Raw genomic sequence first — 57,507 nt, forward strand, 5'->3', positions numbered from 1 at the left:
GCTTGAGCACTTCGTCGGTGGAGTCCCCAAGGGGTTTGCGGTCGTGCTGCTGGTGGCGCAGGGTCAGTGAGCGATCGCCGCGGCGGTCTACGCTCCAGATCTGCACGTTGGGCTCGCGGTTGCCTAGGTTGTACTGGGCTGCCAGGGTTTCTCGGATCAGGCGGTAACCCTGCTCGTCATGGATCGCCGGGACCAGCAGTTCGTCCTTCTGGTCATCGTCGAGGACGCTGAACAGCTTGAGGTCGCGGATCACCTTGGGCGAGAGGAACTGCAGGATGAAGCTTTCGTCCTTGAAGCTGCTCATGGCGAACTTGAGGGTGGATAGCCAGTCGCTGCCGGCGATGTCCGGGAACCAGTGCCTGTCCTCCTCGGTTGGGTCCTCGCAGATGCGGCGAATGTCCCTGTACATGGCGAAGCCCAGGGCATAGGGGTTGATGCCGCTGTAGTAGGGGCTGTCGAAGGGTGGCTGGTAGACGACGCTGGTGTGCGACTGCAGGAACTCCATCATGAAGCCGTCGGTGACCAGGCCCTCGTCGTACAGGTCGTTCATCAGGGTGTAGTGCCAGAAGGTGGCCCAGCCTTCGTTCATCACCTGGGTCTGGCGCTGCGGATAGAAGTACTGGGCGATCTTGCGCACGATGCGCACCACTTCCCGTTGCCAGGGCTCGAGCAGCGGCGCGTGTTTCTCGATGAAGTAGAGGATGTTTTCCTGCGGCTCGGCCGGGAAGCGCTGGTTGTCCTTGTCGCCACCCTTGCCGGCGCCTTTGGGAATGGTGCGCCAGAGGTCGTTGATCTGCTTCTGCAGGTGTTCCTCGCGCTCTTTCTGGCGACGTCGTTCTTCTTCGGCCGAGATGGGGTAGGGGCGCTTGTAGCGGTCGACGCCGTAGTTCATCAGGGCGTGGCAGGAGTCCAGCAGGTCTTCTACCGCGTCGATACCGTGGCGCTCCTCGCACTGCATGATGTACTGCTTGGCAAACACCAGGTAGTCGATGATCGAGCTGGCGTCGGTCCAGGTGCGGAACAGGTAGTTGCCCTTGAAGAAGCTGTTGTGGCCATAGCAGGCGTGCGCGATCACCAGCGCCTGCATGGTGATGGTGTTCTCCTCCATGAGGTAGGCGATGCAAGGGTCGGAGTTGATGACGATCTCGTAGGCCAGCCCCATCTGGCCGCGCGAATAGCCTTTCTCGGTGGCCAGGAAGTGCTTGCCATAGGACCAGTGGTGGTAGCCAATTGGCATGCCGACCGAGGCGTAGGCGTCCATCATCTGCTCGGCGCTGATCACCTCGATCTGGTTCGGGTAGGTGTCCAGCGCATAGCGCTCGGCGATGCGGCTGATCTCGCGGTCGTAGGTGCGGATCAGGTCAAAGGTCCACTCGGACCCCGTGGAAATGGGCTTGCGTTCCTTCTTGCTGGCAGTCATGTCACGCCTCCCTCAGGTCACGAGCCGGCGCTGGAAGAGCTCGCGGAACACCGGGTAGATATCCGCCGTCGAAACGATCTGTTGTTGGGCGAAGGTATCGCCGAACGTCTCGCAGACCTGCTCGTACTCGTACCACAGCGCCTGGTGCTCGCGCGGGGTGATCTCGACGTAGGTGTAGTACTGCACGAACGGCATGATCTGCTTGATCAGGATATCCCGGCAGATGGGTGAATCGTCGTTCCAGTTGTCGCCATCCGAGGCCTGGGCGGCGTAGATGTTCCATTCATTGATCGGGTAGCGCTCGGCCATGATCTCCTGCATGAGCTTTAGCGCGCTGGAGACGATGGTGCCGCCGGTTTCCCGGGAATAGAAGAACTCCTCCTCGTCCACCTCGCGGGCGCTGGTGTGGTGGCGGATGAACACGACCTCGATCTTGTCGTAATTCCGCTTGAGGAAGAGGTACAGGAGGATGAAGAAGCGCTTGGCGATGTCCTTGGTGGCCTGGGTCATGGAGCCGGAGACGTCCATCAGGCAGAACATCACCGCCTTGGACGACGGGTTGGGCTGTTTGACCAGCAGGTTGTATTTGAGGTCGAAGGTGTCGAGATAGGGAACGCGCTCGATCCTGGCGCGAAGCTTCGCGATTTCTGTCTCAAGTTCCTGGATATCACCGAAGTTATCCGGTTCCTCGCGTTTCAGGCGCTCCAGTTCGGCTTTCGCTTCCTTCAGCTTGCCGCGGCTGGTCCCGGACAGGGCGATACGCCGGGCATGGGCCGAGCGCAGGGTGCGGACGATATTGATGCGCGAGGGGTTGCCTTCGTTGCTGATGCCCGCGCGCACCGTCTTGAAGGTGTCGGCGCCGGTAAGGTGGCGTTTGACCAGGTTGGGCAGTTCGAGGTCCTCGAACATGAAGTCGAGGAACTCCTCCTGGGTGATCTGGAAGACGAAGTCGTCCATCCCTTCGCCCTGGTTGCTGGCCTTGCCGCCACCGCCGCGGCCGCCGCCGCCCTGGGGCCGTGGAATGCGGTCACCGGTGGTGAATTCCTTGTTGCCGGGGTGGACGATAGTCTGCCGGCCACCACGGCCGTGGTGCAGGACGGGCTCGTCGATATCGCGGCCGGGAATGCTGATCTGTTCGCCATGCTCCATGTCGGTGATGGAACGGCGGCTGATAGCCTCCTCCACGGCCTTCTTGATGTGCTCGCGGTAGCGGCGCAGGAACCGTTGGCGGTTCACTGTGCTCTTGTTCTTGCCGTTCAAACGCCTGTCGATGACGTAGCTCATAGGCCCCTCCGGGGAGCTTCAGGCTGCAAGGCACGGAGGACGCCGTACGATACGGCGCCTCCGGCTGGCGTGTCCCTGGCTTGCAGCTTGAGACTGTTTTACTGCGACTTGCGTACCCGCAGGTACCATTCGGACAGCAGGCGTACCTGTTTCTCCGTATAGCCGCGCTCGACCATGCGCTTGACGAAGTCGTTGTGCTTCTGTTGCTCCTCCTTGCTGCCTTTGGCGTTGAAGCTGATGACCGGCAGAAGATCCTCGGTGTTGGAGAACATTTTCTTCTCGATGACCACGCGCAGCTTCTCGTAGCTGAGCCAACTGGGGTTCTTGCCGTTGTTGTTGGCCCGGGCGCGCAGCACGAAGTTGACGATCTCGTTGCGGAAATCCTTCGGGTTGCTGATGCCGGCCGGTTTCTCGATCTTCTCCAGTTCCTCGTTCAGGGCCACGCGGTTGAGAATCTCGCCGGTTTCCGGGTCGCGGTATTCCTGGTCCTGGATCCAGAAGTCCGCGTACAGCACGTAGCGGTCGAAGATGTTCTGGCCGTACTCGCTGTAGGACTCGAGGTAGGCGGTCTGGATTTCCTTGCCGATGAACTCGATGTAGCGCGGCGCCAGGTATTCCTTGATGAAGCGCAGGTAGCGCTCACGCATTTCGGCCGGGAACTGTTCCTGCTCGATCTGTTGCTCCAGTACATAAAGCAGATGCACCGGGTTGGCGGCGACTTCGTGCGGGTCGAAGTTGAACACCTTGGAGAGAATCTTGAAGGCGAAGCGGGTCGACAGGCCGTTCATGCCTTCGTCCACGCCCGCTGCATCGCGGTATTCCTGGATCGACTTCGCCTTGGGGTCGGTGTCCTTCAGGTTCTCGCCGTCGTAGACGCGCATCTTCGAATAGATGTTGGAGTTCTCCGGCTCCTTCAAGCGCGACAGTACCGAGAATTGCCCCAGCATGCGCAGGGTGTCGGGTGCGCAGTGGGCGTGGGCCAGGGAGCTGCTAACGAGCAGCTTGTCGTAGATCTTGATCTCGTCGACCACGCGAAGGCAGTAGGGCACCTTGACGATGTAGATACGGTCGATAAAGGCTTCGTTGTTCTTGTTGTTACGGAAGCTGTGCCATTCCGATTCGTTGGAGTGGGCCAGGATGATACCGCTGAAGGGCAGCCCGCCCAGGCCCTCGGTGCTGTTGTAGTTGCCTTCCTGGGTGGCGGTCAGCAACGGGTGCAGCACCTTTATTGGTGCCTTGAACATCTCGACGAATTCCATCAGGCCCTGGTTGGACCGGCACAGCGCGCCCGAATAGCTGTAAGCGTCGGCATCGTTCTGCGGGAATTCTTCCAGCTTGCGGATATCCACCTTGCCCACGAGGGCGGAAATGTCCTGGTTGTTCTCGTCACCGGGTTCAGTCTTGGCGATGGCGACCTGGTTGAGGATCGAGGGGTAGAGTTTGACCACGCGGAACTTGCTGATGTCGCCACCGAACTCGTTGAGGCGTTTGGTGGCCCAGGGTGAGATCACTGTACGCAAATAGCGGCGCGGGATGCCGTATTCCTCTTCGAGGATGGCGCCGTCTTCATCTGCGTTGAATAGCCCCAGCGGTGACTCGAACACTGGCGATCCTTTGATGGCGTAGAACGGGACGCGCTCCATGAGCTGCTTCAGTTTCTCCGCCAGGGAGGATTTGCCACCACCGACCGGACCGAGGAGGTAAAGGATCTGTTTCTTCTCTTCCAGGCCTTGGGCGGCGTGGCGGTAGTAGGAAACGATCTGGTCGATGCACTCTTCCATGCCATGGAAGTCGGCAAAGGCCGGATAGCGGCGGATCACCTTGTTCGAGAAAATCCGCGACAGCCTCGGGTCAAGCGAGGTATCGAGCAGTTCCGGGTCACCGATGGCCATGAGCATACGTTCGGCGGCGGTGGCGTAGGCACTGCGGTCCTGTTTGCACAGGTCCAGGTATTCCTGAAGGGAATATTCCTCCTGGCGAGTCGCTTCGAAGCGCTGTTGGAAGTGGCTGAAAATGCTCATGACGTCACCTCGCTGGAATCAGAAAGCCGGCGCGGGGTCGGTTGTGCGGGTGCGGGCAGTCAGCCGAAGAAGGTCGGCCGATGAAAATCCCCCAAAACACCTAATGGTCGCTGCCGATGGCCCGGAACCGGTGTACCGGCTCTCCCCTTTTTTGGATGGCCTGAGCTAAGAGTAGTTCGTAATCGGCAAGGTCAAGCAGGGCGGAACGATAACAAGGGATTACCGTCCGTCGGGGAGTTGGTGCTAAGCCAGTGGTGACGCGGGGTTGCGCCCCGCGGAAAAATTTTTATTCGACGTTGCCCTGGGCGACATCCTCGGGATAGACGCTGCGCCAGAGCTCGAAACCGCCGTCGAGGCTGTAGACCTCGGAGAAGCCCTGATGCGCGAGATAGGCGGCAGCGCTCTGGCTGGAGTTGCCGTGGTAGCAGGCGACGATCAGCGGCTTGTCGAAGTCGGCCTTGGTGATGAAGTCGGCCAGGGAGTGGTTGTCCAGGTGATGCGAGCCGCTGATATGGCCAAGCGCAAAGCTTTGCGGGTCACGGATGTCGACCACAACGGCGCCCTGTTCGCGCAGGGTCTGGGCCTGTTCGGGGGCGATGCGTTGGAATTCACTCATGGCGGTTCTCCTCGCAGCTGCAACTGATGCGTTCGCCGCTGTCGATGTTCAATAGGGTCATGGAGCCGCCCCAGACACAGCCGGTGTCAAGGGCGTAAAGGCCGGGTTCGTTGCACTTGCCTTCCAGGGCTGCCCAGTGGCCGAAGATGATCTTCTGGCCACGGGTCTTGCGTTCGGGAAAGCTGAACCAGGGTGCATAACCGGGCGGGGCGGTTTCAAGGCCCTCCTTGGACTTGAGGTCCAGGGTGCCGTCGGCGCGGCAGAAGCGCATGCGGGTGAGGTAGTTGGTGATGACCCGGAGCCGGGTTGCGCCGTGCAGGTCCTTGTCCCACTTGGCCGGCTCGTTCCCATACATACCGTCGAGGAAGAGTGGAAGGCGAGCGTCGTCCTGCAGCGCTTCTTCCACTTCGGCCGCGCGCTTGAGGGCCTTGCGCAGCGTCCACTGAGGCGGAATGCCCGCGTGGACCAGGGCGACATCCCGTTGCTCGTCGTAATGCAGCAGCTTCTGCCGGCGCAGCCAGTCGAGCAGCTCCGCGCTATCCGGCGCCTCGATGATTTCGCGCAGGGTGTCGGCCTTGCGCAGGCGTTCGATGTTGTTGGCAGCAGCCAGCAGATGCAGGTCGTGGTTGCCGAGTACGCATACCACCGAATCACGGATGGAATAGAGGAAGCGCAGCGTCTCCAGGGACTTGGGGCCACGGTTGACCAGATCCCCCACCAGCCACAGTTCGTCGTTCGCTGGATCGAAGTGGACCTGCTCCAGGAGGCACTTCAGCTGATCGAGGCAGCCCTGGAGGTCGCCGACCGCATAAGCCGTCATTCCGGTGCCCTCAATGCAGCGAGCCGGGAACGGCAAGACGGAAGGGCGCGATGATGGCGTCGAAGCGCTTGCCGTCATCGGCGACCATCTGGTAGCTGCCTTGCATGCTACCCACTTGCGTGGCCATGACGGTGCCGCTGGTGTACGTGTGACTGGCGCCTGGCGCGATCAGGGGCTGCTGACCGACGACGCCGGCACCGCGGACTTCCTGAACATGGCCATCGCCATCGGTGATCACCCAGTGGCGAGTGAGCAGTTTGGCAGGCAACTCGCCATTGTTCTGGATGGTCACGGTATAGGCGAAGGCAAAGCGGTTCTCGTCCGGCTGGGATTGTTCCGGGAGGAAGCGGGTGGCGACGCTGACGTCGACCTGATAGCGAGAATCGGTCACGCGATGGCTCTCGAATAGCTGGGAATGAGTCTAGGGCTTGGGGGCGAAGGCGGCCAGTTGATCGGCCAGGCGGACGAAGGCGGCAAGGTCGAGCTGTTCCGGGCGAAGGCCGCCGTCGACGCCTGCGGCCTCGATGGACGCGGCGTCCAGCAGGCCCTTGAGCGTGTTGCGCAAGGTCTTGCGTCGCTGGTTGAAGGCTTCGCGCACTACCCGCTCCAGCAGCGCAGCGTCCTTGGCCGGGTGCGGCAATACCTCGTGAGGCACCAGCCGGACGATGGCCGAATCCACCTTGGGCGGTGGATTGAAGGCGCCCGGGCCGACGTTGAACAGGTGCTCCACGCGGCAGTGGTACTGGACCATGATCGACAGCCTTCCCCAGTCACCACCGCCAGGCTCGGCGGCCAGGCGCTCCACCACTTCCTTCTGGAGCATGAAGTGCATGTCGCGGATCAGGTCGGCGTGATCCAGCAGGTGGAAGATCAGTGGGGTCGAAATGTTGTACGGCAGATTGCCCACCACCCTCAGGCTTCGCGGTTCGGCGCCTAGCTGGCGGAAGTCGAACTTGAGCGCGTCACCCTGGTTGATGCGGAAGTTCGGCAACTGGCCGAACTTGTGCTGCAGGATGGGGATCAGGTCCAGGTCCAGTTCGACCACATCGAGCTGGGCACCGCTGCTCAGCAGGCCTTCGGTCAGGGCGCCCTGGCCCGGGCCGATCTCCAGCAGGCGCTCGCCGGGGCGGGCGTGAATGCTGCGCAGGATGCGGTGGATAACGCCCGCATCGTGCAGGAAGTTCTGGCCGAAGCGCTTGCGCGCGCGGTGTTGATAATGTTCGGACATCGAAGGCTCCAGGCCTTGTGGCCAGGCACGGGGCCTGGCGTGGAAACTGAGCCGCGTAGTCTATCAGGCGCCAGAGCGCGCCGCCTGTGGCGTTGCCGCGAAAGCGCCGCTGTTCGCTCGTTTACGTGTTGCGCTGCTGGGCAGTGGCCATCTGGTAAGCGGTTTCCAGGGCGACTTCCAGGCTGCCGCAGTCGATACGGCCCGTGCCGGCCAGGTCCAGGGCGGTGCCATGGTCAACCGAAGTGCGGATGATCGGCAGGCCCAGGGTCACGTTCACTGCTGCGCCGAATCCCTTGTACTTGAGCACAGGCAGGCCCTGGTCGTGGTACATGGCGAGTACCGCGTCGCAATGCTCCAGATGCTTGGGGGTGAACAGGGTGTCGGCCGGCAGCGGGCCGACCAGGTCCAGGCCCTCTTTGCGCAGACCTTCCAGGGTGGGCTCGATGATTTCCAGTTCTTCCCGGCCCAGGTGGCCGCCTTCCCCCGCATGAGGGTTGAGGCCGCAGACGAGGATGCGCGGACGAGCGATGCCGAACTTGTTCACCAGGTCGGCATGCAGGATGCGGCTGACCCGTTGCAGGCGATCGGGCGTGATCGCGGCGGCGACGTCCTTCAGCGGCAGGTGGGTGGTCACCAGCGCCACACGCAGGCCGCGGGTTGCCAGCATCATCACCACTTGGCGAGTGGTGGTCAGATCGGCAAGGAACTCGGTGTGGCCGGAGAAGGCGATGCCTGCATCATTGATGACGCCCTTGTGTACCGGGGCTGTGATCATCCCGGCGAAGAGCCCGTCGAGGCAGCCCTGGCCGGCGCGGGTCAGGGTTTCCAGCACGTAGTCGGCGTTGTCCGGGGCCAGTTGGCCGGGCTTGGCAGGCGCCCGCAATGGCGTATCCCAGACGAACAGGCTACCGGCGGGCGCCGGACCCTCCGGAAGGGCGGATGGGTCGACTTCGATCAGTTGGATGGACAGGCCCAGTTCAGTGGCGCGCTCTTTGAGCAGGCTGCGGCTGGCGATGGCGATCAGGGCGTGGGGCTGTGCGGAACGGGAGAGCAGCAGGCAAAGGTCGGGGCCGATGCCGGCGGGTTCACCAGGGGTGAGGGCGAAGCGGAGAGGATTCATTCCGGGTCCTTGCGTGGTGTCCAGCGCGTTGGCGGTGATTGTACCGCCAGCGCGCTGGGCCGGACCCAGTTACTTACAGCTTGGTTTCGACGTAGGCCTCGTCGCGGATCTGGCGCAACCAGGCCTGCAACTCTTCGTCGTACTTGCGATTGCGCAGGATGTTCACCGCCTGCTGCTCGCGGAACTTCTCGCTGCTGTCGGTAGCGCGGCGACCGAGCACTTCCAGCACATGCCACCCGTACGGGCTCTTGAAGGGCTGGGACAGCTTGCCGGACGGAGTCTGGGCCATGACTTCGCGGAACTCCGGTACCAGCGCGTTTGGGTCGATCCAGTTCAGGTCGCCACCGTTGAGCGCCGAGCCCGGGTCTTCGGAGAAGCTCTTCGCCAGTTCGCCGAAATCTTCACCCGACTGGATGCGCTCGTAGAGGCGCTCTGCCAGGCGCTTGGTGTCGGCCTCGCTGCGGATTTCGCTGGGCTTGAGCAGGATGTGACGGACGTGCACTTCGTCTCGCACCAGGGTGTCGCCGCCGCGCTTGTCCAGCAGCTTCAGGATGATGAAGCCGCCCGGAGTGCGAACCGGCTCGGTCACTTGACCAGGCTGCAGTGCGCCGATCATGCCGTCGAAGGGCGGGGGTAGCTGGGCGGCCTTGCGCCAGCCAATCTCGCCGCCTTCCAGGGCGGTCTCGCCGGCCGAGCGGGAGATGGCCAGTTGGGCGAAGTCGGCGCCTTGCTGAAGCTGCTGGTACAGCTCCTGGGCTTGGCGTTCGGCTGCCTGGATGGTGCTGGGCGAGGAGCCTTCCGGTACCGGGATCAGGATGTTGGCCAGGCGGAACTCCTCGGACAGCTGGATCTTGCCCATGTCGGAGGCGAGGAAGTTCTGCACTTCCTGATCGGTAACCTGGATGCGCTCGGCCACGCGGCGCTGACGCACACGGCTGATGACCATCTCGCGACGTACCTGGTCGCGGGCGTCGTCGTAAGACAGGCCGTCCCGGGAAAGGGCGCCGCGGAACTGGTCGACGGTCATGCCGTTGCGCTGGGCAATGGCTTCGATGGCCTGGTTCAGCTCTTCGTCGGCGATGCGGATGCCGGAGCGATCGCCGATCTGCAGCTGGATGTTCTCGATGATCAGGCGTTCCAGCACTTGCTGGCTGAGTACGTGCTCGGGCGGCAGCGAGGCGCCACGCTTTGCGATGGTCTGCTGCACTTCATGCAGGCGCTGGTCCAGCTGGCTCTGCATGATCACATCGTTATCGACAATGGCGACCACGCGGTCGATGGAGCGAACCTCGGCGTGCGCGAGGCCGCCGAGGAACAGGGCGCCCAACAGCAGCGGGCGCAGGCGATCAGAGAGCTTGGTCTTCACGTTCACGGTAACCTTGAATGCCTTTTTCCAGGAAGCCTTCGGCCTTGTTGCCCACGATGCCGCCGAGACCCTTGAGGACGATTTGCAGGAAGATCCCGCGGTCGCCGCTTTCGTTGGTCGCGTCCGGCGTCTGGTCGAACTCGTCGTAGTCAACCCAGTAGCGGTTGATCAGGCGCAGCTTCCAGCAGCAGTTGTCGTATTCGAAGCCACCGAAGGCTTCCAGGGTGCGGTCGCGGTTGTAGTCGTACTGCCAGCGAGCAATGGCGCTCCACTGCGGGACCACAGGCCAGATGACGGAGAAGTCGTGCTGGCTGATCTTGTAGTAGTCCTTGATGAAGCCCGGAGTACCCGGGGTGCCGAAGTCACCGCCGCCCACGTTCCAGGTGCCGGTGGACTGGTCGAAGCGGATGGTGTCGTTGCGGTAGCGATAGCCGGCATTGACCACCTTGTTCGGGTTGTCTTCGGGCTGGTAGTGGAACATCGCGCTGCCGGAGCGGGTGCGATGGGAATCCGGGTCCCAGTTGAAGTCGGAGGTGATACGCCAATCGCGGTTGAAACGGTACAGGTACTCCAGCGCGTAGGGCGAAACAGAAGCCTGGGCATCGGCGCGGGTGCGGTAGTCGATGCCCGGCAGCTGCACTTTGCGGTCCTGGAAGTAGAAAGCCTGGCCGATGCTGAAGCGCTGGCGCTCGAAGCCGTTGGACTCGATCCAGCGATTGGTCGCGCCCAGCGAAATCTGGTTGGCGTCGCCAATGCGGTCGCGGCCGGCGAAGCGGTTGTCACGCCACAGCGACGAGTAATTGAACGTGGACTCGCCCGTGTCGAACAGCGGGATGTCGGTCTGGTCTTCTTCCGGTACGTAGAGGTAGTACAGGCGCGGTTCCAGGGTCTGGGTGTAATTCTTGCCGAAGAACTGCGTGTTGCGGTCGAAGTACAGGCCGCTGTCCACGCTGTAGATCGGCACCTGGCGATCCTGGCTGCCGTGGAAGGTCTGTTCCGCCAGCAGGGTGTTCTTGCCTTGCTGGTCCAGATCCAGGTCGTACTGGGTGTAGGCGTATTTGACTTGAGGTTTGACGAAGCCCCAGGTCCAGTTCATCGGCAGGCTGACGCTCGGCTCCAGGTGAGTACGGTCGCCATTGGCGCGGGCCAGACCCTGGAGGTTGTTGTCGTTCCAGGGCGAGGTCACGCCATCGATATCGGAGAACACGCCTTCACGCAGATTACGGTCGAAACGTACGAACTCGGTGCTGTAGGCGAAGTTCAGGCCGCCGGGCTGGAAGGGCAGGGCACCATCGAAGGTGATCTGCGGCAAGCGATCATAGGGGGTGATGTCGGAGATGGTCGCCAGCTCATAGGCATGGGCGTTCAACCTCGCAACGTAGCCCTCGCCGCGGTAGGTCAGAGTACCTCGCTGGTTGACGTAAGTGGGGGTGTCCACACTCAGGTCGGTGTCCAGGTCGTCGAAGTAGTACGGGTCGCTGATGTCGGTGTAGTCGACTTCGGCCAGCAGACGGGAATCCAGGCCGCCGGTGTGTTTCCAGTTGTACAGCCAGCGCTTCTGCTCGTACTCGGACATGAGCTTGCGCTCGTCTTCCTGGTCGTCGAGGTAGGCGGCGCCCAGTTGACCTTCGCTGCTGCGTGTCAGGTAGCGGAACTCGCCTTCCACCATCATGCCGCGCTTGGACATGTAGCGTGGATACAGTGTGGCGTCGTAGTTCGGTGCCAGGTTGAAGTAGTAAGGCGTGACCAGCAGGAAACCGGTGTCGCTGCTGCTGCCGATGGTCGGTGGCAGGAAGCCGGATTGGCGACGGTCGTCGATCGGGAAATAGATGTACGGGGTATAGAACACCGGAATGTCCTTGACCCGCAGGGTGACGTTGGTCGCAGTGCCGAAGCCAGTGGCCGGGTTCAGCTTGATGTTGTTGCCCTTCAGGTGCCAGGCGTTGTCGCCCGGCTCGCAACGGGTATAGGTCCCGTCCTTGAGACGGATGACCGCGTCTTCCTGGCGCTTGGCGTACAGCGCGCTACCACGGGTGTGGGACTGGTGCAGGACATACTCGGCGTTGTCGACTTTGGCTTCGCCGTTGTCCAGTTGCAGCTCGGCGCGATCGCCGACCACCAGGGCGCCCTTGTCGCGCAACTTGACGTTGCCGAGCAGCTCGCCGCGGTTCTCCGCCTGGTGCAGGTTGGCCTCGTCGGCTTCCACCTGCATGCTGCCCTGGCGCAGGACCACATCACCGGCGAGGGTGGCGATCTGCTTCTCCTGCTCGTAGCGCGAGGCCTTGGCGGAAATATAGGTGGGCGCATCTTCCAGCGGTGTGCTGTCATCCATGCCGGGGCGCGGGGGTTCGACATAGGCACCGGCACAATAGGGACCGGCTTCCGCCAGCTGAGATGGCGTGAGCTTGTCGCGCGGTACCCAGTCGAGGTGGCTGTAGTCGGCACTGCGGGAGGTCAGGCCCTTGCCTTCGGCTTCGGTCACCAGAGTGGCCTTGCCGCCTTCGGCGGTTTGGGGCGCAGCTCCGATGGTCGAGCTCACGGCGCTGTCGCTGTGTACCGGGCGCGGTGGCAGGTTCTCGGTGCTGGCCTTGGGCGCGCACGCCCAGCCGCCAGTGGCGGAAGCCTGGCAGTCGAACTGCTCTGCGGCGACGACGAATGGAGTGGCTACTGGCTGCAGTGCCAGCAGGCTGCCGGTCACCAGCAGGGGGAACTTTCTACGAAACGCGGGAGATCTTACTGCCATCTTGTTAGTCCGGGCTTCCTGCGCGCCTTCGGCCCGCTGGGGCCGCACGCCTCTCGATGGGCTGAAAAAGATGCTGGATAATAAAGCATGACCCGCACAACGGCTAGCGCCGCCGGAGACCACCCGATGCACCACGAAGACCTTCGCCTTCAGCAGCTGAGCCAATGGCTGGACCAGCAGTTGCCCACCCTGTTCGCTGCCGAAGGCTGGGGCCCCGTGCCAGCCGCCCAACTGGTTCCGGCCAGCAGCGATGCGAGCTTTCGCCGATATTTTCGTTGGGAGACCGAAGGTCGCACGCTGATCCTGATGGACGCGCCCCCGCCCCGCGAGGATTGCCGCCCCTTTGTCAAAGTGGCCGGAATGCTGGCTGAAGCGGGTGTCCATGTTCCGCGTATTCTCGCCGCCGACGTGGAGCAGGGCTTCCTGATCCTCGATGACCTGGGCCGCCAGACCTACCTGGAGGTCATCAATCCCGATAACGCCGACGCGCTGTTCGACGATGCCTTGCGTGCGCTGCTGGCTTTCCAGAAACGCAGCCTCGACGTACCCATGCCCAGCTACGACGACGCCCTGCTGCGCCGTGAGCTGCAACTGTTCCCCGAGTGGTACCTGCAACGCCATCTCGGCATCGAACTGGACGGCGAGCGCCTCGCGGCCTGGCAACGGATCTCCGATCTGCTGATCGGCAGCGCACTGGCCCAGCCGCAAGTGCTGGTACACCGCGACTACATGCCGCGCAACCTGATGCTCAGCACCCCCAACCCCGGCGTGCTGGATTTCCAGGACGCGGTCTACGGCCCGGTAACTTATGACGTTACCTGTCTGTTCAAGGACGCCTTCCTCAGTTGGCCGGAGGGGCGGGTTGCCGGCTGGCTGCAGCGCTACTGGAGCCTGGCACTGGAAGCCGGCATCCCGGTTCAGCCGGCGTTCGCCGAGTTCCATCGGGCAAGCGACCTGATGGGGGTTCAGCGCCATCTCAAGGTGATCGGCATCTTCGCGCGGATCTGCCATCGCGATGGCAAACCCAAGTACCTGGGCGATGTGCCGCGTTTCTTTGCCTATATAAAGGCAGTGATCGAACGTCGTCCCGAACTGGCTGAGCTGGGCGAGCTGCTGAGCAGCCTGCCCCAGGACGAGGCCGTCCGCCCATGAAGGCCATGATTCTGGCTGCCGGCAAGGGGGAGCGCATGCGCCCCCTGACCCTGCACACGCCCAAGCCACTGGTTCGCGCTGCCGGCACTCCGCTGATCGAGTTTCACCTCCGGGCCCTGGCGCAAGCGGGCTTTCGTGAACTGGTGATCAACCACGCCTGGCTTGGCCAGCAGATCGAGGATCATCTGGGTGATGGTGCGCGTTTCGGCTTGTCCATTCGCTATTCCGCGGAAGGTGAGCCCCTTGAAACCGGTGGAGGCATCTTCCAGGCCCTGCCCCTGCTGGGGGACGAACCGTTCCTCGTGGTCAACGGTGACGTCTGGACCGACTTCGACTTCACTCGCCTGCGTCGCCCGCTGGATGGCCTGGCGCATCTGGTGCTGGTGGACAATCCCGATCACCACCCGCGCGGTGATTTCCGCCTGGCCGAGGGCCGTGTACGCGACGCAGTGGATGGCGGACCCAGCCTGACCTACAGCGGCATCGCCGTGCTTCACCCGCGTCTGTTCGAGGGGTGCCAGGCGGGTGCCTTCAAGCTGGCGCCGCTGCTGCGCCAGGCCATGGCGGCCGGTGAGGTCAGCGGCGAGCATCACGCTGGACGTTGGGTGGACGTCGGCACTCACGAGCGCCTCGCGGACGTCGAGCGCCTGCTGACGGCGGAGGCTTGAGTTGGTCTGGCCTGCCACGCTGATAGGTGCTGTTGCCGGATTCACCCTGGCGAATATTCCGGGCGCCTTGCTCGGTGGCCTGCTCGGGCAAGTGCTCGACCGGCGCCTGAGGCTGGACTCCTGGAGCGCACTGCGCGCGCGATTGCGGGGTGATCCAGCCATCGACCTGCAGGACCTGCTGTTCATCCTCCTGGGGCGCCTGGCCAAGAGCGACGGGCGAGTGCAGGAGGCGCACATTCAACAGGCACGTGCTGAAATGAAGCGGCAGGGGCTGGATGAGGCCGGCACCCGCCGCGCCATCGGCGCCTTCAACCGCGGCAAGGCCGGTGGGGACGACCTGCATTCCTCCCTGCGAACGCTGAAGCATGAGCGCCCGACCGTGGAGCGCCTGTTGCGCAGTTGCTGGCAGATGGCTGCGGCCGATGGCCGTATCGGGCGGCATGAGCGTGAGCTCATCCTGCAGTGGGGGCATTCGCTGGGCTTTTCCGCTGCCCAGGTAGAGGCCCTCGGCGCCGGCTACGACACGCCACATGGGCTGCCGCCCAAACGAAGCAACAGCTACAAGGAGGCCTTGCTCCTGCTGGGGGTGACTGCCGAATGCGAACCAGCTGTGATCAAGCGCGCCTACCGCCGGCTGCTCAGTCAGAGCCACCCCGACAAGCTCGCCGGTTCAGGCGCCAGCCCCGCCGTGGTCCGCGCTGCCACCGACCGTACCCGCGAGCTACACAGTGCCTATAGCCTGATTCGCGAGCGCCACGGCTTCCGCTGATTCTGACGAGGTTCTGAGGCTCATTCCCCTGCCTGACCTTTGTCGGCGCCGGCTTGCAGATGCAGGCTCAGCCAGCCGCGAATGCGCCGGACCAGCTGTTCCTGCTCGGTGGCCCGGTCTGCCGGCAAGCCTTTCATGGTGATCTGGATGTAGGCCGGATGTTTCTGCCGCTTGCTCGCATGCAGTCGGCGCAAGGCGGCGTCGCGGTCTGCGGGCAGGTCCTTGTAGTAGAAGTCGCCAGTCGCCAGCTTCAGCGCAGGTAGCGAGTCCTCGAGCGCCGGCTCATAGCCGGCGGGCAGTTCCGCCGCAACCAGCAGCAGGTTGCGCACGTCCTGGGGTTCCCGGGTAATGAGGAACTGCGTCGCCCAGTAGGCGCCGGTGCCGTGTCCGAGCAACACAATGGACCTGGGCTTTTGCTGACGGGCGAAAGCCAGCGCCGCCTCGATGCGGGCGAATACCCGGTCTGTCTGGGCCTTCTGGACCGCGTCACGGGACAACGCCGGCGGTGCCGGGTCGGTATTGGGCTCGGCGCTGCCGGCTTGTTCCGTGTTGGCGGGGCCTTCTTCCTGCGCCTTCTCCGGGCTCACCGCGGGTTCCGCCTTGCCGGGCGCTTCGGTCGCGACGGGACGAGGCGGCACGGGGTCGCCACTGGGATCGGGCAGGGTCAGGCTGAGGGTGCTCCAGCCGGCGTTCGGCAGCTGGCGCCGCAACGGGCCGATGACTTCGGGCCAGTCAGCACTTTCGCCCTCGCCCGGCAGGAGGATGAGCACGCCGCTGGGCTCTCCGGCATTTGCGGGTTGCCAAAGGGCCAGGAAGCTCTCGTCGGCGGCTTTCAGTTGTTGCTGCTCGCGTCCTGGCAACTGGCGCTCCAGGCTGATGGCATCGTCCTGGCTGCGCTCTTCCAGGGGCGCGCGCTCCACGGCCGGTGCGGGTTCCTTGGTCGGTTCAGTGCTTTTTTCCTCGGCCTGTAGGGGGAAGGTGGCCGGCAGAAGTGCCAGACAAAGTGCGGCAAGGGGCGGAAAAAAGGCGCGAAGCATCTGAGGGTTCCTGGTCAAGCTGGGAAACTGGAGCCTAATGGCTCGACCGGCGTTTGTCAGGCCGAGCCTTCGCATGGTGGGCCGTGGCTGGAGTAAGGTATGTCGGCTGTTTTACTCGTGGTGGTTGGCCTTCGATGATCCGAGCGCTCCTTTCCCTGCTGTTCGCCTGCACGCTGGCTATGCCTGCATTGGCTGCGTTGCCCCCATTGTCTCTGGATGAGGACCAGCAACGCTGGCTCGAGGCGCATGCCCAGCTTCGAGTTGGCGCGGTGCTGCAAGCGCCTTACGTGCTGCTCGATCGTCGCTTGCAGCAACTCTCGGGCGCCAACGTGGAACTGATGAACTGGCTGGCCAAGGCCATGAGGGTCGAGCTGGTCTGGCGCACCTACGACAGCCAGGGTGAGCTGGAACAGGCTTTGCGCGCGGGGCAGATCGACCTCGCTCCGGGGCTCGCTCAGACCCCGGCCGGCCTGCGTCTGTGGCTGTTCTCCGATCCCTATATGCGGGTTTCGCAGTTGATCGTGGGGGAGCGCGAGGGCAGCGCGGCGGTGGATCTGGAACAACTCGACGCCACCTCGCCAGTCGCGCTCCGCGAGCCGAGCGCGGTGGCCGACTACCTGCGCGCGACCTATACCAACCTCAACTTGAAGCCCATGACCAATGAGCGCCAGGCGCTCCAGGCATTGCTGGCCGAACAGGTGCGCTTCGCCGTGCTGGACGAGGCCCAGCTCAGTCGTCTGTCTCGCGAGCAGGAATTCGCCGGGCTGGCAGTGGTGGGCGACATTGGTTTTCCGCAGTTGCTGCGAGTCGCCTCCCGGCGAGACTGGCCCGAGCTGGCGACGATCGTCGATATCGCCCTGCGCAGCCTGCCCCCCAAGGACCTCGACCAGCTCCACGAACGCTGGCTGCAGGCGAAGTACCCGCGACTGGGCGAGTCGGCCGGTTTCTGGCAGAACCTGAGCCTGCTGCTGGGCGTGCTGTTGCTCAGTGCCGCAGTCATCATCGTCTGGCTGCGCCGCCAGCGCCGAGCGCTGGAGCGGCAATTGCTCGACGCCCGCCACGCCATGCAACTGCGCGAGGCGGCCGAGGAAGCCCTGCGCCTCACCCAGTTCTCCATTGACCACAGCACCCTCGGCATCCTTTGGGTGAACTGGGATAGCCACGTACGCTACGCCAACCGCGCTGCCGAACAGATGCTCGGCTATGCCTCCGGCAGCCTGGCGGACCGGCCGCTGGTGGATTTCCAGCCGGACCTGAACATGGACCGCTGGCTCAATCTGTGGCGCCGTGCACGCAACAGCGACGAGGGGCCGCTGAGCTTCGAGACCCGTTGCCTGCGGCCGGACGGCAGCTGGCTGCCGGCGGATGTGTCGCTGAGTTTCCTGCGCTTTGGCTCCTCGGAGTACCTGGTGGTATTCCTCTCCGACGCGACCGAGCGCCGCCGCGCCCGCGAGGCTCTGGAAGAAAGCGAGGCCCGCCTCAAGGGCATCGCCTCCAACGTGCCCGGCCTGGTATTTCGTCTGGAACGACCGAAAGCCGGCGCGCCGTCTGCCTTCGCCTTCATCGGCGAGGGCAGTGAAGGGTTGGTGGGCTACAGCGCCAGCGAGTTGCTGGACTCCGGCCGCGGTATCCGGGGCCTGGTTCACCCGGACGACCGCGACGGCTACTGGGAAAGCCAGATGCAGGCGCTGGACGCTGATCGGGACTGGCACTGGCAGGGGCGCATCCTCACGCGCGATGGCCAGCAGCGCTGGGCCGACATCAAGGCCAGTGCGCGGGTGTTCGAGGATGGCCGCGCGATCTGGGACGGTGTCGTCTGGGACATTACCGAGAACAAACAGATCGAACTGGAACTGGCCGCGTCCCGCGCCCAACTGCGCGATCTCTCGGCGCACCTGGAAAGCGTGCGCGAGGAAGAGAAGGCGCGCATCGCGCGCGAAGTCCATGACGAACTCGGCCAGGTGCTCACCGTACTCAAGCTGGAAACGTCCATGTGCGAACTGGCATTCGCCGGGCTCGATGCCGGGTTGCGCGAACGGCTCGACAGCATGAAGCGCCTGATCGCGCAGCTCTTCCAGCTGGTGCGCGACGTCGCCACCGCCCTGCGCCCGCCGATCCTCGACGCCGGCATCGCCTCGGCCATTGAGTGGCAGGCACGGCGCTTTGAGGCCCGCACGCAGATTCCCTGCCTGGTGGAGGTGCCCGAGCAACTGCCGCAGCTGTCCGACGCCAAGGCTGTGGGCCTGTTCCGCGTGCTGCAGGAAGCGCTGACCAACGTCATGCGCCATGCCGAGGCGCATACTGTGGCGGTTCGCCTCAGCGAGGAAGACGGCATGCTCTGCCTGCGCATCAGTGATGATGGCCGCGGGTTCGACACCGGCGCCAGGCGCGGGAGCTCATTCGGTCTGGTGGGTATGCGTGAGCGTGTGCTCATGCTGGGTGGTAGCCTGCAGATCGACAGTCAGCCCGGAGAGGGCACCACCCTTTGTGTGCATGTGGCATTGGATAAGGAGAAAGCAGCGTGATCCGAGTACTGGTCGCCGAAGACCACACCATCGTCCGCGAGGGCATCAAGCAGCTCATCGGGTTGGCCAAGGACTTATGTGTGGCGGGCGAGGCCAGCAATGGCGAGCAGCTGCTGGAAACCCTGCGCCAGACGCCCTGTGAAGTGGTGTTGCTGGATATCTCCATGCCTGGCGTCAATGGCCTGGAGGCCATCCCGCGTATCCGCGCCCTGACCAACCCGCCGGCGGTGCTGGTGCTGTCCATGCACGATGAAGCGCAGATGGCGGCGCGGGCGCTGAAGATCGGCGCGGCCGGCTACGCCACCAAGGACAGCGACCCGGCCCTGCTGCTCACCGCCATTCGCAAGGTGGCTGCGGGCGGCCGCTATATCGACCCGGAGCTGGCGGACCGCATGGTCTTCGAGGTCGGCCTGACCGATGCTCGACCGGCTCACACGCTGCTTTCGGAGCGGGAGTTCTCGGTGTTCGAGCGCCTGGTGCGGGGCGAAGGGGTGAACGAAATCGCCCAGCAACTCGCCGTCAGCAGCAAGACGGTGAGTACCCACAAGGCGCGGCTGATGCAAAAGCTCGGGTTGCATTCGGTGGCGGACCTCGTGAAGTACGCCGTGGAACACAAGCTGCTGTGAATGTCTGACAATTGCGATCTGGTTTGTAGGGCGATCCCTACAAAGAATCCTCTCTAAGCCTTATAGCAATCTCTCATACCGCCCGATTTGCGTGGGCTGCCGCCTTCTCTAGGCTTTCACTACGGCAGACACAAAAACAAAGGTGCGGTTATGGCCGAGACACAAGGCAGCGACATCCTGGTCAGCTTTCGCGGCGTGCAGAAAAGCTACGACGGCGAGACCCTGATCGTCAAAGACCTCAACCTGGATATTCGCAAAGGCGAATTCCTCACCCTGCTCGGGCCGTCCGGCTCCGGCAAGACCACCAGCCTGATGATGCTCGCCGGGTTCGAAACCCCCACCAGCGGCGAAATACTCCTGGGCGGTCGCTCCATCAATAACGTGCCCCCGCACAAGCGCGACATCGGCATGGTGTTCCAGAACTATGCGTTGTTCCCGCACATGACGGTGGCCGAGAACCTGGCCTTCCCGCTCTCGGTGCGCGGCATGAGCAAGACCGACGCCAGCGAGCGGGTCAAACGCGCACTGTCCATGGTCCAGCTGGACGCCTTCCGCAATCGCTACCCCGGCCAACTTTCCGGCGGCCAGCAGCAGCGCGTCGCCCTGGCCCGGGCCCTGGTGTTCGAGCCCCAGTTGGTGCTGATGGACGAACCCCTCGGTGCGCTGGACAAGCAGCTGCGCGAGCACATGCAGATGGAGATCAAGCACATCCATCAGCGCCTGGGCGTCACTGTGGTCTACGTGACCCACGACCAGGGCGAGGCACTGACCATGTCCGATCGCGTGGCGGTGTTCCATCAGGGCGAGATCCAGCAGATCGCCCCGCCGCGCGAGCTGTATGAACTGCCGAAGAACACCTTCGTGGCGAACTTCATCGGTGAGAACAATCGCTTGAACGGCCAGCTGGAAAGCCGCGACGGCGAGCGCTGTGTCGTGCGCCTGGGCCGTGGTGAGAAAGTCGAGGCTCTGGCGATCAATGTCGGCCAGCCGGGCGAACCGGTGACCCTGTCGATCCGCCCCGAACGCGTGCGCATCAACGGCCACAGTGAGAGCTGCGTGAACCGCTTCTCCGGGCGCGTCGCCGAGTTCATTTACCTGGGCGACCACGTGCGTATCCGCATGGAGGTCTGCGGCAAGCCCGACTTCTTCGTCAAGCAACCTATTGCTGAGCTCGACCCCGCACTGGCGGTAGGCGATGTGGTGCCGCTCGGCTGGCAAGTGGAGCACGTCCGCGCACTGGACCCGCTACTGGCGGAATGACGCGACGGCGCCAAGGCATTAGCAACCCTGCACTGTGGAGAAAATAACAATGTCGAAATCCCTGAAACTCACCGCCATCGCCCTCGGGTTGGCCTGCGCCGCCCAGGCAATGGCCGCCGACCTGACCGTGGTGTCCTTTGGTGGTGCCAACAAGAATGCGCAGGTCAAGGCGTTCTACGAGCCCTACCAGCAGAGCACCGGCAACAAGATCATCGCCGGCGAGTACAACGGCGAAATGGCCAAGGTGAAGGCCATGGTCGACACCAACAGCGTTTCCTGGAACTTGGTGGAAGTGGAGTCGCCCGAGCTGGCCCGCGGTTGTGACGAAGGCCTGTTCGAGGAGCTCGACGCCGCCCAGTTCGGCAAGTCCGAAGACTACGTACCAGGCGCCATCCAGCCTTGCGGCGTCGGCTTCTTCGTATGGTCCACCGTGCTGGCCTACAACGCTGACAAACTGAAATCCGCCCCCACCAGCTGGGCCGATTTCTGGGACGTGAAGAAATTCCCGGGCAAACGCGGCCTGCGTAAAGGCGCCAAGTACACCCTGGAGTTCGCCCTGATGGCCGATGGCGTTGCTCCGAAGGACGTCTACAGCGTGCTGGCCACCAAGGAAGGCCAGGACCGCGCCTTCAAGAAGCTCGACGAAATCAAGCCGAGCATCCAGTGGTGGGAAGCCGGCGCCCAGCCGCCGCAGTTCCTCGCCTCCGGTGACGTGGTCATGAGCTCCGCCTACAACGGCCGCATCGCTGCCGTGCAGAAGGAAAGCAACCTGAAGGTCGTGTGGAACGGCGGCATCTACGACTTCGACTCCTGGGCCATTCCGAAGGGTGCCAAGGATGCTGACAAGGCCAAGGAATTCATCGCCTTCTCGGTCAAGCCCGAGCAGCAGAAGATCTACTCCGAGAACATCGCCTACGGTCCGGCCAACACCCAGGCGGTGCCGTTGCTGGACAAAGGCCTGCTGAAGGACATGCCGACCACGCCGGAGAACATCAAGGACCAGGTCGCCATGGACGTCACCTTCTGGGCTGACTACGGCGAGCAGCTGGAGCAGCGCTTCAACTCCTGGGCGGCCAAGTAAGGACGCCTGCTATTCCCCTCTCCCTGCGGGAGAGGGGCTGGGGGTGAGGGGGATGCTTCCTCACCCTGGCCTTAGGGCCTGAAAGTCCAACCCTGTTCCAACGGAGTTCGCCATGGCCACTGCAGTGCCCCTGAACGAGGTCGCCGGCCCCAGCCTCAAGCAGCGCCTCGCCCGAGCCGAGCGGATGAACCGCCTGAAATCCCAGGCGCTGATCCTGCCGCTGCTGATTTTTCTTCTGCTGACCTTCCTGGTGCCCATTGGCGCGCTGCTCTACAAGAGCGTGAACAACCCGGAAGTGGTCGGCTCCATGCCGCGCACCGTCGACGCCATATCCAGTTGGGATGGCAAGGCGCTGCCCGGCGAGCCCGTGTATAAGGCGCTGGCCGAAGACCTCGCCGAGGCGCGCAAGAACCAGACCATCGGCGACCTCTCCAAGCGCCTGAACATGGAACTGGCCGGCTACCGCAGCCTGATGGCCAAGACCGCCCGTGCCCTGCCGTTCAAGACCGAGCCCGCTTCCTACAAGGACGCGCTGGAAAGCATGGACGAGCGCTGGGGTGACCCCGCGTACTGGCAGGCGATCCGCCGCAACGCCAGCCATCTGACGCCCTATTACCTGCTCGCGTCGCTCGACCATCGCATCGATGATCTGGGCGAGCTTGCGCCGGCCACGCCGGACCAGGCCATCTACTTGGACATCTTCGCCCGCACCTTCTGGATGGGGGCGGTGATCACGGCAATCTGCCTGCTGCTGGCCTATCCGCTGGCCTACCTGCTGGCCAACCTGCCGACGCGTCAGAGCAACCTGCTGATGATCCTGGTGTTGCTGCCGTTCTGGACCTCGATTCTGGTGCGCGTTGCAGCCTGGATCGTATTGCTGCAGTCCGGAGGCTTGATCAACGGGGCGTTGATCAAACTCGGTCTGATCGACCAGCCGCTGCAACTGGTGTTCAACCGCACCGGTGTGTACATCGCCATGGTGCACATCATGCTGCCGTTCATGATCCTGCCGATCTACAGCGTGATGAAGGGCATCTCGCCCAGCTACATGCGCGCGGCGATCTCCCTCGGCTGCCACCCGTTTTCCAGCTTCTGGAAGGTCTACTTCCCGCAGACCGTGGCCGGTGTCGGTGCCGGGTGCCTGCTGGTGTTCATCCTGTCCATCGGCTACTACATCACCCCGGCCTTGCTGGGCAGCCCGAACGACCAGATGGTCAGCTACTTCGTCGCCTTCTTCACCAACACCACCATCAACTGGGGCATGGCCACGGCGCTGGGCGGCATGCTGCTGTTCGCCACCCTGGTGCTCTACGTGGTTTACACCTGGCTGGTGGGCGCTGGCCGCCTGCGTCTTGGTTGAGGAGAACAAGAAATGCTGAGTCCCTACATGTCTCCGGTCGAGCGCCTGTGGTTCTATACCCTGCGCGGCCTTTGCGGCCTGGTGCTGCTGTTCCTGATCCTGCCGGTGCTGGTGATCATCCCGCTGTCCTTCAACTCCGGCACCTTCCTGGTTTATCCGCTGCAGGGCTTCTCCCTGCGCTGGTACGCCGATTTCTTCCAGTCGGCTGAATGGATGCGCTCGTTGACCAACAGCATGATCGTCGCCCCGGCGGCCACTGTGCTGGCGATGGTCTTCGGCACCCTGGCGTCCATCGGGCTGACTCGCGGCGAGTTCCGTGGCAAGGCCCTGGTGATGAGCCTGCTGATTTCACCGATGGTGGTACCGGTGGTGATCATCGGCGTGGCCAGCTACCTGTTCTTCGCCCCGCTGGGCCTGGGTAACAGCTACCTGTCGCTGATCCTGGTGCATGCGGTGCTGGGCGTGCCCTTCGTGATCATCACGGTGTCGGCCACCCTGCAAGGCTTCAACTACAACCTGGTGCGTGCCGCCGCCAGCCTGGGCGCGCCGCCGCTGACGGCCTTCTTCAAGGTGACCCTGCCGCTGATCGCGCCGGGGGTGATCTCGGGAGCGCTGTTCGCTTTCGCCACCTCCTTCGACGAAGTGGTGGTGACCCTGTTCCTCGCCGGCCCCGAGCAAGCCACCCTGCCGCGCCAGATGTTCAGCGGCATTCGCGAGAACCTCAGCCCCACCATCGCCGCTGCCGCGACCTTGCTGATCGGCTTCTCGGTGGTCCTGCTGCTGGTGCTGGAGTGGCTGCGCGGCCGCAGCGAGCGCATGCGCACCTCGATGCCGGAGTAACCTCTCCAACCTTCACCTGCCCGCGTCCCCGTCGCGGGCAGGTTCTTTTCCGCCTCGCCTCAGTCATCGGTCGAATCCCCGCGCGGCACCCATCCCGGCTACAATTCGCGCCACCGTGATTCTGCCCTGAGGTCAGCCATGCAGCCTTTCGCCATCGCACCGTCGATTCTTTCCGCCGATTTCGCCCGCCTGGGGGAGGAAGTGGAGAACGTTCTCGCCGCCGGCGCCGACATCGTTCACTTCGACGTGATGGACAACCACTACGTGCCCAATCTGACCATCGGCCCGATGGTCTGCTCGGCGCTGCGCAAGTACGGCATTACCGCGCCGATCGACGCGCACCTGATGGTCAAACCGGTGGATCGCATCATCGGCGACTTCATCGAGGCCGGCGCCACCTACGTCACCTTCCACCCGGAAGCCTCCGAGCACATCGACCGCTCCCTGCAGCTGATCCGCGACGGCGGCGCCAAGGCCGGCCTGGTGTTCAACCCGGCCACCCCGCTGGACGTGCTGAAGTATGTAATGGACAAGGTCGACATGATCCTCCTGATGAGCGTCAACCCCGGCTTCGGCGGGCAGAAGTTCATCCCCGGCACCCTCGACAAGCTGCGTGAAGCGCGCGCCCTGATCGATGGCTCCGGCCGCGATATTCGCCTGGAGATCGACGGCGGCGTCAATGTGAAGAACATCCGCGAGATCGCGGCGGCGGGCGCCGACACCTTCGTTGCCGGCTCGGCCATCTTCAACACGCCGGACTACGCTGAAGTCATCGCCGCCATGCGCGCCGAGCTGGCCCAGGTCTGATATGGGCACCTTGCACCGGCTGTTCGACGGGCGCCTGCCACGCCTGGTGATGTTCGACCTGGACGGCACCCTGGTGGATTCGGTGCCGGACCTGGCGGCCGCCGTCGACCAGATGCTGGTCGCCCTGGGCCGCCCGGCCGCGGGTGTGGAACAGGTCCGCGAATGGGTTGGCAACGGTGCCCGGGTGCTGGTGCGCCGCGCCCTGGCTGGCGACCTCGACCATTCAGCTGTCCATGAAAGCGACGCCGAACAAGGCCTGGAGCTGTTCATGCAGGCCTATGCCGAGAGCCATGTGCTGACCACCGTCTATCCGGGCGTGGCGGAAACCCTCAAGTGGCTGAAGAAGAAAGGCGTTGAACTGGCGCTGATCACCAACAAGCCCGAGCGCTTCGTCGCCCCCTTGCTGGACGAGATGAAGCTGGGCCGCTACTTCCCGCTGATCATCGCCGGCGACACCCTGCCACAGCAGAAGCCCGACCCGGCAGCACTGCTCCATGTGATGCACATGACCGGGGTCAGCCGCACCGAGGCACTGTTCGTCGGCGACTCGCGCAATGACGTCCTGGCCGCCAAGGCCGCCGGGGTGAAATGCGTGGCCCTGAGCTACGGTTACAACCACGGTCGGCCCATCGCCGAAGAGCAGCCCGCCCTGGTGGTGGATGACCTGCGTGAGCTGCTCCCGGGCGGTTGCGCCGCCCACGGTGCTGCGCTAATGTCGCCGGACTCCTCCGACAATCCGCCTCAACGAGACAGAAACGTGGTAGTTCCCTGCAAGCATTGGCTCGAACGAGCCGGAATGAAGATCATCAAGGCCGTGGCCCGTTGGCGCTGGCGCGCCTAATTCATTCTGGCCGGAAGAACCGGCGCGCTTGCACACCGTCGTTTTATCTCCAGGAGCCCCCAAGGGGCTCCCCGCCCCATGAGGCAGATCATGACCCGCGAAGAATTCCTGCGTTTGGCCGCCGAAGGCTACAACCGCATTCCGCTTGCGTTCGAAACCCTGGCGGATTTCGATACCCCCCTGTCCCTCTACCTGAAACTCGCTGACACCCCGTACTCCTACCTGCTGGAGTCTGTGCAGGGCGGCGAGAAATGGGGTCGCTACTCCATCATCGGCCTGCAAAGCCGCACGGTGCTGCGCGCCCACGACCTGAAGGTCAGCGTCAGCGTCGATGACGTCGAGGTGGAGTCCCACGACTGCGAAGACCCGTTGGCCTTCGTCGAGGACTTCAAGGAACGCTATCAGGTGGCGCCCATCGCCGGCCTGCCACGTTTCAACGGCGGCCTGGTGGGTTACTTCGGCTACGACTGCGTGCGCTATGTCGAAAAACGCCTGGCCAACTGCCCGAACCCCGATCCGCTCGGTACCCCGGACATCCTGCTGATGGTCTCGGACGCGGTCATCGTGTTCGACAACCTGGCCGGTAAGCTGCACGCCATCGTCCTGGTCGACCCGACACAGCCCGACGCTTACGAAAAGGGTCAGGCACGCCTGGTCGAACTGCGCCAGAAGCTGCGCCAGCCGGTAGTTCCGCGCCTGGGCGTGGACCCGAGCATGCCCGTGGGCGGCGAGCCGGACTTCCGCTCCAGCTTCACCCGCGAGGATTACGAGCAGGCGGTGCGCGAGATCAAGGAATACATCCTGGCAGGCGATTGCATGCAGGTGGTGATTTCCCAGCGCATGTCGATCCCCTTCCAGGCTGCCCCTATCGATCTGTACCGCGCCCTGCGCTGCTTCAACCCCACGCCCTACATGTACTTTTTCAACTTCGGTGACTTCCATGTGGTGGGTAGCTCGCCGGAGGTGCTGGTGCGCGTCGAGGATGGCCTGGTCACCGTGCGCCCCATCGCCGGCACCCGCCCGCGTGGTGCGACCGAGGAAGCCGATCGTGCGCTGGAGGAGGACCTGCTCTCCGACGCCAAAGAGCTGGCCGAGCACCTGATGCTGATCGATCTCGGCCGCAATGACGTCGGCCGCGTTGCCAGTACGGGCAGCGTCAAGGTCACCGAGAAGATGGTGATCGAGCGTTACTCCAACGTGATGCACATCGTTTCCAACGTCACCGGCCAGCTCAAGGAAGGTATTTCCGCGATGGAAGCGTTGCGCGCCATCCTGCCGGCCGGCACCCTCTCCGGCGCACCGAAGATCCGCGCCATGGAGATCATCGACGACCTCGAACCGGTCAAGCGTGGTGTCTACGGCGGCGCCGTGGGCTACCTGGCCTGGAACGGCAACATGGACACTGCCATCGCAATCCGCACGGCGGTCATCAAGGACGGCGAACTGCACGTACAGGCTGGCGCTGGCATCGTCGCCGATTCGGTCCCGGCGCTGGAATGGGAAGAGACGCTGAACAAGCGCCGTGCCATGTTCCGTGCCGTGGCTCTCGCCGAACAGACCGCCAAGACCGACGCCTGAGGATTGCACCATGCTGCTGATGATCGATAAGCAGCATTGGCTTCCTCCGATGTCCGCTAGCGTCTAAGGTCCTTCATGGATCCCAGTATTTTCAAGGGTTATAAGTCCTTTGTCGTCCATGGCGTTCATTGGAATCTACGGATAATGCGGGTATCGTTGCGGGTATCAAAGTACGGATACCCGCAACCATGCCCTTGACCGATGCCAAGATCCGCAACTCCAAGTCTGGCGACAAGTCGCTCAAGCTCACCGACGGTGGCGGGTTGTACCTGGAGGTTCGTCCCACCGGTGCCAAGCTATGGCGGTTGCGTTACCGCATAGATGGTAAGGAGAACGTGTTTGCTATCGGTGGCTATCCGGAGATCGGCCTGGCCGATGCACGGAACGAGCGAGAAAAGGCTAGGTCGCTGATTCGCCAAGGTGTCCATCCTTCGCACAACCGGCAGGCCGAGCGACTAGCTACCAGTGCTGCGAATGCGAACACCTTCGAGGCGGTTGCGCGTGAGTGGATCAAAAAGAAGGCGCCAGGCTGGACGCCTTACTACTTGCGGCAGGTTGAGAGGTTCATGGCGGCAGACGTCTTCCCCTTCGTGGGTAAGCTGCCGATACGCAGCGTATCGGTCGCACACCTGTTGGAGATTCTCAGCCGGATTGAGGCGAGAGGTGCTCCAACGGTGGCTCTGCTCGTAAGGCAGTGGTCGTCGGCAGTCTTTCGCTATGCCGTCGCGACATTGCGTGCTGATGCCGATCCTGCTGCAGCCCTGAAAGGCGCTATCCACCGGCCCAAGGTGCAGCATCACAAGCCGCTCAGTCGTGAGCAGGTAGTCGACTTCTCCAGGGCATTGGAACAATACGGCGGCTACAGGACTACGGTGATCGCGATGCGTCTTATGCTGCACACCTTTGTTCGCACCGTAGAGCTCCGCAAGGCGGAGTGGAGTGAATTCGATCTGGATCGGGCTGAGTGGCGTATTCCTGCAGAGCGCATGAAGATGCGAGAGCCGCACATCGTTCCGCTATCCAGGCAGGCGGTCGATCTGCTGCGTGAACTGCACACCCACACCGGCGGTCGTCGGCTGCTATTTCCCAACTATCGCAGGCCGAACGAGTGCATGACTGCCACGACGCTGAACCGGGCGCTTGAGCGCATGGGATTCAATGGCAAGGACAGCATCGGCTTTTCGGCGCATGGCTTTCGTGCGACAGCCTCGACCATGCTGAACGAAATGGGATATCGCTCAGACGTGATCGAGCGTCAGTTGGCACATGCCGAGAGAAACAAGGTGCGTGCAAGCTACAACCAGGCTGAGTATCTGGAAGAGCGACGCCAGTTGATGCAGGCGTGGGCCGACGATATTGATGTTCAAATTTCAAAGGGGAAGTGCTCCTGAGTTGATACCCAATCGCCTGGTTGTGTTCTTGGGGTTATTGGGATTGCAGAGCTTATATCAGGTCATGCTTGTGTCCTTGGGTGACATGAATGGGACGAGGGTGTGCAGAATTTTGTGTAACCGGGGTTGGGATTACAGCTGCGGCAGCCTGTCTTCGTAGCTGATCGTAAAGCGGGTCAGCGCCGCCTTCCAGTCACGGATCGGCATCGTCCATTTCTTGCTGATGTTACGCAGCGCCAAGTAGAACAGTTTCAGCAGCGCCTCGTCGCTGGGGAACGAGCCGCGGTTCTTGGTGATCTTGCGCAAACTCATGTTCACCGACTCGATGGCATTGGTGGTGTAGATCACCTTGCGAATCTCCGGTGGGAAGTCGAAGAACGGCGTGATCCGTGGCCAGTTGCGCCGCCAGGACTGGCCAATCGGCAGGTAGTCGTCGTCCCACTTGGCCTCGAACTCACCGAGGCGCAGTTCGGCCTCGTCGGCGGTGGCGGACTGGTAGATGCGCTTGAGGTCGGCCGCCACCTCGGCGCGGCGCTTCCACGATACGTAGTTCAGGCTGTGCCGCACCATGTGCACGATGCACAGCTGCACGCTGGTGAGCGGGAACACCGCCTCGATCGCTTCGGGGAAGCCCTTCAGACCATCCACGCAGGCGACGAAGATGTCCTGCACGCCGCGATTGCGCAGCTCGGTCACCACCTGCAACCAGAACTTGGCGCCTTCGTTCTGGGCGATCCACAGACCGAGGATTTCCTTCTCGCCGGCCAGGTTGATCCCGAGCGCCAGGTACACCGCCTTCACCCGCACGGCGCCGTCACGCACCTTGGTGTGGATGCAGTCCAGGTAGACGATGGGATAGAGCGCATCGAGTGGCCGCGACTGCCAGGCCTTCACCTCGTCGGCTACCGCATCGGTCACCGAGGAGATCAGGCTGGGCGAGACCTCGGCCCCATACATCTCCTGCAGGTGCGCCTGAATCTCGCGCACCGTCAGGCCGCGGGCATACAGCGAGAGGATCTTGTCGTCGAAGCCCGTCCAGCGGGTCTGGTGTTTCTCGACGATCTGCGGGTCGAAGGTACCGTGGCGATCACGGGGCACCTCGATGGGCAGCTCGCCGAACTCGCCCTTGAGCTTCTTGCGGCTGAAGCCGTTGCGGGTATTGCCGCTGGCGTTGCTCACCGGCTGATGCTTGTCGTGGCCGAGGTGATGGGTCAGCTCGGCATCCAGCGCCCGCTCGACCAGCTTCTTGGTCAGCTGCTTGAGGATGCCCTCGGCACCGATCAGGTCTTCAGGTTTCTGGTAATGGGCCAGGAGCTGATCCAGCAGCTCGTCGGTGATGGGGTGTTTCGTCTTGCTCATGGTGTCTCCGGTCTGGAGCGACAGTGTCACTCATGAACCGGTTACACAAAAATTCGGACACCCTCAATGGGACTATCAATCAGCGAAAGTTCTAGATATCTATCAGGGGATTTAGTTTTTTTGGAATGTAAGCTCCTTTTTCTTCCTCCATCTGTAACAGTATCTCCAAAACTTGAGTTCGCTTCAGGTCATGCTTCTCGGCTAGCTTGTCAAGGCGTTTGATAGCTTTTTCGGACATGATGAAGTTGTACTGCTTCTTACCAGTCATTTTTGCTCGGTATTTGTTTTGGCTCCATCGTTTCTTGATAGAGTCCATGAGCAGTATCTTTTCTGGTGTGGTGAGAGTTGACGAGTCAAGGGAAATGATTAAGTCATCTTTTTCCTGAGATTGGCTTTGCTGAAAGAAGAGGAGTGGGTATTTGCTTTTGGCTATTTCCCATGCTGTGACCAGTTTTTCCTTCTCGTCGGGGTCGTCGAGCCATTTAAATATATGGTCTGAGCTTGTATGGCTCTCCCATTCCCATTTTGTTTGGTTGACTAGCGCTGATTTTTGAGCTTGGTCTATTGGCCAGATATCAATTATTGCAATGGTTAGGTCTCTACCGGTTAGGTTGGTGGGGCTGGTTATGTAGTTATTTCCATTTTTCTCGGCAAGTTTTCTGATTAGAAAAATATTTTGTCTTTTGTCGTCAGTTATCCACCTCAAACTTTGCTCGGGCAGAAGGAACATGGCGCTTTGTGCTTCGATAAATTCGGCGCGGTGAGCATCCTGATTGATTGCTTCTGCCATTCGATCGCGCATTCCGGGGCTTCTGAACTCACCTAAATTTGTTTGCGGGGACTGGGACTTTATAAAGAACCATAGCCAGGTGCTGAATCGACTATTGGCATTCAAGCCGTTAAGTGTCTTTTGAAGTTTGTCGTTGATTTGAACTGACATGTATGCGGCTCTGGCTGGGGGCGTAGGATGGTTCTTGCTTAATCTCTAGTAGATCCATAGAGCAAAAATAGTATTTTTTTAGCTGTTTTGTAGCGCAATTCTCATGCTTTTCTAGAATGTCAAAGTGGCTCGAATGCCAGTATACACGGGGCTTTTATGAGGTAAAGCAAGGTCAATAGGCATTTGGTTGTCTCCAAGGAGTGTGGCGGGCCCTGTCAGGGGTGTCCCTTGCGAGTGGAGTGGGCTGTGCCCGGTGTTGAACTGAGGTGGTCGGCTGGCAGCAAGGTGCGACTACAAATGAGGAGGCTGAACGTCGAGCGCTCAGTCATTCATTTGCCTGTACAACTCCCCCTCTTGGCGTGGAGTCGCATGAGTGGCCCGTACATCTGTATTTCTGCTGTGAGTGCGGGGCGAGACTGCTATGGGTATTTTGGATTGAAGTTTCTTCCCTGTTTTCTGGAGCGGACGCTGCTCGCTGAATGTAAAGAATTACGCGCAAGCCAGATCTGATGAGTCAAATTAGGAGCTCATCATGAAAGTAATTCGACTGCAGCAGGTAATGGAAATGACTGGCCTTGGACGGTCCACGGTTTACAAATATGTCTCCGAAAACTGGTTCCCGAAGCCGATTCCCTTGGGAGGGCGGAGTGTGGGATGGCTGGAAAGTGAGGTCGATGAATGGATCTTGGATCGAATAGAGGAGCGCGACACGCTAGGGGTTGTTTCGGTGTGATTTTTAGGTTCTCTTTGGCTTTGAGGGATAAGTTGTTACGGCCAGACTGGCTGGCTGTGGCAATTTTTTCCCAGAGCTTATTTTTTATGTCTTTCCAGGTTTTTATGCGTTATTCCTGGGGTGTGTCTGATATTTGCCTTGTTTGGTCTTTCGGTATTGGTAGTATGCTTTATTGTTAATCTACCAAGTGTCGTTAGGCATGGGTGTGCATCGGTGATGAATATCAGGCATTCACAGATGCCTGATTGATGCTCTTGATAGTGATTTGTTAAAAAATACTCAGTGCTAGGAAGATATGAAACTAGCACTGGAGTGTTTAGCAATGCAGCGTCATCCTCAAAATGCAAGTCTGATGGTTCATAATGAAAGTAGCTACTGTGGAATGCCTATTCAGGTAGATAAAGGACCATTTGTTCAGCAGTATCTGGAAAGACTCCGCAGTACTACGGAGCGGGCTGTTGAGCAGTATTCTCGTGTATTCGCTTTCAGGGTTGATCTGCGGTTCCCTACAGGCATTGATCTACCCGAAAGCCATTACACGAATCAGGTAATCGAGCGCTTTGTCGAGTCATTCAAGGCCAAGATACGGCACAACCGTCGTATGGCGCGTATGGAGAACAAGAATGCGCATGACAGTAATGTCCGGTGCGTCTGGGCCAGGGAGGTGGGGCAGCATGGAAGGCCTCACTATCACGTGGCCTTCCTGCTGAACTTCGACGCCTTCAATGCCCTTGGCAAGTTCGAGGCCGGAAGGGACAACATGTTCAACCGTCTTGAGGGGGCATGGGCCAGTGCCTTGGGGCTACCAGTCGAAGCGGTCAGGGGGCTGGTCGAGATACCGACCAATTCAGCCTACTGTCTGCGTCGCAATGACCCGCAGAGCCAGGCTGACTTTTTCTACAGGGCCAGCTACCTCTGCAAGGCAGCCACCAAGGTTTATGGGGATGGCCAGCATAGCTTCGGTGCGAGTCGGCTCTGACAGCCCTTTGCAATGTCTTGCGTGCTGACCCTCCAGCAGAGTAACCGCTCCATAAACCCCGTCTTCCTTTGACGGGGTATCGCGATCAGGATGTGCTAGTCGGCGGGCAGTTCCACGGCAGCAGGGCTTCGTAGTCTTCGACACTGTTGGCCGTTGGCAGGCGCTCCAGGACGTGGCGCAGCCAGGCATAGGGTTCTTGCCCGTTGGCTTTGGCCGTTTCGATCAGGCTGTAGAGCTGCGCGCTGGCCGTGGCGCCCTTGGGCGTGTCGCTGAACAGCCAGTTCTTGCGGCCGATCACGAAAGGACGGATGGCGTTCTCGGCACGGTTGTTGTCGATGGGCAGATGCCCGCCTTCGACATAGCGCACGAGCCGGCTCCAGTTGCTGGCCAGGTAGTTCACCGCCTTGCCCAGGGCATTCTGCGCGGCGACCTGTGGCTGGGTCTTGTCCAGCCAGGCCTTGAGCTGTTCCAGGAGGGGCCGGCTGCGCTGCTGTCGTGCGGCGTGACGTTCCAGGTTGCCGCTGTCCTTGTGATCGCGCTCGATGCCGTACAGCTGGTTGATCAGGTTCAAGGCCATGTCGGCGCGCCCGATCTTGCCCTTGGGCTGCACCTTCTGTGCCTCGATGAATTTGCGTCGAGCGTGAGCCTTATGCGGAGCTCCGGATAAAACCACTCTCTGGATAATGGGCCATGCAGCCGATTTCGGTGATGCCTTGCTCGAAACCGGCCTTGTAGCCAGCGAAGTCGTCGCAGACCAGCTTGCCATTCCACTGGCCAAGAAAATTGCGCGCATGCTCGCCGGCACGGCTGGGGCTGAAGTCGTAGACCACGGCCTTCAGGTCGGCGAAGGGCGTGGTGCTGTAGGCCCAGACGTAAGCCCGATGGGTTTTCTTCTCGCCCGGGGCGAGCATTTGCACCGGGGTTTCGTCAGCGTGGATCACGCGTTGGCCCAGCACGGCTTCGCGCAGCGCATCGACCAGCGGCTGAAGCTGTACGCCGGTTTGCCCGACCCACTGCGCCAGCGTCGAGCGGGCGATAGCGAGACCGGCACGACCAAAAATCTTCTCCTGCCGGTACAGCGGCAAGTGATCAGCGAATTTGGCCACCATCACGTGAGCCAGGAGGCCGGCGGTGGGGATGCCCTTGTCGATCACCTGGGCCGGCACTGGTGCCTGGATCAGTGTTTCGCACTGGCGACAGGCCCATTTCCCACGTACGTGCTGTTCGACGGTGAACACGCCCGGCGTGTAATCCAGCTTTTCGCTGACGTCTTCACCGATGCGTTGCAGCTGGCAGCCGCAGGCGCACTGGGTGGTGTCCGGTTCGTGATGGATCACGGTGCGCGGGAATTGCGCTGGCAGCGGTGTGCGCTTGGGCTGTTGACGTGGTTCGGCTGGGGCAACCGGAGGATTGACGGCTTTCAGCTCGGCCTCGATAGCCATGATGTCGGTGTCGAGCAGGTCTTCCAGCAGGCTGCCCTGGTCAGGGCTCAGTTGCTCGCTGCGCTTGGCGAACTTGTGCCGCTTGAGGATGGCGATTTCGTGGGTGAGGTTCTCGATAACCGTTTGGTCGCGGTGGATCTTCTTACCCATCATGTCGACCTGCGTGAGCAACTGCGCGGCCAGTGCGCGCAGCTGTTCAGGTGTCAGTTGGTCGAGATTGGGCGAGGCAGTCATGCCGCTGATTGTGCCAGAGCAGGCGGTCAGCGGAGATAAACCGATGGGCTAATGGCAGGTGCTACAGCACTGTGATCGCGCCGGCTGCACCGACCCGCTGCCAGGGTAGACCCAGTACCAAAGCCTGAAGTTGCTCGGTGCCGAGTTCGACTTCCGAGCCGTGCCGGATGCCCGGCCAGTGAAACTTGCCCTGGTTCAATCGCCGCGCAGCCAGTCAGATACCCACGCCGTCATGCACCAGGACTTTCATGCGGTTGGCGCGGCGGTTGGCGAAGAGATAGGCGCAGTGCGGCTTCGCCGCACCGAACACCGCGATCACGCGGGCCAACGCGGTTTCAGTGCCAGCACGCATGTCCATCGGCTCGGTAGCGAGCCAGATAGCGTCGATGCGAATCACTGCATGAGCCCGCGTACAAACCGGGCGCAGCCTTCAGGATCAGAGGCTGGCCATTTCACCGTGACCGATTGCTCGCCAAGCGGTAGCTCGATAATCACCGATGCTTCAGCCGGCCGTTTAGGCGTAGCCCTCAATGGAACGAACGCCGGCAACGCCGCCGGTGGCTGATCTCGGTAAAGCGGTAGCCACTTGCGAATGACGTTGGCGTTGATGCCGTGGCTGATGGCAACGCTGGAGACGGTCGCACCGGGTTGCAGGCACTCCTGAACAACCTGGGCCTTGAACGGTTTGGGGTAAGAGCTTCGTTGGCGCATGGAAATCCCGGCGATAAGGGCTATCGCGTCCGCTTAAAAATACGCGGACACCATCGCCCTTAATGCTGGAGTTCGGAAGGTGACTTGGCTGGACGCTTAGTGCGCCAGTTAAAGCTGGCGGAGGATAGTCGATGAAAGTTCGATACTGGTAAGAAATGGCGAATCAACCAGACCCCGAGTCATGCATGTTGCACCGTGAGGTGCAGGGTGAAGCGTTGACAGGGGAAACCGATGGGCCAGCCATTGAGCCGCGTAATCAGGAATCCGGGATGCCGATGCTGTTAAGCGAAGCAGAAGGCAATACGGAGCATGGCGTTATACGCCAGTCATGCTCTGATCCCGCGCGGTCGGAGACCCTGTGCACGTCGGGAAGTCCTTCGCACAGAAACTGGGAGATCTCAGCGGTGCCCGGTGCGCAAGCACCGGGCGGAGCAGGAAAGGCCAAAAGCCGTAACCCTGCTGCCCACGCCGCTGAGAAGTCGGATACGTCCGTAGTACCTGAGAAGCCATCGAACAAAGGGCCTGGCCCTGCGGAGATAGTGGAGGAAAGGGACGTAGCCAAGGGAAACACCGACAGGCCCCCCGCGCCCCGGACACAGAGCCGGATCAGTTGCGCGTCGATGGTACTTGAAGGTGTACGTGAAGCAGCCCGAAGGAACAAGGGCATGCAATTCACGGCATTGCTGCACCACATCACACCGCAGTTATTGGCGCAGAGCTTCTATACCCTGCGCCGCGATGCAGCGGTGGGCGTGGACGGCATGTCGTGGCGAGAGTACGAGGAAGGTCTTCTCCAGCGGCTGAGCACCTTGCACGCAAGGCTCCACAGTGGGGCCTACCGGGCAACGCCGTCACGGCGGGTCTATATCCCCAAAACCGACGGCAGACAGCGTCCGCTGGGTGTTGCCTCTCTGGAGGACAAGATCGTACAGCAGGCAGTCGTTACCGTTCTGAATGCGATCTATGAAGAAGACTTTCTCGGGTTCTCGTATGGGTTTCGACCGGGACGTAGCCAGCACGATGCGCTGGATGCGTTGACGGTTGCGCTCAAGAGCCAGAAGGTGAACTGGATATTGGATGCGGACATCACGTCGTTCTTTGATGAGATCGATCACGAGTGGATGCTGATGTTTCTGGGACACCGGGTTTGCAGACCGGCGCATGCTCGGGCTTATCTGCAAATGGCTCCAAGCGGGCGTGATGGAGAACGGCCGTAGGGTGGCCGCGACGAAGGGTACCCCCCAAGGCGCGGTGATATCGCCGCTTTTGGCGAATATCTATCTTCACTACGTGCTGGATCTGTGGGCAAGGCAGTGGCGCGGATTTCTACATTGCTCACAGTGGCAAGTTCCCGTCCGAAACCCAGGAAAGCCATTACTTCGAGCGTCTGAAGCAGGCTTACCCCATTCATCCGGAGGTGTTTGACCGGCTGTATGACGACTGGTCGAGTCTCGATAACTTCCAGCGCACCCGTGGGGTGCTGAAGATGATGGCCAAGATCATCTACAGCCTGTGGAAAGACGGAAACAACGATCCGTTGATCATGGCCGGCAGCCTGCCGTTTGCAGATACCGACACCCGCAACGAGTTCACCTATTACCTGCCCGCAGGCTGGGATCCGGTCGTGGATCGGGATATCGACGGACCGCGCGCCGAAACCGTCGCCATTGAAAATCACGATGCGCGCCTTGGTGCTGTGCACGCCTGTCGTCGAACTGCACGCACGATTTTCCTCGGTAGTGCACCGACAACTTCCAGCCAGTTGGTTCGCGGTATCGAGATGGAGCGCGTGCTGCTAGGCAGCGCTCAGCCGGAGCAGCAACTGGGCCTGTACGAGGACGCCTTGCGCCGCTTGGGTGACAAGCTGCATTACCTGAATAGTGCCAACAGCCGTTACTGGTTCGACACGCGCCCGAACTTGCGCCGCGAGATGGAGGAGCGCAAGAAGCGCTTCAAAGATCGTGAGGATGTGTTCCCGACCCTGCGTCAGCGCCTCAACAATCTGGGCGGCTGTTTTGGTGGCGTGCACGTTTTTACTGGCAGTGCCGATGTGCCGGATGACTGGACGCTGCGCCTGGTGGTGCTGGCGCCTGATTCGCCTTACAGCAAAACCGGGCCGAATGCGGCGCTGAACAAGGCGTTGGAGATCCTTAAAAGTCGAGGCGAGCAAGCGTGGCATCGGACTATGCAGAGGCGCTCAGAGCCAAGGAGGCAGCCGCCAATGTATCGTCAACGGTGCAACCTGCTGGCGAGCTGATTCATGACATTCCTACCGGAAGCTCCGGCGGTACAGTCGGTGGTGCTGGTGCTGGTGCTGGTGCTGGTGCTGGTGCTGGTGCTGGTGCGGTGGGCGGTTCGTCGGGCTCGGTCGATGTGCCGGTTGCCAAGACGTTGCCGACACAGTTCTATGCCAGCGCCGAGCTAGATCCGGTCAAAGCCAAGATGCAGTTTGCAACGCTGGTCGATGAGGTGATTCAGCAGTTCACGGTCAAGCACGGCGTGAATGTGACCATTTCCATCGATATCCAGGCCAGCAGCGCAGGTGGTTTTGATGACTCGGTGCAGCGTTCGGTGAAGGAGAACTGCAGCGTGCTGAAGGTGAATACCTACGAGTTTGAGTAGAGACCTTGAGGGTGGGCGTCCTTGATGACGCCCGCTGCTACTGCCAGTGACCTGGGATTTCGATGCCGTAGTTCTTGGCGACGGTTTTCAGTGTGGCGAGGATCTCAGTGTGTCGTGCCTGATCGGCTGGCTGCCAGGTCTCACGGCGATCCAGTAGGCCTTTCAGCTCGCCCAGGTTGTACATTCCCAGTCGATGAAAGTTTCCCCAGCTCGGTAAGCCAAACAGGTTGTAGATGACCACGGTGGCGTCGCGTTCGCTGGCAAGACGCTTTTCCCCACTGAGCTTTTCGGCAGCGGCTTCGGCTTCATCTCGGTCGTCCTAGGTGTTGAGTAGTTTCATCAGTGCTTGGTTGAAATCCAATCGGGCGGTGGATTCTGCCTGACTGGCAAAAAAAGAACATCCAAGGATCTGTTCAGGGAGAGCCGCTGGCAAGCGGCTCTCCCTGAACATTGGCCTATCGAATTAGCTCCTTTGTAGCCGACTCAAGATCCAGCATGCCAGCACCAAGGCAATTAGTAGCGGTGGAAAGCGCACCATCAGAATCACCAGCAGCAACATTGCCAGGCAGCCTGCGAGGATGCCGGCAAATACGAACACTGCTGCAAAGGTGCGAAGTAATAGCTTCATGCCAGACTCCTCACAGGTAGCCCAGTTCTGCCAGTGACACGCAGCCTTCATGGCCCACCACGATATGGTCGAGCGTGCGCACACCTACCAGGTTCAGCGCCTCCTGCAGTTTCGTGGTGAGCGTACGATCTGCCTGGCTGGGCTCGGGGTCTCCTGATGGGTGGTTGTGTACCAGGATCATGGCGGCAGCGTTGTATTCCAGGGCGATCTTCACGACTTCCCTGGGGTAAACGCTTGCTCCATCGAGGGTGCCGCGAAACAGCTCCTGAAAGGCAATCACCCGATGCCGGCTGTCGAGCAGAAGCAGGGCGAATACCTCATGCTTATGGTCGGCGAGCAGCGCCTGCAGGTGGCTGAATACTTCCTTCGGTGAGGTCAGTGCTCGCCCCCGGCGCAGACGCAGATTCGCCAACTGCCGGGCCATCAGCAGGATGTCGGTTTCGGTGACCGGTGAATCAACCAGGTAGGTGCCGGTCGATTCACTGGCCTTCAGCTTGTGCAGGCGCATGGTGGGTTCCTTGATGGTGATCAGTCGGTGAGGTATGGCGCTGGGCTTGTGCGTCCAGCTTCTCGGCCAGGCTGGCTTTCGTCGAGCGCTGGGGAGTGTTGGTGGCTGGCGGTGGGGTTTCTGCGGCGGGGTAGAACTCCTCGGCGATGGCGCCAACGTCTTCCTCGCTGTCCTCGAAGGCACCATTGCCGAAGCCACGCTGCGCCGCTTCATCCAGCGCGGCCTGATCGAAGCCTGCTGCTTGCCGCTGCGTATCGAGCTCATTGGCGGCCAGCAGCGCCTCCTTCATGTCCATACCGCCGCGTACCGTCAGGTCGACGTAGAAGATCGGGGTGCCATGGCTCTGCCGGGTGGACTTGCCACGCAGACGCAGTTCCAACGGCAGGCACGCCAGTCGGTTGCCGGAGATGGCCTGGAAGTAATGCAGTCGAGCCGCCAGGGTGCGGATGCTGTTGAAGCCGGTGGTACGGAGCACGAAGCTACCCAGCGGATCGTCATCGCCAATGACCACGTTCAGTCGGCCGTAGGGCTTGCAGGCATTGCCTTTGGCCAACGAGCAGGCGTCCGGCGAAGGGCAGGGCAGTGATTGCATGCCGTCTTGAGTGACGCGCTTGCAGGTCTCACCATTGCCGACGCACAGCGGGCGTCCGGACTGGCGGTCGAACAAGGTGTAGTCGGCGCGGAAATTCAGCTCCGGCTCATTGAACAGCAGACGCACCGGGATGCTGCGCAGCTTGTCGTCCTTGCCCTGACGCAGCTCGTCATTGAGCGGGTGCAACAGCCAGCCGTCCTTGCTTTGTACCTGGGAGGTGATGGTGAATTGGTCATCCTTCTCCGGCAGGCGCTTGCCGTTCTTCTCGATGACCTTACCGATGGAGATGCGCCCGAGAACAGGGGGTGTCAGGACTAAGCCTTTCAGCATGGTGGTTCTCCTGGAAATGAACAAAGGCCAGCCACGCAGAGCGAACTGCGTGGACTGGCCAAGGGGAGGGAAAGGGGGATGAAGATGGAAATCAGCCGACCAAGAAGCGCCGCGCACCGGGTTTCAGCAGTGGGTACTTGGCCTGCAGGTAAGGCTTGTCCTGGAGCAGCTGAGCGACATCGAGGCCGACGCTGTCCTTGGCTTTGCGCCAGCTGACGTAGCCGCTGGAGAACTCCGCCCGACTGGCATCGCCCATGGCCTGCTGCAGCATCTGCTTGAGCTCGGCCTCGCGTTTTTCCTTGTCGGCAATCGACTGGCGCACGGCCTTGAGCTCGATGAAGGCGGCGGCCAGTCCGGCATGGCTGCTGAAGTCGACGACCTGGCCGTTATCTTCCGGGTAGAGGCAGCGCAGGGCCGCTTCGGCGGAAGCGGTGCCATCGGCCGGCGGTGGCGTATCCGTCTCGACGTAGTGCCAGAACTTGCGCTCCAGCTCGATTAGGCGCGCGATCATCTGCTCGTCCCGCTCGATACGGTGGATCTCCAGCGTCTGGCCGCCGAGCAGTACCGCCACATCCGCCGCCCGCTTGCCGGTGACGGCGAGCTGGTGCATCACCTGCAACTGCACATACTCGGGCACGCCTTCCTTCCAGAGGCGTGCTCCATTTATGCCGGCGGTCTTGCATTCGAGGATCTGCACATCGTCGGCACCGATCACCTCGCGGTCGATGTTGGCCAGCATCCAGGGTAGCTGGGGATCGGGATGCTGCAGCACGGCGTTGATGCGGCGCACCTTGTTCTTGGTGCGCTTGCTGTAGTGCCAGGCGACGATGGGCTCCAGGACATTGCCCCAGTACATCGGACTTTCCTCATCGTAGGGATCGGCTTTGGGCATACCGGCATCGCGCCCGGTCTTCTCCAACCACAACTCCAGTTGCGACTTATAGGGATTGAGGCCGACTGCAGCAGCGGCGTCCGAACTGCCGATGCCTTGCTTGCGGATCTGCAGCCAGTCCTCGCGTGGCAGCTCCTTGGTGCTGACCAGGCGAAGGGCAGGGCGGGTTTTGCTGGTGCTGCGATTCAATGAAGTGGCTTTCATGGTATTCACCTGCAGACAGAAAAACGCCCGACCAGCACGAGGCTGACCGGGCGCGAGGGTTGATGTAATTGAGGGTTAAGCGACGAGACGTAGGGCCGCATCCAGGGCGCGTTGCTTGATCTGTGCCCCCTGGCCGAACCAAGCCGAGTCCAGGCGGTACTCGTTGCTGCGGGCGCGGCGCTCGTGATCGACATACTCGGTCACCGCGTTGAGTAGACCCCAGGCGGTGCCATTGGCTGACTCAAGGCTGCTGCCACGACCGCGCCCCTGATACAAGTACTCCACCTTTTGCATGGCGCGAATGTTCGGTACGACCTCGGCTTGCTGACCGCGAGGAGAGTGGTCACCCAATACTGTTGTGATGAAGCTCAAGGCTTCTTTGGTCTTAACCTTGCGCTCGGCCAGGGCGCGCATGCGGTACATGAAATCGTCCCAGCCGGAGACGGCGATACCGAGTTGTTTCTTCACCATCTGGGGATCGAAGCGAGTGTTGTGCGGTACCTTGATGGCGCGGCTGGAGCCGTCCAGGGCGATGGTCAGGGTGTTATTGCAGACCACGCGCACGGTAGTGGGCGTAGCCGTAGTGGCCAGGGTGCCATCGCAGGACGTAGCGAGCAGCAAGTAGCCGTTGACCTGATCGTTACCCTTGAGCGCTGTGCCTTGGCCAGTGCGTGCCAACGCCCAGAACTTGCGTCCGCCCTTGAGCACGCCGGCCGTTTCCAACTCATACCCGGAGATTTCCGTCAGATCTCGGTAGAACTCCAACACCTCGCGCGGCTGCACGGTGTGATAGCGGTTGGAGACGACTGACAGCGGGGCCTTGGTATCGGAGCGGTAGAGCACTTTCTGTTCCGGGAAGGAATGGATAGCGCCCAGGTGGCCGACCGCGTCCGACTTGAAGTGCACCGGGCTTTCCAGAATCTGCCAGTCCATGCCGGCTTCGCGCTGCCAGACCTCGATGGGTTGTTTCTGAGTGAGCTGATTGCCCAGGCCGTGCCAGGGAGCGGCGCCAGCGTAGGCCATGGTTTCGACGAGATGAGCCATGTGAACGATTCCTTTGAGTGCAAGCCGGCATAAAGCGCTGCGCGAGGCGCAGCACCAACCGGACGACTGAAATGAGGAGAGAGTGGCGTCGGATCAGGCCGGCAGGTTGAAGCGATGACCGCAGAGCAGGCAGAGGTTGTGGGCCAGAACGTGGCGATCAAGCGACTCACCCAACTGAGCGCCGAGCGCGCAGCCACCCACGCCGCCAGCCAGGCCGCCGAGGATGGCGCCCGACACGGAACCGAGGGTGATACCGACGGGCCCGGCGAGAGCGCCGAGCGCTGCGCCGACCTGACCACCCGCCAGGGCAGCGCTGACGCCACGCGCAACACCGCCCACGGTGCCGATGGCGGCGCCGACTTTCATGGCGTGATGGAAGGAAGCGACTTTGGGGGAGTGACAGCGAGGGCACTGCAATGACATGGGGTAAACCTCCTTGGTGGTGATGTCATTGCGGTTATGTAGGGCTGAGATTTTTTCGAATCGAATGGTTGTGTCGCGAGCAGCTTATCCAAGGGGACGGGCTGCTGTGGACCAAAAGTTGCCGGTGGGGCCGGCAGATGCCGGCCCAGGCCGTGTAAAAACGCAGCAGGTGATGGATAGCTGGATATTGGATTGTTTTAGCGGCGCCCAGAGGCCCCGTGGGCGCTTGGTGTGTCGATCCGAGTTATTCAACTGATTCGGGCAAGTGTGGCTTCGGCGATACTGTGCGACGAGCTCAGCGGCCAGCCAACGGGGGGGCAGGCCTTCATCGCTGCCATCGGCGCACTATTGCCCAGCAGGTTCCAGGAAATGCTCCAGGCTGGCCATCACCCGCTCGCCCGCCTGTCGACTGCGCACGTAGACGTTCGCATCGTCGGCATAGCGTACGAAGCGATGACCGCGCCGGCTCAGCTCCTGATCGAGCTCGTTCAGCAGGATGTTCGAGAGCAGCGGCGAGAGCGGCCCGCCTTGCGGCGTCCCCTCCCGCCGTGGGCTCACGAGCCCGCCGTCCATGACCCCGGCTTCCAGGTAGCGCCGGATTAGCCGTAGCACACGCGGGTCTTCGACCTGACGTGCCAGCAGCTCCATCAGCAGGTCGTGGTTGACCCGGTCGAAGAACTGCTCCAGGTCCAGCTCCACGCTCCAGCGATAGCCCGCCGCCACATGGGCCCGGGCCATTTCGACAGCCAGGTGCGCGCTGCGTCCCGGACGAAAGCCGTAGCTGAAGTCCGAGAACAGCGGTTCGAACAGCGGCGTCAATTGCTGCAGCAGGGCCTGCTGGATCAAGCGATCCAGCACGCTGGGTATCCCCAGCGTTCTGACACCGCCCTGGGGCTTGGGAATGTTCACCGCACGGACGCCGTGCGGCTGGTACGCCCCCGCCAGCAGCCGCTCCCGCAGGTGCGGCCAATACTGTTTCAGGTAGCACGCCAGGTCGCTCACCGACAAGCCATCGGCCCCCGGTGCGCCCTGGTTGCTCACTACCCGTCGATATGCACGCCGCAGGTTCGCCAGTGACAGCGCCCGCTCCAGCAGCGTGTTCGGCTCCGCTTTCGTCCACGTTACAGACGCCATCGGTGTCTGCGCACTGTCAGCCGTCATGTGCGGATACCGTCCGCCATGCCGGGGAACGGCCTTCCCTGGGGGAAACTTCTGCGGTTCGACATCCCATGAGACTCCAACGCCTACCGGCGGTATAACCTGTTCGGCCCTTGGTGGTGTGGTTAGCACCGCTTACTACGGCCTCGGCTGACTTCTGCACGCCCATCCCGTCGCCTCTCGACGCCCGGTAGCACATCGGCAAGCGCACAGATCTCCCAGGGTAATTCGCGCGACCTTCCTGCTTATGCCTGGCGGATCTTCGTCGTAGCGTGCCGTGCAAGTACCGGGCTTTGACGATTTGGGCCGCCTCACCCCGCTACGCCGCTTCCATCCGCTTCCTGTTCGTCAGGCCAGCAATTTGCTTCCGGCTTCCTTCAGATTCGCAGTCACCCGCGACACCCTTGCCTTCCGCTAGCACTTCCCCTTGCCGGGCGTGCAGAGGACTTTCACCTCCAAGTCGTCCCATTCACCTGGGCGGTGGCATGTTGATCCCCGCCTCGGTGGCCGGCGTGGTGATCCCCAACGCCCACCGAGCTGGCCTGGCGGCAGGGTTGATGGGCTTTGCCCAGATGTTTGGTGCCACCTGCAGTGGCTTGCTGCTCGGCGTACTGCAAGACGGTACCGTCTGGCCCATGATCGGGCTGCAAGGGGCCTTCGCGTTTGCCGCCATCACCAGCTTCAACGTGCTGAGCCGGGCAGGGCGACCGGCGGCTGCCGCAACAGCGGGGTGAGTGTTGGGGGAGCGCACGACACTGCACTTTCGATCAGCGCCTTATGGCAGGAGGCGATGGCGGACATGCACCGGCGGCTGGAGGACTTGCAGCCGGTCAACGAGAGACTGCACCGAGAAAACCACCCGTTGCGCGCGACCTTACAGGCCAATGGCCGGGTGCGGGATTTCGCCCGCCCGGGTGGCCGATCAGCGTGCCATACCGTCCAGGCCACCGGCCTGCATGATCTCGGCGATGATCGGTAGCGGGGTCAGCAGCTGGCGGCGCATCCCTGCGCGCGGATTCTTTCTGAAAGTTCTTCAGTGCGAGCGGGCGTTGCGGACCTCGCGGGCGGTGCAGTTGTACTGCTGGCGGAAGGCACGGGTGAACTGCGCCTGATCGCTGAAGCCCCAGCGGTAGGCGAGTTCACCGATGGAAAGGTGGCAGTGCGGATCACGCAGTTGGCGATGCACGGCTTCCAGGCGTTGCTGGCGCACCCACTCGCCGAGGGTGTAAGGCGTGGCGGCGAAGAGCTTGTGCAGGTAGCGCAGTGACAGGCCGCAGGCGCTGGCGATGGATTGCGGGGAGAGCTCCGGGTCGGCGAGGTTCTGCGCAACGAACTGCTCGACCCGTTGCAGGTGCAGGGCGCTAAGGTTGGAGCTCTCGCTGCTGAGCACGCGTTCGTCCTGTTGCAACACCAGCAGCAAGGTGGACAGGGTCTGTTCCAGCAGCAGGTGGCGGGCGGAGGACGGGCAGTCGTCGAAGTTGGTGGCACACAGCCCCAGTTGATCGACGAAAATCCGCCCCAGGCCACGTTCGGCGCCGAAGCAGAAGCGGGTGTAGCGCTCGGGGCCGCGCAAGTGACCTCGCAGCGCCCGTTCGGGCAGCTTGAGCACCCAGAGATCGTTCTCGGCACCGTAATGGAAGCGGTAGGGCGCGTCCCCGCGTTCGACGATGAAGCCGCCCGGCGCGCAGCTCAGCTGGCGGCCGTCCTGCTCGAAATGCACGTCGGTACAGCGGGGCACGGTGACCAGGTAGAAGGCCTCGTTGTCCTCGCCGACCTGGGCCTTGCTGCGTGAATAACCCAGCATGCTGGAGCGCAGGCGCGAGAGGCTGACGGGGCTGCTTGGGGTATCCCAGACCTGCAGGTGACCGTCGAAGGGCTTGCCTGTGTCGAACTCCAGCGACAGCGGGAAGTAGGTAGCGCTGATGGCCTCGGCCCAGCGCACCTGCCGTTCATGCTGCGACCAGCTGCTGGTCGACGATTCATGGGGCATGGCGTGTCCTCGTGCTTATTGCTCTTGTGAGGACAGCGCGGCAGGTCGAGCCTGCCGCGCTGTGTGTCGGCCAATAATCCGCGTGATTCAGGGCCGCATCAAGCGCAGCGCGTCACCCGGTAGGTGGCGGACGGCTCGAGGGTCGCCTGCCAGCCCGGTGGCACCACAATATTAGTGGTGTCTTCCTCGATCACGCAGGGGCCTTGCACCGCCTGGCCGGGTTGCAGGCGGTTGCCATTGAACACGGCGGTGGACTGCCAGTCGCCATCGGCGCTGAACAGCATGGGGCGCAAGCTGTCCGGAACCGGTGCCGGCGGGTTGGCCGGACCTTGCAGCTCGGGTTGCGGTGGGCGTGGCAGGTGACCGATCACCGAGCACTCCAGGTTCACCAACTCCACCGGGCTGCCCTTTTCGCTGTAGGAATAGAGGGTCTTGTGAAGCGCGTGGAAGTCCTCGCAGAGCGCGGCGAGGCCCGCTTCGTCGAGCTGGTGTGCTTCCAGTTGCACGCTGCATTCGTGGATTTGCCCGAGGTAGCGCATTTCCAGGGTGTAGTGGCAGCTAGTGGTCTCGTCGCCGAAACCGTCGTCACGCAGGTTGACCAGACCCTGCTGGCGCAGGTCGGCCAGGGCGCGATTGAGCCGGCTCAGGTTCACGTGTCCGGCGTCTAGGCGCATGGGCAGGGTAGTCAGCTGGTCGTAGCGCACATCGGAGAGGATCTGGCCGAAGGCGCACAGACCGGAGGCGACCTTGGGGATCAGCACAGTGTGGATGCCGATTTCCTCGGCCAGGCGCACCACGTGCATGCCCGCCGCGCCGCCGGCACCGATCAGGGCGAAGTCGCGCGGGTCGTGGCCGCGTTCGATGGACACGCGGCGGATGCCGTTGACCATGTTCAGGTTGACCAGCGTGGTGATGCCGAAGGCCGCACGCTCGATGCTGATGCCCAGCGGGTCGGCGATCTTCTGCCGGATGGCGTCCAGCGCCGCCTGGCGGTTGAGGCGGATGCTGCCGCCAAGCAGGGCGCCGTCCGGCAGGTAGCCTAGGGCCAGGTTGGCATCGGTCACCGTCGGCTCGGTGCCGCCCTTGCCGTAGCACACCGGGCCCGGCTTGGCGCCAGCGCTGCGTGGGCCGACCTGGAGCATGCCCAACTCGTCGAGGTGGGCGATGGAGCCGCCGCCGGCGCCGAGGGTTTCCACCTGGATCATCGGCACGCCGATACGTTGGCGGAGGAAGTCCACGTCCTTGCTGAAGTTGGTGCGCCCGGCATTGGTCAGGGTGATGTCGAAGGAGGTACCGCCCATGTCGACGGTGATCACATTGTCGATGCCGAAGGGGCGAGCCACCGAAAGGCCCGCCTGGGGCGCCGAGGCCGGGCCGGAGTTGATGGCGTTCACTGCGCGATCGCGCATCACATTGCCCGGCGCCAGGCCGCCATTGGACTGGAAGTAGCGCACCGGCTGCTGGGCGCCAAGTTCCTCGAACAGTGCGTCGATGCGTTCCACGTAGCGGCCCATCACCGGGCTCAGGTAGGCGTTGACCACGGTTGTCGAGGTGCGGGTGTATTCGCGGATCTGCGGGAACACTTCGAAACCGGTGCAGACGAAGGCGCCGGGCAGGGTGGCGCGTACCAGTTCGGCGGCGCGCTTCTCATGGCTCGGGTTGCGCACCGACCAGACGAAGGAGATGGCCACCGCCTCCACGCCCTCGGCGCGGAAGTAGTCGATGGCGTCATGAATGGCGCGTTCATCCAGCGGGCTGTGCTCACGGCCGTCGCTGAGGATACGGCCGGCAATGGGGCGGCGCAGGTGACGCGGTACCAGCATGTGCGCTGGTGGGTAGTTAGCGTCGTAGCGGTGGCCTTCTTCCTTGTGGCCGAGGCGGATTTCCAGGCTGTCCTCGTGGCCTTCGGTGCAGAGCAGGCCGACTTTGACGCCGGTGCGCTCGATCAGTGCGTTGAGGGCTACCGTGGTGCCGTTGATGCACAGGTCGCAGTTGGCAATGATGTCCGCCGGCGTGCGGCCGGTGGCGTCGGCGATCTGCGCGAGGCCGGCGCGGATGGCCAGGGTGCCGTCCTGCGGAGTGGAGGGCGCCTTGAACAGCTGCACGGAGCCGTCGCGGTTGGCCAGGATGAAGTCGGTGAAGGTGCCGCCGGCGTCGATGCCCAGGCGAAATTGGTTGCGCATGTCGAATCTCCGATCAGTACTGGGCGCGGGCAGCGCGGGTGGCGGTTTCGTCGAGGTGGCCTTTGGCGTCGAGGATCACGCCATATTCCAGGGCTGCGCCCTTGGGCGAGACCAGGCCGTTGCGCACGTCTTCCAGCACGGCGGCCACGGGGCGACGCAGCGGGTCGCCATAGCCGCCACCACCCGGGTTGATGTTGATGATCCGCTCGCCCGGATGGACGGTGAGCATGGGGTTCTGGATGTAGTGGGTTTCCTCGCCGTTGACCTGGCGGTGGATCAGCCGGCCGAGCTTTGGCTCGATCAACACGTTGCGCGCCCCAGCCGCGCCGGCTGTTGGCAGCTGCCGGCCTTCACCGAAGCCGACCATGGTCATGTCGTGGGCCAGGGGCTCGATCTCCAGGCGTGTGCCGGAGCCGCCGCGGAATTCGCCGGCGCCGCCGCTATCGGTCATCAGGCTGTAGCGGTGGATGACCACCGGGTACGCATGTTCGAGCAACTCTATGTCGCCGCTCATCAGTGCACCGAAGCAGCACAGCGGACCGCGGGAATGCCAGCCATCCATCACCTTGTTGGCGCCAGCGCCGGAAATGATCGAGGCCAGGACCATGGTCACGTACTCGCTGTTCTCGTTGCGCGGGTCGCGGCCGGCGATGTTGATGCCGCTGGTGTGACCCCAGGAGGCGGTGACGCGCTGCGGCGAGGCCTGCTCCAGGGCCAGGCGCACGGCGTCGGCCAGGGTTTCCATCGGTGTGGTGGTGCAGTTGACGTGGGGCGCCGGCTCCTGGGCGTTGCACAGGGTGCCGCGCGGGCCGACGTCGACACTGACGCAGCGGTACAACCCTTCGTTATAGGGCGGGGCGACCTGGGCGAACATCATCAGCCCGAGGTAGACGCCGGATACCGAGTTGCCCTCGTAGGAGTTGATGAAATAGGGCACCTGCGGCGGGCTTTCGATGCGCACGTGGGCCTGGTCGCCGCGGATTTCCACATGGGCGGTGATGGCCAGTTCACCCAGGCCGTGGCCAGAGTCTTCAAGCACGGCGGTGCCGCTGTAGTGGCCATCCGGGACGTCGCGCAGCAGGGCGCGCATGTGGCGGTCGGCCATGTTCTTCAGCTCGGCGATGCAGGCGCGAACCTGCTCGACGCCGTACTTGTCGAGCAGCTCCAGCAGGTGCCTTTCGCCGACGCTGCAGGCGCCGAACTGGGCGTTGAGGTCGCCCTCCTGGTAGGGGCGGGCGCGCATGTTGGTGAGCATCAGGTTGATCACGTCTTCACGGCGCTTGCCATTGGCCCACAGCTTGACCGGCGGGATGCGCAGGCCTTCGGCGTAGATTTCCTTGGCGTCCGGGTTGTAGCCGGCCGGTACGGGGCCGCCGATGTCGGTGAGGTGGCCCTTGCACACGGTCCAGAACACCAGCTCGCCCTTGTAGAACACCGGTTTGTACATGCAGCAGTCGAGGATGTGGCTGCCTTTGTAGGCGGGGTCGTTGTGGTAGATCACGTCGCCTTCGGCAATGTCGTCGCCGAAAAACTCGGCCACGCACTTCATAGCGGGAATCAGCGAGCCCAGGTGGATCGGGATGTCCTGGCCTTGCAGGATCATCTCCGGGAGATGGTCGAACAGGGAGTTGGAGTAATCGTGGGCAAGGTTGAAGACACTGGAACGGCCAGTCTTCTCCAGGGTCAGGGTCATTTCGCGCTGCGCTGTTTCCAGCGCGCCTCGCACGACCGCCAAGGTGATCGGATCTACTGTTTTCATGGGGCACCAACGCTTGTTTTTATGTTTCGGGTGAGGGCCGTCTGCGCGCGGCCCATGGGGTATACGCTACGGCTGGGGCGGGGTGGCTGGCTTGTCGCTGGGTGTACCCCTTGTTGCGTTTTGGCGCACTCGGGGAGGGGAATTACCGGGGCGCATTCCACGTAGGAGCAAGCTTGCTCGCGAAGGGGGCCTGCGCCTTCGCCAGCAAGCGGGCTCAGGTCGGGCGGCTAGAAGTAGTACCCGATGTTGCTGTAGAGCTGGTTTTCCCAGCGCTCGCTGCCGCCGGCGCCGAGGCTCTGGGTGTAGCTGCTGCCACCGATATATGGGTCGTTCTTGCCGTGCAGCCACTCCAGGGCGATCCACAGCGGGCCGAGGCTGAAGGAGCTGCCGGCGATGAAGCGCTGGGAGTCCTGGAAGGCGCTTTCATCCTTGTCGAACAGGCTGTAGTTGGCGTAGAGCTTGATGCCCGACAGCCAGCCGTATTGCCCGGCGATGTCGTAGCTGAGGTCGGCGAGGTACAGGTTGCCCTTGGCGGCGACGTTGAAGGTGCCGTCGAAGCTGCCGAAGCTCACCAGACGATCGTCGCCGGGGTTCTTCGGCGTCATCTGCTGCCTTGCCGCCTGGGCTTGAATGCCCCAGGGGCCGTGATTGCCGGAGAAATGCAGGGCGGCGGCATAGCGATGGCCGTCTCGGTCGGTGTCCTGGTTCTCCAGCGTCGAGGCGAGGCCCGAGAGGCCGACTTCCGATTTCCAGCCGCCGGCCTCGAACTGCCGCGCCAGGCGCCCGACGAGGATGTCCTTCTCGTGGTTGTCACTGCCGTCCACCACGTAATCATCTGCCGTTGCCACGCCGGTGCCGTAGGTTCGCCCGCCACGGCTGGTGCCCTTGCCCTGTTCGGCGGGGATCGGGTAATAGGCCGCCTGCAGGTCCCAGTCGCCGCTTTGCTGCAAGTAGTTGAAGCCGATGTCCTGGGTGTCTTCCAGGCCGATCACGTTGCCCAGGCTTTCGAAGAAGGTGCTGCCGAAGTAGGGCAGCAGGCCGAACGGAATGGGCGTCTGGCCCACCTGCAGTTGCTGCTCAGGGGAGAACTTGTAGCCAACCCAGGCGTACTCGGCGAAGGCGATGTCGCCTACTTTGTCGGTGTAGTCAAACGGGTAGGCATCGCCATAGAAACGGTACTTGGCGGCGGCGATCCAGGTGTCGGAGTGGTAGTCCGCAGTAAGAAAGAAGGTATCGAAGCTGAACTTGGAAAGGTCCCGGTCCGGGTCATAGTCCAGGCGCCCGCGGATGGCGCCGCCGAGGTCGAGGTTATCGGTGATTTCCACGGCGTAGACCGGCTGCGCGAGGCCGACGGCGAGCAGGGTTGCCAGAATCGAGTTAAGCCGAGTGTGTTGCAGGTTCATTGACCGCTCCGGTGTTCTTGTTGTGGATGGCGGAGAAAGGGGCCGCCCGGAGACGGCCGGGGGGGATCAGCCGAGATCGCCCTGGGGCTGGGCACGGCGGAACAGGACGGGCACTGCGAGGTAGCCGAGGAAGGCCACCAGGAAGGCCGCCGGGGCTGAGCTGGTGGCCAGGTCGGCATCGCCACTGGTGTGCAGGGCGATACCGACCGACGCCGAGACGAGCCAGGCGAACAGGCCGCGGGCGCGGAAGGCTGGCAGGCCGTCGAGGCGGTACTGCGCGGTGCGCGAGAAGAGGATGTGCGCCAGGGTGATGGCCACCCAGCCGACGATGAAGATGCTCTGGTAGGCCAGCGCCTGGAGGATGTAGCTGAACACGTCCAGCAGCATCAGCAGGTAGACCACCGCCCCCGTCAGCAGCGCCCACGCAACATAAGGCACGTGCGCCAGGCCCAGGTGGGCGAAGAAGGCTTGCATGTTGGTGGCGGCGAGGAAAAAGTTGCCAGTGTTGATGCGCGTCTGGCTGATCCAGACGAACAGCAGGCCGGCCAAGCCCATCAGCTTGATGATTGCCAGCACCACCGACACTTCGCTCAAGCCACCGTCAGTGGGGATGGTGGCAGCAAGGAAGATGCCCACCAGACCGTTGAGCAGGAAGGCGACGGCATAGAAAGGCATGCCGAAGTTGAAATGGGCGTGGTAGCGGCTGTCTTCCTGGCGCCCGAAGCGGGCGTAGTCCCAAGTGTACATCATCAGCACCCACACACCCATGAAGTAGGTGAAGCAGTTCCACCAGCCGTGCTCGACCGGCCCGCCTTCCGGCGCCATGGCCAGCCAGGCGGGCGAGTAGCCGTACTCGGCGATGGCCATCGCCACCGCTGCCACCAGGCCGATCAGGTAGAAGGGCAGCAGTACGCCGTTGAGCTTGTCGAGCCAGCGCATGGCGTTGCCGAAGATCAGTAACACGCTGTAGCAGACCACCAGCAGGAAGGCGCCATGCAAGCCAATAGCAGGGAGGTAGTGCTGCAGGGCCACTGCCATCACAGAGCCTTCGAAGACGCTGTAATAGATCGCCGTGGCGCTGAAAATCAGCGTGGCCAGCGCAGCGCCAGTCTTGCCGAACAGCACTTGGGAGAACTGCGCCACCGACAGCCCGGTGGCGATGGCGTGGCGGGTGATGACCGCATTGATCACGCCGTAGCTGACCACCGACAGCACCAGGCCGATGATGGCATTGACCGTACCGTAGCCCATGGCCAGGGCGGCGGCGACCACCAGGTAGAACATCGCACTGCAGATGCCCCACCAGGCCATTGTCAATGAGCCACGGCTGAGCCGCTGCGAGTCCGGCACTGCGCCTTGGGATTGTTCAGGGGATGAATCGTTGTTCGAGAGTGCACCAGCCATGACCGTACCTTTCTTGTTGTTGGAGTGAGAGGCTCCAAGACAGTAAGAAAAACGGGCCGGTGTGGATTTGCGTTTGGCGCATGAGTTTTTGCGCTTGGGTGTACAGGGCAGGCCGTCGGCCTACAGCGTGAATGAATTCAGTCCGACAAAGAGGGTATGGCGTTGTATCGGCTTTTCTGTGGGGGCGAATTCATTTGAACTTGGGAAACCACGTCCTTAAGGCGTGGTCTTGAGTCATCGGCTCTGCCTGTGACGATTGAAATGTGCCGACTAGCAGGATGAAGTCGGGATTTTCTGTAGGAGCGAGGCGTGGCGGTTGTCTTGTAGGAGCCAGCTTGCTGGCGAAAGCGGTGCCACATTCGCGAGCAAGAACTCGGCGTCCCCCTTGCTCCAACAAGTCCAGCGGTGAGCCAGGCGCAGATGCCATGCTCCCCCCCCTTCTCGGGGGCAAAAAGCAGGTCCACGTTCTACGAACGTGGATGTTTACTCGCAAAGGGCCGCGTAGCGGCCCCAAAACACGCCAATCAACGCGCCGTATTACCCAACCCACCCGCCCGCATGATCTCGGCAATGATTGGCACCGGGGTCATCAGGTGGGTGCGCATCATCTCGCTGGCGCGCGCGGCGTCGCGGGCGAGGATGGCTTCCACCAGCGCGGCGTGTTCCTGGCGCTTGCGCTCCAGGGCTTCTTCGGAGAACACCGTCTGGGTCAGCCAGAGGTGGCGGTAGCGTTCGGCCTGGTCGAACAGGTAACTGCGGGCCTGCAACAGGTGCTTGGAGTTGCAGCCCGATGCGATGGCGGTGTGGAACGCCTTGTGGCGCTGGTCCCAGACATCCAGGCGCTGCTCGCGGGTTTTCACTTCCATCACCTTGGCCAGGGTATGGGACTGGGCCAGGATCGACGCTTCCCAGGCGTCGTCGCCGCGCTCGATGGCCAGGCCGACGATCATTGCTTCCAGGTTCGCGCGGGCGTCGTAGATGTCCTTCATCTCTTCCACGGACATGGGTGCCACGCGGTAGCCCTTCTGGCTGATGGCGACCACCAGCTTCTCCGCCACCAATTGCGACAGGGCTTCACGCAGCGGGCCCACGCCCAGGTCGTAGCGTTCCTTCAGGGTGCTCATCAGCAGCTTTTCACCGGGCTTGAACACGCCACGGATGATGTCCTGCTTGAGCCACTCATACCCGCTGAAAGCCGAGTTCTGACGAGGGGCGAGTGCTTCCAAGGTGCTGTTCCTCACAACGTTTTGCGGATCATACCGAAACGTCTTTTCACCGAGAAACAATGGACAAACGTGCGTTTTATTTTCGTTTTTTAAAAATGTAGACATTTTTAGTTTGTGGCGATATTTTCCACTCGCCCACCTGATCCGGGCGCTGCCTACCACTTCTTTGCCAGGAAACCGCCATGAACGCCTTTACGAAGATCGAGGACCTTGTGATGCCGATGCCGCTGGAGACCCGGGGGTTCACCGTCACACCCTCCCAGCAGTCGCCGCGCCTGCTCCAGCTGACCTTCGCCCGCGAAACGGTGGAGGCCTTCGTCAAGGCGGTGGGTGAGTGGCCGGTCCAGGCCCTGGAGTACAAATCCTTCCTGCGCTTCCGCTTCGGCCAGATACTCGACGACCTGTGCGAAGGCACCCTGCGCCCGGTGCTGCTGAACACCATCCTGAGCCGCGCCTCCGGCGGCATGCTGATCACGCCCGTCGGGCTGGATGACGTGAGCCAGGCCGAGGACATGGTGAAATTCACCACCGCCTGCGCCCACCTGATCGGCCGTTCCAACTACGACGCCATGAGCGGCCAGTTCTACGCCCGCTTCGTAGTGGTCAACACCGACAACTCCGACAGTTACCTGCGCCAGCCGCACCGGGTCATGGAGCTGCACAACGACGGCACCTTCGTGAACCAGATCACCGACTACGTGCTGATGCTGAAGATCGACGAGAAGAACATGGAAGGCGGCAACTCCCTGCTGTTGCACCTGGACGACTGGGAGCAGTGCGACGAGTTCTTCCGCCACCCGCTGGCCCGTCGCGAGATGCGCTGGACCGCGCCGCCGAGCAAGAAGGTCAGCGAGGACGTGTTCCATCCGGTGTTCGATACCGACGCCGAAGGCCGCCCGACCATGCGCTACATCGACCAGTTCGTGCAGCCGGAAAACTTCGAGGAAGGCATCTGGCTGAACGCCCTGTCCGAATCCCTGGAAGGCAGCGCGCAGAAGCTGTCCGTGCCGGTGCCGGTGGGCAGCTTCGTGCTCATCAACAACCTGTTCTGGCTGCATGGCCGCGACCGCTTCATCCCCCACGAGGGTCTGCGTCGCGAATTGATGCGCCAGCGCGGCTTCATCAGCTACCAGAAGCCCCGCTACCTGCGCGGTCAATAATCAATGGAGCGCGGCGGAGGGCTGCCACGGGCGGCCCTTCGCCGTGCCCGGCACAAATGTTCGACCGTAGGTTGGCGCTGAGCGCAGCGAAGCCCAACACCTATCCGCTGCGCCAAGCGCGAGGTAATGGCTGTGTACGATTTCATCATCATCGGCGGCGGTATCGTGGGCATGTCCACGGCCATGCAGCTGATGCAGGTTTACCCGGATGCCAAGGTTCTTCTCCTGGAGAAGGAGTCCGGCCCGGCCCGTCACCAGACCGGCCACAACAGCGGCGTGATCCATGCCGGCGTCTACTACACCCCCGGCAGCCTCAAGGCGCGCTTCTGCCTGGAAGGCAACAAGGCCACCAAGGCTTTCTGCAACAAGCACGGCATCCGTTACGACGAGTGCGGCAAGCTGTTGGTGGCCACCAACGCGCTGGAGATGGAGCGCATGAAGGCGCTCTGGGAACGCACCGCCGCCAACGGCCTGGAACGCCACTGGCTGTCCGCCGCCGAACTGCGCGAGCGCGAGCCGAACATCGTCGGTATGGGCGGCATCTTCGTGCCCTCCAGTGGCATCGTCAGCTACGCCGAAGTCACCGCCGCGATGGGCCGCGAGTTCCAGGCCGCCGGCGGCGAGATCCGCTTCAGCGCCGAAGTCACCGGCCTCGACGAGCATGCCGATGAAGTGGTGGTGCGTACCCGCACCGACGAGTTCCATGGTCGCTACCTGATCACCTGCTCGGGGCTGATGGCCGATCGCGTGGTGCGCATGCTCGGCATCGAGCCGAACTTCATCATCTGCCCGTTCCGGGGCGAGTACTACCTGCTGCCCAAGCAGCACAACCAGATCGTCAACCACCTGATCTACCCGATTCCGGACCCATCCATGCCGTTCCTCGGCGTGCACCTGACGCGGATGATCGACGGCACCGTCACCGTTGGCCCCAGCGCCGTGCTGGCCATGAAGCGCGAGGGCTACCGCAAGTCCGATATTTCGATTCCCGACATGGTCGAGACCCTGACGTCCCCCGGCATCCTCAAGGTGCTGGCGAAGAACCTGCGCCCCGGCCTGATCGAGATGAAGAACTCCCTGTTCAAGGGCGGCTACCTCAAGGAAGTGCAGAAGTACTGCCCGAGCATCACCAAGGCCGATCTCACCCCCTATCCGGCCGGCGTGCGCGCCCAGGCGGTGTCCCGCGACGGCAAGCTGATCGATGACTTCCTCTTCGTGAACACCCCGCGCAGTGTGAACGTGTGCAACGCACCGTCGCCCGCCGCTACCTCCGCGATCCCGATCGGCGCCCACATCGTTGACAAGGTCCGTGAGCAGATCGCCGTCTCCGGCACCCGCTTCACCGTCAAAGCCACCGATAACAAGCAGCGGGCCGCCGGCTGAGCCGACGTCACCGCCGCCCAATCCAGAGGATGACAAGCGTGCAACTGAAAGACTCCACCCTGTTCCGCCAGCAGGCATATGTAGACGGCGCCTGGGTCGATGCCGACAACGGCCAGACCCTCAAGGTGAGCAACCCGGCCACTGGCGAGCTGATCGGCAGCGTGCCGAAAATGGGCGCCGCCGAGACCCGTCGCGCCATCGAAGCCGCCGAACGCGCCCTGCCAGCCTGGCGTGCGCTGACCGCCAAGGAACGCGCCAACCGGCTGCGCCGCTGGTTCGAACTGATGATGCAGAACCAGGACGACCTGGCCCGCCTGATGACCCTGGAGCAGGGCAAGCCGCTGGTGGAGTCCCGTGGCGAAATTGCCTACGCGGCGTCCTTCCTCGAGTGGTTCGGTGAAGAAGCCAAGCGCGTCTACGGCGACATGATCCCCGGCCACCAGGCCGACAAGCGCCTGATGGTGATCAAGCAGCCCATCGGCGTCACCGCTGCCATCACCCCGTGGAACTTCCCCTCGGCGATGATCACCCGCAAAGCCGGCCCGGCGCTCGCCGCTGGCTGCACCATGGTGCTCAAGCCTGCCTCGCAGACCCCGTACTCCGCCCTGGCCCTGGCCGAACTGGCCGAGCGTGCCGGCATTCCGAAAGGCGTGCTGAACGTGGTCACCGGCAGTGCCGGTGAAGTCGGCGGCGAGCTGACCAGCAACCCCATCGTGCGCAAGCTGACCTTTACCGGTTCCACCGAAATCGGCCGCCAGCTGATGGCCGAATGCGCCAAGGACATCAAGAAGGTGTCGCTGGAACTGGGCGGCAACGCGCCCTTCATCGTCTTCGACGACGCGGACCTGGATGCCGCCGTGGAAGGCGCGCTGATTTCCAAATACCGCAACAACGGCCAGACCTGCGTCTGTGCCAACCGCCTCTATGTGCAGGATGGCGTGTACGACGCCTTCGTCGACAAGCTCCAGGCCGCCGTGGCCCGGCTGAAGATCGGCAACGGTCTGGAAGACGGCATCACCACCGGCCCGCTGATCGACGCCAAGGCCGTGGCCAAGGTCCAGGAGCACATCGAGGACGCCGTCGCCAAGGGCGCCCGTGTCGTTTCCGGCGGAAAGCCGCACAGCCTGGGCGGCACCTTCTTCGAGCCGACCATCCTGGTCGACGTACCGAAAAACGCCGCCGTGGCCAAGGAAGAGACATTCGGTCCGCTGGCGCCGCTGTTCCGCTTCAAGGATGAAGACGAAGTCATCGCCTTCTCCAACGACACCGAGTATGGCCTGGCTGCCTACTTCTATGCCCGCGACCTGGGCCGCGTGTTCCGCGTGGCCGAGGCCCTGGAGTACGGCATCGTCGGCATCAACACCGGGATCATCTCCAACGAAGTGGCGCCCTTCGGCGGTGTCAAGGCCTCGGGCCTGGGCCGCGAAGGCTCCAAGTACGGCATCGATGACTACCTGGAAATCAAATACCTCTGCATCGGCGTGTAAGCACGGCGGATCACAACCCATTCCTGCACCAGAGGTCGCCAGCCGCGCTGGCGACCTCTGGTGTGGTGCGACTGAATATTGGAGTGCGCATGAACACCAACCAGAGCCTGCAACAACGCCGTATGGCCGCCATTCCTCGTGGCGTCGGGCAGATCCACCA

General features: G+C 62.5%; 48 protein-coding genes and 5 pseudogenes (2 of these 53 only partly in view). 23 read left to right on the forward strand and 30 right to left on the reverse strand.

Translation table 11 applies throughout. The annotated features are described in order from the left end of the window. The 10 genes from THL1_RS02575 to THL1_RS02620 form a co-directional block, all read right to left on the reverse strand. Positions 1–1,420, reverse strand: partial view of a SpoVR family protein gene (locus tag THL1_RS02575; protein WP_069081820.1) — the 5' portion only. The gene continues 146 nt to the left of window position 1, outside the view; 1,420 of the gene's 1,566 nt are visible here — the first part of the coding sequence; it begins with the start codon at positions 1,418–1,420; its stop codon lies off the left edge, out of view. A gap of 12 nt (positions 1,421–1,432) precedes the next feature. Further along, complete coding sequence (locus THL1_RS02580) at positions 1,433–2,704, reverse strand: YeaH/YhbH family protein (RefSeq protein WP_069081821.1); 1,272 nt, start codon at positions 2,702–2,704, stop codon at positions 1,433–1,435. Positions 2,705–2,802: 98 nt separating this feature from the next. Next, positions 2,803–4,725 (reverse strand): PrkA family serine protein kinase, encoded by a 1,923-nt coding sequence (locus THL1_RS02585; RefSeq protein ID WP_069081822.1) that lies wholly within the window; start codon positions 4,723–4,725, stop codon positions 2,803–2,805. Positions 4,726–5,011: 286 nt separating this feature from the next. Then, positions 5,012–5,341 carry a thiosulfate sulfurtransferase GlpE gene (glpE, locus tag THL1_RS02590; protein ID WP_069081823.1) on the reverse strand — a complete coding sequence of 110 codons (330 nt, stop codon included), beginning with the start codon at positions 5,339–5,341 and terminating at the stop codon, positions 5,012–5,014. Further along, positions 5,334–6,161, reverse strand: a complete 828-nt coding sequence (locus THL1_RS02595; protein ID WP_069081824.1) for a symmetrical bis(5'-nucleosyl)-tetraphosphatase — start codon at positions 6,159–6,161, stop codon at positions 5,334–5,336. Before THL1_RS02595 ends, glpE begins: the two co-directional genes overlap by 8 nt. 10 nt (positions 6,162–6,171) lie before the next feature. After that, the gene (gene apaG / locus THL1_RS02600; protein WP_069081825.1) at positions 6,172–6,552 is read right to left on the reverse strand and encodes a Co2+/Mg2+ efflux protein ApaG; all 381 of its coding nucleotides are present in this window, start codon (positions 6,550–6,552) and stop codon (positions 6,172–6,174) included. Positions 6,553–6,582: 30 nt separating this feature from the next. Next, on the reverse strand, positions 6,583–7,389 hold the full coding sequence (rsmA, locus tag THL1_RS02605) for a 16S rRNA (adenine(1518)-N(6)/adenine(1519)-N(6))-dimethyltransferase RsmA (protein WP_069081826.1): 807 nt from the start codon (positions 7,387–7,389) through the stop codon (positions 6,583–6,585). A 121-nt stretch (positions 7,390–7,510) separates the two neighbouring features. After that, on the reverse strand, positions 7,511–8,509 hold the full coding sequence (gene pdxA / locus THL1_RS02610) for a 4-hydroxythreonine-4-phosphate dehydrogenase PdxA (RefSeq protein WP_069081827.1): 999 nt from the start codon (positions 8,507–8,509) through the stop codon (positions 7,511–7,513). A gap of 73 nt (positions 8,510–8,582) precedes the next feature. Continuing rightward, positions 8,583–9,875, reverse strand: coding sequence for a peptidylprolyl isomerase (locus THL1_RS02615; RefSeq protein ID WP_145928247.1), 1,293 nt, complete (start codon positions 9,873–9,875; stop codon positions 8,583–8,585). Next, positions 9,856–12,618, reverse strand: coding sequence for an LPS-assembly protein LptD (locus THL1_RS02620; protein ID WP_069081829.1), 2,763 nt, complete (start codon positions 12,616–12,618; stop codon positions 9,856–9,858). Before THL1_RS02620 ends, THL1_RS02615 begins: the two co-directional genes overlap by 20 nt. Before the next feature lie 126 nt (positions 12,619–12,744). Here THL1_RS02620 and THL1_RS02625 point away from each other — a divergent pair, with 126 nt between their 5' ends. From THL1_RS02625 to THL1_RS02635, 3 genes are read left to right on the forward strand one after another with little or no spacing between them, the layout of a single operon-like run. Beyond that, complete coding sequence (locus THL1_RS02625) at positions 12,745–13,770, forward strand: aminoglycoside phosphotransferase family protein (RefSeq protein WP_069081830.1); 1,026 nt, start codon at positions 12,745–12,747, stop codon at positions 13,768–13,770. Beyond that, positions 13,767–14,438 (forward strand): N-acetylmuramate alpha-1-phosphate uridylyltransferase MurU, encoded by a 672-nt coding sequence (gene murU, locus THL1_RS02630; protein WP_069081831.1) that lies wholly within the window; start codon positions 13,767–13,769, stop codon positions 14,436–14,438. Before THL1_RS02625 ends, murU begins: the two co-directional genes overlap by 4 nt. Before the next feature lies 1 nt (position 14,439). Further along, complete coding sequence (locus THL1_RS02635; protein WP_069081832.1) at positions 14,440–15,207, forward strand: TerB family tellurite resistance protein; 768 nt, start codon at positions 14,440–14,442, stop codon at positions 15,205–15,207. A gap of 20 nt (positions 15,208–15,227) precedes the next feature. Here THL1_RS02635 and THL1_RS02640 read toward each other — a convergent pair whose 3' ends face one another. Beyond that, positions 15,228–16,244: an alpha/beta hydrolase family protein gene (locus THL1_RS02640; protein ID WP_069081833.1), complete on the reverse strand. Its 1,017-nt coding sequence runs from the start codon at positions 16,242–16,244 to the stop codon at positions 15,228–15,230. Positions 16,245–16,378: 134 nt separating this feature from the next. On the opposite strand from THL1_RS02640, the gene THL1_RS02645 reads away from it, so the two are divergent. The 10 genes from THL1_RS02645 (at position 16,379) to THL1_RS02690 (ending at position 28,553) form a co-directional block, all read left to right on the forward strand. Beyond that, the gene (locus tag THL1_RS02645; protein WP_069081834.1) at positions 16,379–18,769 is read left to right on the forward strand and encodes a PAS domain-containing sensor histidine kinase; all 2,391 of its coding nucleotides are present in this window, start codon (positions 16,379–16,381) and stop codon (positions 18,767–18,769) included. Next, on the forward strand, positions 18,766–19,395 hold the full coding sequence (locus THL1_RS02650) for a response regulator (protein ID WP_069081835.1): 630 nt from the start codon (positions 18,766–18,768) through the stop codon (positions 19,393–19,395). The genes THL1_RS02645 and THL1_RS02650 overlap by 4 nt, the downstream gene beginning before the upstream one ends. Positions 19,396–19,545: 150 nt before the next feature. After that, positions 19,546–20,655: an ABC transporter ATP-binding protein gene (locus THL1_RS02655; RefSeq protein ID WP_069081836.1), complete on the forward strand. Its 1,110-nt coding sequence runs from the start codon at positions 19,546–19,548 to the stop codon at positions 20,653–20,655. Positions 20,656–20,704: 49 nt separating this feature from the next. Beyond that, positions 20,705–21,736 carry an ABC transporter substrate-binding protein gene (locus THL1_RS02660; protein WP_069081837.1) on the forward strand — a complete coding sequence of 344 codons (1,032 nt, stop codon included), beginning with the start codon at positions 20,705–20,707 and terminating at the stop codon, positions 21,734–21,736. Between the two features lie 112 nt (positions 21,737–21,848). Continuing rightward, on the forward strand, positions 21,849–23,096 hold the full coding sequence (locus THL1_RS02665; protein WP_069081838.1) for an ABC transporter permease: 1,248 nt from the start codon (positions 21,849–21,851) through the stop codon (positions 23,094–23,096). Positions 23,097–23,108: 12 nt separating this feature from the next. Then, positions 23,109–23,936 (forward strand): ABC transporter permease, encoded by an 828-nt coding sequence (locus tag THL1_RS02670; protein ID WP_069081839.1) that lies wholly within the window; start codon positions 23,109–23,111, stop codon positions 23,934–23,936. A 138-nt stretch (positions 23,937–24,074) separates the two neighbouring features. Further along, complete coding sequence (rpe, locus tag THL1_RS02675; protein WP_069081840.1) at positions 24,075–24,743, forward strand: ribulose-phosphate 3-epimerase; 669 nt, start codon at positions 24,075–24,077, stop codon at positions 24,741–24,743. Position 24,744: 1 nt separating this feature from the next. Further along, entirely contained in the window at positions 24,745–25,584 is an 840-nt protein-coding gene (locus THL1_RS02680; protein ID WP_069081841.1) for a phosphoglycolate phosphatase, read from the forward strand. A 90-nt stretch (positions 25,585–25,674) separates the two neighbouring features. Beyond that, positions 25,675–27,162, forward strand: a complete 1,488-nt coding sequence (gene trpE, locus THL1_RS02685) for an anthranilate synthase component I (RefSeq protein WP_069086388.1) — start codon at positions 25,675–25,677, stop codon at positions 27,160–27,162. Between the two features lie 188 nt (positions 27,163–27,350). Then, positions 27,351–28,553 (forward strand): tyrosine-type recombinase/integrase, encoded by a 1,203-nt coding sequence (locus THL1_RS02690; RefSeq protein WP_069081842.1) that lies wholly within the window; start codon positions 27,351–27,353, stop codon positions 28,551–28,553. 132 nt (positions 28,554–28,685) lie between these two features. Here THL1_RS02690 and THL1_RS02695 read toward each other — a convergent pair whose 3' ends face one another. Then, positions 28,686–29,912, reverse strand: coding sequence for an IS256 family transposase (locus THL1_RS02695; protein ID WP_069081843.1), 1,227 nt, complete (start codon positions 29,910–29,912; stop codon positions 28,686–28,688). A 91-nt stretch (positions 29,913–30,003) separates the two neighbouring features. Next, positions 30,004–30,852, reverse strand: coding sequence for a hypothetical protein (locus tag THL1_RS02700; protein WP_069081844.1), 849 nt, complete (start codon positions 30,850–30,852; stop codon positions 30,004–30,006). 532 nt (positions 30,853–31,384) lie between these two features. On the opposite strand from THL1_RS02700, the gene THL1_RS02705 reads away from it, so the two are divergent. Then, on the forward strand, positions 31,385–31,585 hold the full coding sequence (locus THL1_RS02705; protein WP_069081845.1) for a helix-turn-helix transcriptional regulator: 201 nt from the start codon (positions 31,385–31,387) through the stop codon (positions 31,583–31,585). A gap of 322 nt (positions 31,586–31,907) precedes the next feature. Beyond that, positions 31,908–32,564 (forward strand): inovirus Gp2 family protein, encoded by a 657-nt coding sequence (locus THL1_RS02710; RefSeq protein WP_069081846.1) that lies wholly within the window; start codon positions 31,908–31,910, stop codon positions 32,562–32,564. Positions 32,565–32,649: 85 nt separating this feature from the next. Here THL1_RS02710 and tnpC read toward each other — a convergent pair. The 3 genes and pseudogenes from tnpC to tnpA all read right to left on the reverse strand — a co-directional run bounded on the left by tnpC (position 32,650) and on the right by tnpA (position 34,951). Next, positions 32,650–34,240, reverse strand: a pseudogene (gene tnpC / locus THL1_RS02715) (IS66 family transposase). A 61-nt stretch (positions 34,241–34,301) separates the two neighbouring features. Continuing rightward, positions 34,302–34,637 (reverse strand): annotated as a pseudogene (tnpB, locus tag THL1_RS30465) (IS66 family insertion sequence element accessory protein TnpB). Continuing rightward, positions 34,634–34,951, reverse strand: a complete 318-nt coding sequence (tnpA, locus tag THL1_RS28670; RefSeq protein WP_083245796.1) for an IS66-like element accessory protein TnpA — start codon at positions 34,949–34,951, stop codon at positions 34,634–34,636. Before tnpA ends, tnpB begins: the two are co-directional and overlap by 4 nt. Positions 34,952–35,106: 155 nt before the next feature. On the opposite strand from tnpA, the pseudogene THL1_RS31140 reads away from it, so the two are divergent. From THL1_RS31140 to THL1_RS30365, 3 genes and pseudogenes are all read left to right on the forward strand, one after another. Then, positions 35,107–36,271 (forward strand): annotated as a pseudogene (locus tag THL1_RS31140) (reverse transcriptase domain-containing protein); the annotation flags it as partial. 166 nt (positions 36,272–36,437) lie between these two features. Beyond that, a complete protein-coding gene (locus tag THL1_RS29440; RefSeq protein ID WP_237234761.1) occupies positions 36,438–37,208 on the forward strand; it encodes a hypothetical protein in 771 nt (256 codons plus the stop codon). Then, positions 37,187–37,573 (forward strand): hypothetical protein, encoded by a 387-nt coding sequence (locus THL1_RS30365; RefSeq protein WP_202969620.1) that lies wholly within the window; start codon positions 37,187–37,189, stop codon positions 37,571–37,573. Before THL1_RS29440 ends, THL1_RS30365 begins: the two co-directional genes overlap by 22 nt. Before the next feature lie 37 nt (positions 37,574–37,610). On the opposite strand, the pseudogene THL1_RS02740 reads toward THL1_RS30365, so the two are convergent. The 8 genes and pseudogenes from THL1_RS02740 to ltrA all read right to left on the reverse strand — a co-directional run. Continuing rightward, positions 37,611–37,913 (reverse strand): annotated as a pseudogene (locus THL1_RS02740) (hypothetical protein). 123 nt (positions 37,914–38,036) lie between these two features. Further along, positions 38,037–38,201: a hypothetical protein gene (locus THL1_RS30250; RefSeq protein ID WP_023835624.1), complete on the reverse strand. Its 165-nt coding sequence runs from the start codon at positions 38,199–38,201 to the stop codon at positions 38,037–38,039. A 10-nt stretch (positions 38,202–38,211) separates the two neighbouring features. Further along, positions 38,212–38,709, reverse strand: coding sequence for a RadC family protein (radC, locus tag THL1_RS02745; protein ID WP_069081849.1), 498 nt, complete (start codon positions 38,707–38,709; stop codon positions 38,212–38,214). Beyond that, complete coding sequence (locus THL1_RS02750) at positions 38,681–39,631, reverse strand: hydrolase or metal-binding protein (RefSeq protein WP_069081850.1); 951 nt, start codon at positions 39,629–39,631, stop codon at positions 38,681–38,683. The genes radC and THL1_RS02750 overlap by 29 nt, the downstream gene beginning before the upstream one ends. A gap of 91 nt (positions 39,632–39,722) precedes the next feature. Continuing rightward, the gene (locus THL1_RS02755; protein WP_069081851.1) at positions 39,723–40,727 is read right to left on the reverse strand and encodes a YqaJ viral recombinase family protein; all 1,005 of its coding nucleotides are present in this window, start codon (positions 40,725–40,727) and stop codon (positions 39,723–39,725) included. Between the two features lie 75 nt (positions 40,728–40,802). After that, on the reverse strand, positions 40,803–41,771 hold the full coding sequence (locus THL1_RS02760) for a DUF932 domain-containing protein (protein ID WP_069081852.1): 969 nt from the start codon (positions 41,769–41,771) through the stop codon (positions 40,803–40,805). Between the two features lie 93 nt (positions 41,772–41,864). Continuing rightward, positions 41,865–42,194 (reverse strand): hypothetical protein, encoded by a 330-nt coding sequence (locus THL1_RS02765; protein WP_069081853.1) that lies wholly within the window; start codon positions 42,192–42,194, stop codon positions 41,865–41,867. A gap of 363 nt (positions 42,195–42,557) precedes the next feature. After that, positions 42,558–43,451: pseudogene (gene ltrA, locus THL1_RS02770) on the reverse strand (group II intron reverse transcriptase/maturase); the annotation flags it as partial. Between the two features lie 386 nt (positions 43,452–43,837). Between ltrA and THL1_RS02775 the strand changes: the two are divergent. Further along, a complete protein-coding gene (locus THL1_RS02775; RefSeq protein ID WP_069081854.1) occupies positions 43,838–44,086 on the forward strand; it encodes a hypothetical protein in 249 nt (82 codons plus the stop codon). 299 nt (positions 44,087–44,385) lie between these two features. Here the strand turns inward: THL1_RS02775 and THL1_RS02780 are convergent, their stop codons facing one another. The 6 genes from THL1_RS02780 to csiR all read right to left on the reverse strand — a co-directional run bounded on the left by THL1_RS02780 (position 44,386) and on the right by csiR (position 53,317). After that, on the reverse strand, positions 44,386–45,342 hold the full coding sequence (locus tag THL1_RS02780; protein WP_069081855.1) for a helix-turn-helix domain-containing protein: 957 nt from the start codon (positions 45,340–45,342) through the stop codon (positions 44,386–44,388). A gap of 98 nt (positions 45,343–45,440) precedes the next feature. Then, a complete protein-coding gene (locus THL1_RS02785) occupies positions 45,441–47,525 on the reverse strand; it encodes a hydantoinase/oxoprolinase family protein (protein ID WP_069081856.1) in 2,085 nt (694 codons plus the stop codon). Between the two features lie 13 nt (positions 47,526–47,538). Continuing rightward, complete coding sequence (locus THL1_RS02790; protein WP_069081857.1) at positions 47,539–49,284, reverse strand: hydantoinase B/oxoprolinase family protein; 1,746 nt, start codon at positions 49,282–49,284, stop codon at positions 47,539–47,541. 227 nt (positions 49,285–49,511) lie between these two features. Continuing rightward, positions 49,512–50,687, reverse strand: a complete 1,176-nt coding sequence (locus tag THL1_RS02795; protein ID WP_069081858.1) for a porin — start codon at positions 50,685–50,687, stop codon at positions 49,512–49,514. A 66-nt stretch (positions 50,688–50,753) separates the two neighbouring features. Then, the gene (locus tag THL1_RS02800; protein WP_069081859.1) at positions 50,754–52,091 is read right to left on the reverse strand and encodes a purine-cytosine permease family protein; all 1,338 of its coding nucleotides are present in this window, start codon (positions 52,089–52,091) and stop codon (positions 50,754–50,756) included. Positions 52,092–52,615: 524 nt separating this feature from the next. Further along, complete coding sequence (gene csiR, locus THL1_RS02805) at positions 52,616–53,317, reverse strand: DNA-binding transcriptional regulator CsiR (RefSeq protein WP_069081860.1); 702 nt, start codon at positions 53,315–53,317, stop codon at positions 52,616–52,618. A 182-nt stretch (positions 53,318–53,499) separates the two neighbouring features. On the opposite strand from csiR, the gene glaH reads away from it, so the two are divergent. The 4 genes from glaH to gabT all read left to right on the forward strand — a co-directional run. Then, on the forward strand, positions 53,500–54,477 hold the full coding sequence (gene glaH / locus THL1_RS02810) for a glutarate dioxygenase GlaH (protein ID WP_069081861.1): 978 nt from the start codon (positions 53,500–53,502) through the stop codon (positions 54,475–54,477). 132 nt (positions 54,478–54,609) lie between these two features. Continuing rightward, positions 54,610–55,860, forward strand: coding sequence for an L-2-hydroxyglutarate oxidase (lhgO, locus tag THL1_RS02815; protein WP_069086389.1), 1,251 nt, complete (start codon positions 54,610–54,612; stop codon positions 55,858–55,860). Positions 55,861–55,898: 38 nt separating this feature from the next. Then, positions 55,899–57,347, forward strand: a complete 1,449-nt coding sequence (gene gabD, locus THL1_RS02820; protein ID WP_069081862.1) for an NADP-dependent succinate-semialdehyde dehydrogenase — start codon at positions 55,899–55,901, stop codon at positions 57,345–57,347. Positions 57,348–57,436: 89 nt separating this feature from the next. Further along, on the forward strand, positions 57,437–57,507 hold the 5' portion of the coding sequence (gene gabT, locus THL1_RS02825; protein WP_069081863.1) for a 4-aminobutyrate--2-oxoglutarate transaminase. 1,207 nt of this gene lie beyond the right edge of the window; the window shows 71 of its 1,278 coding nt (coding positions 1–71); its start codon is at positions 57,437–57,439; the stop codon falls past the right edge of the window.

This window comes from Pseudomonas sp. TCU-HL1 (genome assembly GCF_001708505.1).
In the GTDB taxonomy this organism is placed as follows: Bacteria; Pseudomonadota; Gammaproteobacteria; order Pseudomonadales; family Pseudomonadaceae; genus Metapseudomonas.

Excerpts from the sequence above, each read along its gene's own strand:
- THL1_RS02580 (WP_069081821.1), bottom strand. The coding sequence starts at position 2,704 with ATGAGCTACGTCATCGACAGGCGTTTGAACGGCAAGAACAAGAGCACA.
- THL1_RS02585 (WP_069081822.1), bottom strand. The coding sequence starts at position 4,725 with ATGAGCATTTTCAGCCACTTCCAACAGCGCTTCGAAGCGACTCGCCAG.
- glpE (WP_069081823.1), bottom strand. The coding sequence starts at position 5,341 with ATGAGTGAATTCCAACGCATCGCCCCCGAACAGGCCCAGACCCTGCGC.
- THL1_RS02595 (WP_069081824.1), bottom strand. The coding sequence starts at position 6,161 with ATGACGGCTTATGCGGTCGGCGACCTCCAGGGCTGCCTCGATCAGCTG.
- rsmA (WP_069081826.1), bottom strand. The coding sequence starts at position 7,389 with ATGTCCGAACATTATCAACACCGCGCGCGCAAGCGCTTCGGCCAGAAC.
- pdxA (WP_069081827.1), bottom strand. The coding sequence starts at position 8,509 with ATGAATCCTCTCCGCTTCGCCCTCACCCCTGGTGAACCCGCCGGCATC.
- THL1_RS02620 (WP_069081829.1), bottom strand. The coding sequence starts at position 12,618 with ATGGCAGTAAGATCTCCCGCGTTTCGTAGAAAGTTCCCCCTGCTGGTG.
- THL1_RS02625 (WP_069081830.1), top strand. The coding sequence starts at position 12,745 with ATGCACCACGAAGACCTTCGCCTTCAGCAGCTGAGCCAATGGCTGGAC.
- murU (WP_069081831.1), top strand. The coding sequence starts at position 13,767 with ATGAAGGCCATGATTCTGGCTGCCGGCAAGGGGGAGCGCATGCGCCCC.
- THL1_RS02640 (WP_069081833.1), bottom strand. The coding sequence starts at position 16,244 with ATGCTTCGCGCCTTTTTTCCGCCCCTTGCCGCACTTTGTCTGGCACTT.
- THL1_RS02645 (WP_069081834.1), top strand. The coding sequence starts at position 16,379 with ATGATCCGAGCGCTCCTTTCCCTGCTGTTCGCCTGCACGCTGGCTATG.
- THL1_RS02655 (WP_069081836.1), top strand. The coding sequence starts at position 19,546 with ATGGCCGAGACACAAGGCAGCGACATCCTGGTCAGCTTTCGCGGCGTG.
- THL1_RS02660 (WP_069081837.1), top strand. The coding sequence starts at position 20,705 with ATGTCGAAATCCCTGAAACTCACCGCCATCGCCCTCGGGTTGGCCTGC.
- THL1_RS02665 (WP_069081838.1), top strand. The coding sequence starts at position 21,849 with ATGGCCACTGCAGTGCCCCTGAACGAGGTCGCCGGCCCCAGCCTCAAG.
- THL1_RS02670 (WP_069081839.1), top strand. The coding sequence starts at position 23,109 with ATGCTGAGTCCCTACATGTCTCCGGTCGAGCGCCTGTGGTTCTATACC.
- rpe (WP_069081840.1), top strand. The coding sequence starts at position 24,075 with ATGCAGCCTTTCGCCATCGCACCGTCGATTCTTTCCGCCGATTTCGCC.
- THL1_RS02680 (WP_069081841.1), top strand. The coding sequence starts at position 24,745 with ATGGGCACCTTGCACCGGCTGTTCGACGGGCGCCTGCCACGCCTGGTG.
- trpE (WP_069086388.1), top strand. The coding sequence starts at position 25,675 with ATGACCCGCGAAGAATTCCTGCGTTTGGCCGCCGAAGGCTACAACCGC.
- THL1_RS02690 (WP_069081842.1), top strand. The coding sequence starts at position 27,351 with ATGCCCTTGACCGATGCCAAGATCCGCAACTCCAAGTCTGGCGACAAG.
- THL1_RS02695 (WP_069081843.1), bottom strand. The coding sequence starts at position 29,912 with ATGAGCAAGACGAAACACCCCATCACCGACGAGCTGCTGGATCAGCTC.
- THL1_RS02700 (WP_069081844.1), bottom strand. The coding sequence starts at position 30,852 with ATGTCAGTTCAAATCAACGACAAACTTCAAAAGACACTTAACGGCTTG.
- THL1_RS02705 (WP_069081845.1), top strand. The coding sequence starts at position 31,385 with ATGAAAGTAATTCGACTGCAGCAGGTAATGGAAATGACTGGCCTTGGA.
- THL1_RS02710 (WP_069081846.1), top strand. The coding sequence starts at position 31,908 with ATGCAGCGTCATCCTCAAAATGCAAGTCTGATGGTTCATAATGAAAGT.
- tnpA (WP_083245796.1), bottom strand. The coding sequence starts at position 34,951 with ATGCGCCAACGAAGCTCTTACCCCAAACCGTTCAAGGCCCAGGTTGTT.
- THL1_RS29440 (WP_237234761.1), top strand. The coding sequence starts at position 36,438 with ATGATGGCCAAGATCATCTACAGCCTGTGGAAAGACGGAAACAACGAT.
- THL1_RS30250 (WP_023835624.1), bottom strand. The coding sequence starts at position 38,201 with ATGAAGCTATTACTTCGCACCTTTGCAGCAGTGTTCGTATTTGCCGGC.
- radC (WP_069081849.1), bottom strand. The coding sequence starts at position 38,709 with ATGCGCCTGCACAAGCTGAAGGCCAGTGAATCGACCGGCACCTACCTG.
- THL1_RS02750 (WP_069081850.1), bottom strand. The coding sequence starts at position 39,631 with ATGCTGAAAGGCTTAGTCCTGACACCCCCTGTTCTCGGGCGCATCTCC.
- THL1_RS02755 (WP_069081851.1), bottom strand. The coding sequence starts at position 40,727 with ATGAAAGCCACTTCATTGAATCGCAGCACCAGCAAAACCCGCCCTGCC.
- THL1_RS02760 (WP_069081852.1), bottom strand. The coding sequence starts at position 41,771 with ATGGCTCATCTCGTCGAAACCATGGCCTACGCTGGCGCCGCTCCCTGG.
- THL1_RS02765 (WP_069081853.1), bottom strand. The coding sequence starts at position 42,194 with ATGTCATTGCAGTGCCCTCGCTGTCACTCCCCCAAAGTCGCTTCCTTC.
- THL1_RS02775 (WP_069081854.1), top strand. The coding sequence starts at position 43,838 with ATGTTGATCCCCGCCTCGGTGGCCGGCGTGGTGATCCCCAACGCCCAC.
- THL1_RS02780 (WP_069081855.1), bottom strand. The coding sequence starts at position 45,342 with ATGCCCCATGAATCGTCGACCAGCAGCTGGTCGCAGCATGAACGGCAG.
- THL1_RS02785 (WP_069081856.1), bottom strand. The coding sequence starts at position 47,525 with ATGCGCAACCAATTTCGCCTGGGCATCGACGCCGGCGGCACCTTCACC.
- THL1_RS02790 (WP_069081857.1), bottom strand. The coding sequence starts at position 49,284 with ATGAAAACAGTAGATCCGATCACCTTGGCGGTCGTGCGAGGCGCGCTG.
- THL1_RS02795 (WP_069081858.1), bottom strand. The coding sequence starts at position 50,687 with ATGAACCTGCAACACACTCGGCTTAACTCGATTCTGGCAACCCTGCTC.
- THL1_RS02800 (WP_069081859.1), bottom strand. The coding sequence starts at position 52,091 with ATGGCTGGTGCACTCTCGAACAACGATTCATCCCCTGAACAATCCCAA.
- glaH (WP_069081861.1), top strand. The coding sequence starts at position 53,500 with ATGAACGCCTTTACGAAGATCGAGGACCTTGTGATGCCGATGCCGCTG.